General features: G+C 37.7%; 57 protein-coding genes and 4 tRNA genes (1 of these 61 cut by a window edge). 39 read left to right on the top strand and 22 right to left on the bottom strand.

Features of this window, described 5'->3' with window-relative positions:
* The first annotated feature begins 161 nt into the window (after positions 1–161).
* The 3 genes from ACT53H_RS16075 to ACT53H_RS16085 all read left to right on the top strand — a co-directional run bounded on the left by ACT53H_RS16075 (position 162) and on the right by ACT53H_RS16085 (position 492).
* Positions 162–237: transfer RNA gene (locus tag ACT53H_RS16075), tRNA-Val, on the top strand.
* A gap of 36 nt (positions 238–273) precedes the next feature.
* Positions 274–350 (top strand) — tRNA-Asp (locus ACT53H_RS16080).
* 66 nt (positions 351–416) lie between these two features.
* Positions 417–492: transfer RNA gene (locus ACT53H_RS16085), tRNA-Val, on the top strand.
* A 367-nt stretch (positions 493–859) separates the two neighbouring features.
* On the opposite strand, the gene ACT53H_RS16090 is transcribed toward ACT53H_RS16085, so the two are convergent.
* The 4 genes from ACT53H_RS16090 to yccS all read right to left on the bottom strand — a co-directional run bounded on the left by ACT53H_RS16090 (position 860) and on the right by yccS (position 7,349).
* Positions 860–1,645 carry a YdcF family protein gene (locus tag ACT53H_RS16090; RefSeq protein ID WP_476009655.1) on the bottom strand — a complete coding sequence of 262 codons (786 nt, stop codon included), beginning with the start codon at positions 1,643–1,645 and terminating at the stop codon, positions 860–862.
* 115 nt (positions 1,646–1,760) lie between these two features.
* The gene (locus ACT53H_RS16095; protein WP_476009656.1) at positions 1,761–4,343 is read right to left on the bottom strand and encodes a PepSY domain-containing protein; all 2,583 of its coding nucleotides are present in this window, start codon (positions 4,341–4,343) and stop codon (positions 1,761–1,763) included.
* A 155-nt stretch (positions 4,344–4,498) separates the two neighbouring features.
* Complete coding sequence (locus ACT53H_RS16100) at positions 4,499–5,074, bottom strand: SdpI family protein (RefSeq protein ID WP_004789292.1); 576 nt, start codon at positions 5,072–5,074, stop codon at positions 4,499–4,501.
* Positions 5,075–5,174: 100 nt separating this feature from the next.
* The gene (gene yccS, locus ACT53H_RS16105) at positions 5,175–7,349 is read right to left on the bottom strand and encodes a YccS family putative transporter (protein WP_476009657.1); all 2,175 of its coding nucleotides are present in this window, start codon (positions 7,347–7,349) and stop codon (positions 5,175–5,177) included.
* Positions 7,350–7,476: 127 nt separating this feature from the next.
* Between yccS and ACT53H_RS16110 the strand changes: the two genes are divergently transcribed.
* Positions 7,477–8,691 carry a multidrug effflux MFS transporter gene (locus ACT53H_RS16110; protein WP_476009658.1) on the top strand — a complete coding sequence of 405 codons (1,215 nt, stop codon included), beginning with the start codon at positions 7,477–7,479 and terminating at the stop codon, positions 8,689–8,691.
* A 25-nt stretch (positions 8,692–8,716) separates the two neighbouring features.
* On the opposite strand, the gene ACT53H_RS16115 is transcribed toward ACT53H_RS16110, so the two are convergent.
* Complete coding sequence (locus tag ACT53H_RS16115) at positions 8,717–9,424, bottom strand: nitroreductase (protein WP_476009659.1); 708 nt, start codon at positions 9,422–9,424, stop codon at positions 8,717–8,719.
* 507 nt (positions 9,425–9,931) lie between these two features.
* Here ACT53H_RS16115 and ACT53H_RS16120 point away from each other — a divergent pair.
* The 6 genes from ACT53H_RS16120 (at position 9,932) to sbmA (ending at position 16,054) form a co-directional block, all read left to right on the top strand.
* Positions 9,932–10,135 carry a hypothetical protein gene (locus ACT53H_RS16120; protein ID WP_111856210.1) on the top strand — a complete coding sequence of 68 codons (204 nt, stop codon included), beginning with the start codon at positions 9,932–9,934 and terminating at the stop codon, positions 10,133–10,135.
* A 157-nt stretch (positions 10,136–10,292) separates the two neighbouring features.
* On the top strand, positions 10,293–10,460 hold the full coding sequence (locus ACT53H_RS16125; RefSeq protein ID WP_107881224.1) for a hypothetical protein: 168 nt from the start codon (positions 10,293–10,295) through the stop codon (positions 10,458–10,460).
* Positions 10,461–10,559: 99 nt separating this feature from the next.
* Positions 10,560–12,035: an alanine/glycine:cation symporter family protein gene (locus ACT53H_RS16130; RefSeq protein ID WP_111856211.1), complete on the top strand. Its 1,476-nt coding sequence runs from the start codon at positions 10,560–10,562 to the stop codon at positions 12,033–12,035.
* A gap of 170 nt (positions 12,036–12,205) precedes the next feature.
* Entirely contained in the window at positions 12,206–13,180 is a 975-nt protein-coding gene (locus ACT53H_RS16135) for a patatin-like phospholipase family protein (RefSeq protein ID WP_034591610.1), read from the top strand.
* A gap of 204 nt (positions 13,181–13,384) precedes the next feature.
* Positions 13,385–14,620, top strand: a complete 1,236-nt coding sequence (locus tag ACT53H_RS16140) for a threonine ammonia-lyase (protein WP_004789305.1) — start codon at positions 13,385–13,387, stop codon at positions 14,618–14,620.
* Between the two features lie 237 nt (positions 14,621–14,857).
* Positions 14,858–16,054, top strand: a complete 1,197-nt coding sequence (gene sbmA / locus ACT53H_RS16145) for a peptide antibiotic transporter SbmA (RefSeq protein WP_004789306.1) — start codon at positions 14,858–14,860, stop codon at positions 16,052–16,054.
* A 40-nt stretch (positions 16,055–16,094) separates the two neighbouring features.
* On the opposite strand, the gene ACT53H_RS16150 is transcribed toward sbmA, so the two are convergent.
* The gene (locus tag ACT53H_RS16150; RefSeq protein WP_476009660.1) at positions 16,095–16,844 is read right to left on the bottom strand and encodes a DUF4850 domain-containing protein; all 750 of its coding nucleotides are present in this window, start codon (positions 16,842–16,844) and stop codon (positions 16,095–16,097) included.
* 123 nt (positions 16,845–16,967) lie between these two features.
* Between ACT53H_RS16150 and ACT53H_RS16155 the strand changes: the two genes are divergently transcribed.
* The 3 genes from ACT53H_RS16155 (at position 16,968) to ACT53H_RS16165 (ending at position 19,468) form a co-directional block, all read left to right on the top strand.
* Complete coding sequence (locus ACT53H_RS16155) at positions 16,968–18,032, top strand: DUF1176 domain-containing protein (protein WP_476009661.1); 1,065 nt, start codon at positions 16,968–16,970, stop codon at positions 18,030–18,032.
* 63 nt (positions 18,033–18,095) lie between these two features.
* Positions 18,096–18,839, top strand: coding sequence for a hypothetical protein (locus ACT53H_RS16160; RefSeq protein WP_476009697.1), 744 nt, complete (start codon positions 18,096–18,098; stop codon positions 18,837–18,839).
* Between the two features lie 110 nt (positions 18,840–18,949).
* Positions 18,950–19,468, top strand: a complete 519-nt coding sequence (locus ACT53H_RS16165) for a hypothetical protein (protein ID WP_004789310.1) — start codon at positions 18,950–18,952, stop codon at positions 19,466–19,468.
* An 80-nt stretch (positions 19,469–19,548) separates the two neighbouring features.
* Here ACT53H_RS16165 and ACT53H_RS16170 read toward each other — a convergent pair whose 3' ends face one another.
* The 4 genes from ACT53H_RS16170 to gatC form a co-directional block, all read right to left on the bottom strand.
* Positions 19,549–20,127 (bottom strand): DJ-1/PfpI family protein, encoded by a 579-nt coding sequence (locus ACT53H_RS16170; protein ID WP_476009662.1) that lies wholly within the window; start codon positions 20,125–20,127, stop codon positions 19,549–19,551.
* 167 nt (positions 20,128–20,294) lie between these two features.
* Positions 20,295–21,764, bottom strand: coding sequence for an Asp-tRNA(Asn)/Glu-tRNA(Gln) amidotransferase subunit GatB (gene gatB, locus ACT53H_RS16175; protein WP_476009663.1), 1,470 nt, complete (start codon positions 21,762–21,764; stop codon positions 20,295–20,297).
* Positions 21,764–23,242, bottom strand: a complete 1,479-nt coding sequence (gatA, locus tag ACT53H_RS16180; RefSeq protein WP_174728774.1) for an Asp-tRNA(Asn)/Glu-tRNA(Gln) amidotransferase subunit GatA — start codon at positions 23,240–23,242, stop codon at positions 21,764–21,766. Before gatA ends, gatB begins: the two co-directional genes overlap by 1 nt.
* A gap of 53 nt (positions 23,243–23,295) precedes the next feature.
* The gene (gatC, locus tag ACT53H_RS16185; RefSeq protein WP_000107699.1) at positions 23,296–23,610 is read right to left on the bottom strand and encodes an Asp-tRNA(Asn)/Glu-tRNA(Gln) amidotransferase subunit GatC; all 315 of its coding nucleotides are present in this window, start codon (positions 23,608–23,610) and stop codon (positions 23,296–23,298) included.
* Positions 23,611–23,743: 133 nt separating this feature from the next.
* On the opposite strand from gatC, the gene ACT53H_RS16190 reads away from it, so the two are divergent.
* From ACT53H_RS16190 to ACT53H_RS16215, 6 genes are all read left to right on the top strand, one after another.
* Positions 23,744–24,784, top strand: coding sequence for a rod shape-determining protein (locus ACT53H_RS16190; RefSeq protein ID WP_004789315.1), 1,041 nt, complete (start codon positions 23,744–23,746; stop codon positions 24,782–24,784).
* 16 nt (positions 24,785–24,800) lie between these two features.
* Positions 24,801–25,658: a rod shape-determining protein MreC gene (gene mreC / locus ACT53H_RS16195; protein ID WP_004789316.1), complete on the top strand. Its 858-nt coding sequence runs from the start codon at positions 24,801–24,803 to the stop codon at positions 25,656–25,658.
* Complete coding sequence (gene mreD, locus ACT53H_RS16200) at positions 25,645–26,136, top strand: rod shape-determining protein MreD (protein ID WP_476009664.1); 492 nt, start codon at positions 25,645–25,647, stop codon at positions 26,134–26,136. Before mreC ends, mreD begins: the two co-directional genes overlap by 14 nt.
* Entirely contained in the window at positions 26,124–26,684 is a 561-nt protein-coding gene (locus ACT53H_RS16205) for a Maf-like protein (protein WP_476009665.1), read from the top strand. Before mreD ends, ACT53H_RS16205 begins: the two co-directional genes overlap by 13 nt.
* Positions 26,685–26,791: 107 nt before the next feature.
* On the top strand, positions 26,792–28,246 hold the full coding sequence (gene rng / locus ACT53H_RS16210) for a ribonuclease G (protein WP_004789319.1): 1,455 nt from the start codon (positions 26,792–26,794) through the stop codon (positions 28,244–28,246).
* 139 nt (positions 28,247–28,385) lie between these two features.
* A complete protein-coding gene (locus ACT53H_RS16215; RefSeq protein WP_002116397.1) occupies positions 28,386–28,559 on the top strand; it encodes a PA1571 family protein in 174 nt (57 codons plus the stop codon).
* A 26-nt stretch (positions 28,560–28,585) separates the two neighbouring features.
* Here ACT53H_RS16215 and ACT53H_RS16220 read toward each other — a convergent pair whose 3' ends face one another.
* Positions 28,586–29,971, bottom strand: coding sequence for a WS/DGAT/MGAT family O-acyltransferase (locus tag ACT53H_RS16220; RefSeq protein ID WP_004789320.1), 1,386 nt, complete (start codon positions 29,969–29,971; stop codon positions 28,586–28,588).
* Positions 29,972–30,142: 171 nt separating this feature from the next.
* Complete coding sequence (locus ACT53H_RS16225) at positions 30,143–30,877, bottom strand: phosphoadenylyl-sulfate reductase (protein WP_312824341.1); 735 nt, start codon at positions 30,875–30,877, stop codon at positions 30,143–30,145.
* A gap of 184 nt (positions 30,878–31,061) precedes the next feature.
* Between ACT53H_RS16225 and thrH the strand changes: the two genes are divergently transcribed.
* Entirely contained in the window at positions 31,062–31,679 is a 618-nt protein-coding gene (gene thrH, locus ACT53H_RS16230; RefSeq protein WP_003655338.1) for a bifunctional phosphoserine phosphatase/homoserine phosphotransferase ThrH, read from the top strand.
* A 59-nt stretch (positions 31,680–31,738) separates the two neighbouring features.
* On the opposite strand, the gene ACT53H_RS16235 is transcribed toward thrH, so the two are convergent.
* Both ACT53H_RS16235 and ACT53H_RS16240 read right to left on the bottom strand, forming a co-directional pair.
* Positions 31,739–33,238 (bottom strand): outer membrane protein transport protein, encoded by a 1,500-nt coding sequence (locus tag ACT53H_RS16235; RefSeq protein WP_476009666.1) that lies wholly within the window; start codon positions 33,236–33,238, stop codon positions 31,739–31,741.
* Positions 33,239–33,836: 598 nt separating this feature from the next.
* Positions 33,837–34,535, bottom strand: coding sequence for an NAD(P)H-dependent oxidoreductase (locus ACT53H_RS16240; protein WP_476009667.1), 699 nt, complete (start codon positions 34,533–34,535; stop codon positions 33,837–33,839).
* Between the two features lie 156 nt (positions 34,536–34,691).
* Here ACT53H_RS16240 and ACT53H_RS16245 point away from each other — a divergent pair, with 156 nt between their 5' ends.
* Positions 34,692–35,717 (top strand): AraC family transcriptional regulator, encoded by a 1,026-nt coding sequence (locus tag ACT53H_RS16245; RefSeq protein WP_476009668.1) that lies wholly within the window; start codon positions 34,692–34,694, stop codon positions 35,715–35,717.
* A 42-nt stretch (positions 35,718–35,759) separates the two neighbouring features.
* Here the strand turns inward: ACT53H_RS16245 and ACT53H_RS16250 are convergent, their stop codons facing one another.
* Both ACT53H_RS16250 and ACT53H_RS16255 read right to left on the bottom strand, forming a co-directional pair.
* On the bottom strand, positions 35,760–36,752 hold the full coding sequence (locus ACT53H_RS16250) for a fatty acid desaturase family protein (protein WP_476009669.1): 993 nt from the start codon (positions 36,750–36,752) through the stop codon (positions 35,760–35,762).
* Between the two features lie 105 nt (positions 36,753–36,857).
* Positions 36,858–37,658, bottom strand: coding sequence for a PaaX family transcriptional regulator C-terminal domain-containing protein (locus ACT53H_RS16255; RefSeq protein WP_476009670.1), 801 nt, complete (start codon positions 37,656–37,658; stop codon positions 36,858–36,860).
* 348 nt (positions 37,659–38,006) lie between these two features.
* Here ACT53H_RS16255 and ACT53H_RS16260 point away from each other — a divergent pair, with 348 nt between their 5' ends.
* From ACT53H_RS16260 to ACT53H_RS16305, 10 genes are all read left to right on the top strand, one after another.
* Complete coding sequence (locus ACT53H_RS16260; RefSeq protein ID WP_005309907.1) at positions 38,007–38,825, top strand: undecaprenyl-diphosphate phosphatase; 819 nt, start codon at positions 38,007–38,009, stop codon at positions 38,823–38,825.
* Between the two features lie 157 nt (positions 38,826–38,982).
* Positions 38,983–39,879: an AraC family transcriptional regulator gene (locus ACT53H_RS16265; protein WP_174759380.1), complete on the top strand. Its 897-nt coding sequence runs from the start codon at positions 38,983–38,985 to the stop codon at positions 39,877–39,879.
* Positions 39,880–39,911: 32 nt separating this feature from the next.
* Entirely contained in the window at positions 39,912–40,922 is a 1,011-nt protein-coding gene (locus ACT53H_RS16270; RefSeq protein WP_174759379.1) for an NAD(P)H-quinone oxidoreductase, read from the top strand.
* Between the two features lie 208 nt (positions 40,923–41,130).
* On the top strand, positions 41,131–42,006 hold the full coding sequence (hchA, locus tag ACT53H_RS16275) for a glyoxalase III HchA (protein WP_476009671.1): 876 nt from the start codon (positions 41,131–41,133) through the stop codon (positions 42,004–42,006).
* A 138-nt stretch (positions 42,007–42,144) separates the two neighbouring features.
* Positions 42,145–42,654 carry a hypothetical protein gene (locus tag ACT53H_RS16280; protein WP_353156733.1) on the top strand — a complete coding sequence of 170 codons (510 nt, stop codon included), beginning with the start codon at positions 42,145–42,147 and terminating at the stop codon, positions 42,652–42,654.
* A 35-nt stretch (positions 42,655–42,689) separates the two neighbouring features.
* Positions 42,690–43,142, top strand: coding sequence for a hypothetical protein (locus tag ACT53H_RS16285; protein ID WP_353156736.1), 453 nt, complete (start codon positions 42,690–42,692; stop codon positions 43,140–43,142).
* Between the two features lie 43 nt (positions 43,143–43,185).
* Positions 43,186–43,686, top strand: coding sequence for a hypothetical protein (locus ACT53H_RS16290; protein ID WP_353156739.1), 501 nt, complete (start codon positions 43,186–43,188; stop codon positions 43,684–43,686).
* A 170-nt stretch (positions 43,687–43,856) separates the two neighbouring features.
* On the top strand, positions 43,857–44,168 hold the full coding sequence (locus ACT53H_RS16295) for a hypothetical protein (RefSeq protein ID WP_353156742.1): 312 nt from the start codon (positions 43,857–43,859) through the stop codon (positions 44,166–44,168).
* A 277-nt stretch (positions 44,169–44,445) separates the two neighbouring features.
* Positions 44,446–44,877, top strand: coding sequence for a hypothetical protein (locus tag ACT53H_RS16300; RefSeq protein WP_353156745.1), 432 nt, complete (start codon positions 44,446–44,448; stop codon positions 44,875–44,877).
* A 287-nt stretch (positions 44,878–45,164) separates the two neighbouring features.
* Positions 45,165–45,635: an SMI1/KNR4 family protein gene (locus tag ACT53H_RS16305; protein ID WP_151768303.1), complete on the top strand. Its 471-nt coding sequence runs from the start codon at positions 45,165–45,167 to the stop codon at positions 45,633–45,635.
* 12 nt (positions 45,636–45,647) lie between these two features.
* Here the strand turns inward: ACT53H_RS16305 and ACT53H_RS16310 are convergent.
* A tRNA-Arg gene (locus ACT53H_RS16310) sits at positions 45,648–45,720 on the bottom strand.
* Positions 45,721–46,031: 311 nt separating this feature from the next.
* Between ACT53H_RS16310 and ACT53H_RS16315 the strand changes: the two genes are divergently transcribed.
* Positions 46,032–46,286, top strand: a complete 255-nt coding sequence (locus ACT53H_RS16315; protein ID WP_013196941.1) for a TIGR03643 family protein — start codon at positions 46,032–46,034, stop codon at positions 46,284–46,286.
* 101 nt (positions 46,287–46,387) lie between these two features.
* On the opposite strand, the gene ACT53H_RS16320 is transcribed toward ACT53H_RS16315, so the two are convergent.
* Positions 46,388–47,767, bottom strand: coding sequence for an amino acid permease (locus ACT53H_RS16320; protein WP_004789335.1), 1,380 nt, complete (start codon positions 47,765–47,767; stop codon positions 46,388–46,390).
* Between the two features lie 378 nt (positions 47,768–48,145).
* On the opposite strand from ACT53H_RS16320, the gene prpF reads away from it, so the two are divergent.
* From prpF to ACT53H_RS16335, 3 genes are all read left to right on the top strand, one after another.
* A complete protein-coding gene (gene prpF, locus ACT53H_RS16325) occupies positions 48,146–49,333 on the top strand; it encodes a 2-methylaconitate cis-trans isomerase PrpF (RefSeq protein ID WP_476009672.1) in 1,188 nt (395 codons plus the stop codon).
* Between the two features lie 162 nt (positions 49,334–49,495).
* A complete protein-coding gene (locus tag ACT53H_RS16330) occupies positions 49,496–50,407 on the top strand; it encodes a polyprenyl synthetase family protein (RefSeq protein ID WP_476009673.1) in 912 nt (303 codons plus the stop codon).
* A 58-nt stretch (positions 50,408–50,465) separates the two neighbouring features.
* On the top strand, positions 50,466–50,834 hold the full coding sequence (locus ACT53H_RS16335; protein ID WP_476009674.1) for an MmcQ/YjbR family DNA-binding protein: 369 nt from the start codon (positions 50,466–50,468) through the stop codon (positions 50,832–50,834).
* 63 nt (positions 50,835–50,897) lie between these two features.
* On the opposite strand, the gene ACT53H_RS16340 is transcribed toward ACT53H_RS16335, so the two are convergent.
* The 4 genes from ACT53H_RS16340 to ACT53H_RS16355 form a co-directional block, all read right to left on the bottom strand.
* Positions 50,898–51,752 (bottom strand): SPFH domain-containing protein, encoded by an 855-nt coding sequence (locus ACT53H_RS16340; protein ID WP_004789339.1) that lies wholly within the window; start codon positions 51,750–51,752, stop codon positions 50,898–50,900.
* A 27-nt stretch (positions 51,753–51,779) separates the two neighbouring features.
* Positions 51,780–52,241 carry an NfeD family protein gene (locus ACT53H_RS16345; RefSeq protein WP_004789340.1) on the bottom strand — a complete coding sequence of 154 codons (462 nt, stop codon included), beginning with the start codon at positions 52,239–52,241 and terminating at the stop codon, positions 51,780–51,782.
* A gap of 104 nt (positions 52,242–52,345) precedes the next feature.
* A complete protein-coding gene (locus ACT53H_RS16350; RefSeq protein WP_476009675.1) occupies positions 52,346–53,263 on the bottom strand; it encodes a patatin-like phospholipase family protein in 918 nt (305 codons plus the stop codon).
* Positions 53,264–53,329: 66 nt separating this feature from the next.
* On the bottom strand, positions 53,330–53,956 hold the full coding sequence (locus tag ACT53H_RS16355) for a lysophospholipid acyltransferase family protein (protein ID WP_174759664.1): 627 nt from the start codon (positions 53,954–53,956) through the stop codon (positions 53,330–53,332).
* Between the two features lie 128 nt (positions 53,957–54,084).
* On the opposite strand from ACT53H_RS16355, the gene ACT53H_RS16360 reads away from it, so the two are divergent.
* From ACT53H_RS16360 to ACT53H_RS16375, 4 genes are all read left to right on the top strand, one after another.
* Positions 54,085–55,344 carry an MFS transporter gene (locus ACT53H_RS16360; RefSeq protein ID WP_476009676.1) on the top strand — a complete coding sequence of 420 codons (1,260 nt, stop codon included), beginning with the start codon at positions 54,085–54,087 and terminating at the stop codon, positions 55,342–55,344.
* A 73-nt stretch (positions 55,345–55,417) separates the two neighbouring features.
* Entirely contained in the window at positions 55,418–55,609 is a 192-nt protein-coding gene (locus ACT53H_RS16365) for a hypothetical protein (RefSeq protein WP_034591627.1), read from the top strand.
* Positions 55,610–55,881: 272 nt separating this feature from the next.
* Positions 55,882–57,168 (top strand): DcaP family trimeric outer membrane transporter, encoded by a 1,287-nt coding sequence (locus tag ACT53H_RS16370; RefSeq protein WP_353156763.1) that lies wholly within the window; start codon positions 55,882–55,884, stop codon positions 57,166–57,168.
* A 180-nt stretch (positions 57,169–57,348) separates the two neighbouring features.
* Positions 57,349–57,671, top strand: partial view of a phosphoethanolamine transferase gene (locus tag ACT53H_RS16375; protein WP_476009677.1) — the 5' portion only. 1,327 nt of this gene lie beyond the right edge of the window; only the first 323 of its 1,650 coding nucleotides appear in the window; its start codon is at positions 57,349–57,351; the stop codon falls past the right edge of the window.

Genomic DNA, 57,671 nt, shown 5'->3' on the forward strand with positions numbered 1-57,671 from the left:
CAGCGGTAGTTCAGTTGGTTAGAATACCGGCCTGTCACGCCGGGGGTCGCGGGTTCGAGCCCCGTCCGCTGCGCCACTTTTCAGTTCGGGTTGTGTTTGGAAGAAGGTTTGAAATGTAAAAATTTTAAATCAAAAATTAATGAATAATTAGTTTTCTTCTAGGGCGCTTAGCTCAGTTGGTAGAGCGTCTGCCTTACAAGCAGAATGTCGGCGGTTCGATCCCGTCAGCGCCCACCATATATGTGACCATACTTTATTTTAAAGTATTGTAGTGCAGCGGTAGTTCAGTTGGTTAGAATACCGGCCTGTCACGCCGGGGGTCGCGGGTTCGAGCCCCGTCCGCTGCGCCATTCTCTTGATTCCCTTGTCTAGAGAATGTAGAGTATAAAGATACATTCGCTATCTTTTCTCATTAAGGGCGCTTAGCTCAGTTGGTAGAGCGTCTGCCTTACAAGCAGAATGTCGGCGGTTCGATCCCGTCAGCGCCCACCATTGTTTCTTTCAGAAAATTTAATTTCCTAAATTAATTCTTCCATAAATATTTTATGTTTGCATATAAAGTTATTTATTATGTGATCAAGTATGGGTTCAAATTTTCTATTCTAAAAGAATAAAGTTTTACTCCTTTAAGTTATTTTTCTATTGATTTCAATTTTTTAACTTTAGTACTTCTATACTTATGCCTTCGATGGGTTCCTGATCCTCATTAAATTTGTTTTATTCGAGACTAAATATAAGAATTTAATCTGTAATTTATTATCTTCAGCTTAGATCGACTTTATATTTGTACTGATTGCTAATATTTTGGCAAATAAAAAACTGCTATTTTTTGAATAGTAGTTTTTCGACTAAATTACTTTTAATATTCGTTTAGAAGCCATCCACTCGCATACGCAAAATATTCACGTAACCATGCATTATAGCGAGTAGCTAATGGGGTCTCGGCCGCTACTCCATAAACTTGGGTATAGCCCTGTTTCTTTGCAATTGCTTCTGCTCTAGGAATATGAAAATCACTTGTAACAATAGCAATTGGTTGGTTTAAGTTAATGTGCTGCTGTGCTAATAGTGGTTTACTATTTTTTAAATTAAGTTCAGTACTGGTACTTTTATCTTCAAGAATTATTCGTTCTTTTGCAATATGATACTTTTGCTGAAGATAACGAGACATAACTAATGCTTCGCTTTCTTTTTCAGAAAAGTCTAAACCGCCTGTTAAAACAACTTTTGCGTGCTGTTGTTTAAGCGCTAAAGGGGCAGCTGTATCTAAACGTTTTGCAAGAATTGTAGATGGTTGACCATTTTCGACACCGCTTCCTAAGACGATAATTGCTTTTACTGGAGGAATATTATCTGAAGTATCTTTATTTTCTTTAATAAAGCTAAAGAAATAGCCTAAGCCAATTAGCCATATCCAGAAGCATAACCATCCAAAACGCCAAAATGTGTGTAAACGATAGTGATAGAAGAAAAAACGCTCAAAATGATAATAAAATAAAGAATAGAGGCAGAAGAACGTTCCTAGAATTAAAGGAATAATTGTACCGACATGGATTTTATTTAGGAAAATTAAAAATAATCCATCTAGAATTAAAATAGAACCAATGGTGGCTAAAAAAATACGGACCCATTTTGTGACTTGCATTGTGCTTAGAGTTGCAATTTAAATTGCAGACAGTGTATGCAAAATCATTCTGAATGCAATAAAAAAACCGAGTAAAGCATTTAAGCTGTTACTCGGTTTTTGTTTTTATTGATCTTTAATAAACATCACGGCGGTAACGGCCTTGTTGTCTTAACTCATCTACCTGTTCTTCACCAAGAATTTCAATAAGTGCTTGATCGACTCCACTTGCCATACCATCAATACTACCGCATACATAAAGAACCGCACCGCGTTCTATCCAGCTTACTAATTCTGCTGCATTCTGACGGATTACATCCTGAACATACATACGTTTTTCTTGATCTCTTGAAAATGCTAAATCAAGGCGTTTTAACATTCCTGTTGTTTGCCATGCCTCAATAGTTGATGCATAGAAGAAATCACATGCTCTTTGACGCTCACCAAAGATTAACCAGTTTTCAGTGTAATCATGACGAGTACGTGTGTGTAGTAGGCTCATTAAGCCAGCAATACCAGTTCCATTACCAATACAAATAATAGGGCGGTTGTCATCAATAAGATGGAATGATTCATTGGTACGAATACGTAAAGCAATTTCATTATTAACTTGCGTATGTTGAGTGAGCCAACCTGAACCTAAACCCAGGTTACCAGACGCGTCATATTGTTGACGAACAACCAAACGAAGCACTTGCTGAGAAGGAATACTCGCAATCGAATACTCTCGCGTTGGTAAGTTAGGAAGCTGTTCTAATAAATGGTCAAGATTCGCAAATGGTTCAATTTCTCCAGTTAAATCTTTATTCCAAAGGGCTTTTTCGATCGGAATCTGTAAAGAATCAACTTTTGTATTTTTAAGAATATGATGCTTCTGCAAAAAGTCGTGAATACGTTCAGGGCTATTACCAGGTTGAACTTCAGCAATATCACCCGCTTGCCATAGTGCTTCGTGCTTTGCATTAAGCTCAATATTATAAGCAGGTTGACCTAAGCTATTTGGATTGAGTAGGTCACGTTGTTGCAGTACCCATGTATCAAATACTTTTTCTAAATTTACAGCATGCAAATCTAATTTAGTTGCTTTCGCGAGTGCCTGATTCCAGTTTTGAATATCCGCTAAGTTTGCATTATCAACTTCAATTGTACTAAAAAGGGCATGAGCACCATTAGTTTTAAGCCAGAGGTCTACCGCATGTCCAAAGCTACAATAAGTATCAGGATATTCTTTAGAACCTAACGCCAAAACAGCATAGTTAATGTGTGTAAGATCTAGATTTGCTTTTAAAAGCTTTTTAGCAAAGCTTGTGGCGAGATCAGGTGCATCACCAGTACCATAAGTACTGATTACAAATAGAACCTGCTCATGCTGCTCTAAATCAGACTGTGTGAGCTGTTGTACTGGTTTAACCTGAACAGGTTGATGAGCTTCTTGTAAACTTGTTGCTGTACTCCACGCAAGTTGTTCGGCTACACCTGTTTGAGTTGCATAGGTAATAAGCCAAGGTTTCGCATTTGGATCAATGTATTGTCCAGCTAAAGACTGACGAGCCGCCTGTGTTAATTTTTTCTGTTTACGGCGTTTAAGATAAAGCATCCATCCTGTAACCAAGAACAAAGGCATTGCCAGTGAAGCAAGCATTGCAACAAATTGATAAATTGGTCCAAAGAAACTACCACGATGCACTGGTAACATGCTGCTCATGATCTTTTGATTAAGCTTTTTATCTTCGTAAAGCTCCATCTTTTCGATATTACCAGTTTGATAATTATAGATGGCTTGGTTACGTGCACGCTCATGTTGCGGCGTAGCATCGACAAAGCTTAACTCAACTTTTCCATCATCTTTTTTCGGTAAGCTCAATGTTAGTGTCGAATAATCACGCCCGACCTGACTATTGAAGCCACTCCATGTTTGATTAAGTGCTGTAATGAGCTGAGTATTATCTAATTGAGGCTCTGATTTTTTATCATTATTATGGTCAGATCGTTTGCCTTGTTGCATTCCACGATTTTGAGGAGTAGCGCCATGACCTTGTGGTTTAGGTTGCTCAACGCCCATCACTTTGAACATGCCACTACGCCACCAGTCATAAGACCAATATAGACCTGTACAAGCGAAAAGAAGATAAAAAACAATGACCCATGTACCCACAACAGCATGTAGATCCCAAATAAAATTTCGGCCTTTCAACTTCGGCTTAACAGCGAGCCATTGACGAGCAGAATGCTTTTTAGGCCAGCGTAAATATAACCCACTGAGCACGAAGTAAATTAACATGAGTGCGCATGCACCAGTAATTTGTTTACCAACTTCACCAGCGGTTAAATTACGATGAATTTGTTGTATGAGTAACAACAACTTTCGCCCTTTTACATCGGGCAGCACCTGAGCGTTATAAGGGTTCACCATCATATTATAGCCACGACGTTCACCTTCTTTTTCAATATTCACAACAGAAGAAGAGGTGGGGTCCTTGGCAATCGTAATGCTATTAATTTTAATTTCAGGCTGAGTTGTATTGAAATGTTGATATAGCTGAGCAGGAGTTAATTTTGGAGTGTTTTCCGCTTGAACAACATAACTATCAGAATTCACCCATTTTAAAATTTGTTGATCATAAGAATAAATTGCACCTGTTACACCCATAATGGATAAGATGAGGCCAGCAGTAATACCCAGAAACCAATGAATTTGAAATAAAATTTTTTTAAACATGGTCGAAAATGTAAATATGATGGAGATCTTGTAACGAAGTATAGCCGAAGATTGGGGAGATAATATGGATTTTGGAGATAATATTAATTTTCATTATCATTTATTTTTAGCTTATTAAAAAACCTCCCTGAGGAGGCTTTTTATAGAATAGAGAATTACAAGGTTTTTGGTTCACCTACAGATTCTTTTAAGTGAGTGCGAATCGTATTGAAAGAAAAGTTCTTAGAATCCATTCGTTTAGGTAGAATGTAAGCACCTTGCTGCTCTTGACCTTTTGGATCTTTTACTTTGAAATTGACCAAAATGAAATCAGGTGCATTGTACCATTCGTAGATATTTTTCCATCCAATTGTACCAACGCCTTCTTGATGGCCCATTTGCTGACGCATCACGATGCCATGAGGTTGTACACCTAAACGAATACCTTTGATTTCCTGTACCGGAAATTCATTCATTTTGCGTTTAACGTACCATTCTAATCCGTATTTACGACCTAGGTAGTAAAGTACTACAGCGACAATAGCAACCCAGCAAAAAACAGTAGAGTAGTTCTTAATAAAAATAAGACCTAATATAGCTAGGGCTAAAACGACACCCATAATTGCCCAAATTTTTGTGCTGATTTTATTAGTGCTGCGCCAGATAAGAAGCTGTGCATTACGTTGCTCAGCTTCTGACACATCATATGGAACAGGCTGAAGCGTATAAGCGTATAAAGTTTTCGCGGTCATAGTGCAAATAACAAATTGTAAACTGTTTTAAGTTTAGCACTAATTGGCATAAGTCAGGAAAGGATATTATGCCAATTTAATACTAAATTCCGAGGCAAATTTATAATGATGCAAGCTCACTGGCATCATTATCAAGATCATGACTTAGCCGTTGTTTTAACATACTAAATCGGTTCAATACACCAAGCATGAGCGAGAGCTGTTGTAAAATAATGAGTGATTTTTGGTCGTCTTCATCATTTTGGCTTAAACGTTGACGTATCGTTTGGAGCATATTTTGTGCTGTAAGATCAGGCATTTCGTCTCTTAATAGAGCACCTTGAATATCATCAAGGGCTTGGTCTAATAGTTTAAGGACAGCTTGATCTTGAATGTTTTCTCGATGTGCCCCAAGTGCCGCGATATAACTTAAAAATGTATGGTTTAAACATAAGAATTCAAAAATATCGGATTTACGAGTCGGATCAAAATCTGGTTCAGTTGCTAAAGTTGAAATAAGTGAAGCAACTTCAGCATCAGTATTATGTGCAGCTCGACGTACAATTCGGTAATTTAGCGCATGATTACGGCCTTCATGGTATTGTTTGACGACTTCAGCTAAATAATTACATTGCGCTTGTAGGGAGCGTCTAATATTGCGAGGCAAACGTCTGAATTTCCAGTCAGGCCAGATAAATGTCACACCGAACCAAGCTAAGGCACATCCCATTAAAGTATCTACAAATCGAGGAATGGCAGCAGCCATTGCTGAACCGTCTAGATTAAAGTTAATTAATGCCAAAATGGTGATAAAGGCAGTTGCCTGCGCATATTGTTTACTGCGTAACTCAAAAAACAGGACTCCACTTAATATCAACATGAATAGTTGTCCTTCAGTCGAAGGAATTAAGAAGATAATCGCAAGTCCAACAACAATACCAACTAACGTCCCAACAATTCGTAAACGTAAGCGGCGCTTGGTCGCGTTAAAGTTGGGTTGGCTTACAAATAGAGCTGTAAGCATAATCCAATAGCCATATTCAATATGGGTCATTTGAATAAAGACATATCCAATAAACAAAACAATCGAGACGCGAATTGCGTGGCGGAATAGCACTGATTCAGGAGTTAAATTCTGTTTTATTCGGATGACAATATCATTCCATCCTTGTAAATCATCATCTTTCAGCTGGTTCTCGGCTTGTTTTACTTTATCAGATTGAATGTGTTGTTCAGTTTCCAAGTTGAGTAACTGGGAATCGATAGACTTTAAATTTTGGTATAAAGCGAAAAGAGCATTTACCCATAAAAGGTCATAATGTTGATCACGACGTAACTTTTCTAAAGAAAGGCGTAGGTTTTCAAAGCTTTGTTTAAACCTTTTATTATGGTTATAAGGTTTACGTTGCAAAATACATTCATTTAACTCTTGGCAAGCTTTACCTTGAACCGCCAAAATTCGTTGGAATCTAAATAAAATATCACTGTGCTGAAAAATTTTAGCTAATTTTTGATAGTCAATATGGGCGGAGTCAGCACGTTCATGAATATCTTGAGCAACAAAATAATAATGTAAGCTTCGGCGTGTATCTTTTTGTCCACGGTCACCTTTTAAACGAGTCAGTAAAGCTGTTTTTAAGTCATTAAAAATCGTAATTAACTTACCGTTTTCTAACGACAGTTCAATCATACTTTGCTGATAGCTGGCAGGAGTCATATCTACATCAAACAAATTTGATTTTGTAAAAAGAAAATCACCTAAAGATGCATAAGATGCAGCCAGTTTGTCTTGTAGTTGTCGAACCGGAAATAATAAAAAGCTAATAGTAGCAATGAGGCCGTACCACGCAGCACCTGCAACTAAAAGGGCTGGTTGAATATACCAATGATCAAAAAGGTGAACACCTAGCATGGTATAGACTGAAACAACCAAACAGCCATAAGAGATGGTTGCGTAACGACGTCCTAATGAACCGAGTAAAATCCAGCCAATACATGATGCAATTAACCCTAAAGCAAAAGCCATTGGATAAGGGAAAAGTAGTTGTACTGAAGCAGCGGTAACGAAGAACCCAATATAAGTATAAATCAGGTTCATGATTCGCACGGAAAAGCGATCATCAATATCACTTAAACCTGCTGCGACTACACCTAAAGTGAGTGGAATGGTTGCTAATTGATAGCCTAAAAAATAAGGCACGAAAGCAGTTCCTGAAAAGGCTATCAGCATTCGTACGTTATACATAAATGTTGTGTTATAAGTCGCTCTTTTTAGGCGTTTAAACCAAGATTTCAAAGGAAGTCCTTGCTGATCAACCTGAGTGATAAAGGATTTGTGTATTTCTACACCAATGTTGCACAAATCATACGATAGACAGTGTAAGCTTGTCTGTATGCAAATGATTGAAAAATGAAATATCGTTATGTCTGAACAAACAGCCCAGCGTCAATACTCTATTGGCTGGATTATGCTGCTCGCTTTGCTTACGGCTTTAGGGCCATTATCCATCGATATGTACTTGCCTGCTTTGCCACAAATGGCTCATGATTTCGGGGTGAGTACGCAAATGGTGGCAAATACATTACCAGCTTACTTTTTTGGCTTAGCTGTTGGGCAATTGGTTTATGGTCCTCTAAGCGACCGTATTGGTAGAAAAAAACCACTTTACTTTGGCCTCGCGCTTTATGCAGTCGCAAGCTTATTTTGCGTATTGGCGACAAATGAATGGGGTTTAATTGCTGCTCGTATTTTGCAAGCTTTAGGCGGCTGTGTCGGTGTGGTAATGGCTCGTGCAGCCATACGCGATAAATTAGATGTTCAAGGCTCGGCACAAGCTTTTTCAAGCATGATGATTGTAATGGGGCTTGCACCAATTTTGGCACCTATGATTGGAGCATGGATTTTAATCTGGTTTCCTTGGCAAGCTATTTTTATTGCCCTTTCAATTGTCGGTGTCATATGTTGGTTGTGTGTACATTTCTTCTTTAAAGAGACCTTAGCAACTGATAAAAGGCTTAAGCTTTCACCATATCAAGTAGTGACCCTCTATGGGGCTATTTTCAAAGATACGAGCTTCCGTTTACCTATGTTTGCAGGGTGTTTAACAGGGGCTGCACTATTTTGTTATATCAGCTCGGCACCAGCAGTTTTCATGGACCAGTACGGACTCAATCAGCAAGAGTTTGCTTACGTATTTGGACTAAATGCTTTTGGCATTATGTTGATGTCATCTTTAAATAAGCACTTAACAACACGTGTTGAAATCACTAAACGTTTAAGAGCTGGTTCAATGGTACAAGTAATAGGAGCAAGCATTGTACTGATTGCTGGTTTAATCCCAGCAGCGCCTTTATGGCTTGTTATGTTAGGGCTATTTTTAGCTATTTCAGGCATTGGTTTAACAGGACCAAATGCAATGGCGCTGGCAATGTCCAAACAAGGTGCTCGCGCAGGGACGGCGAGTGCAATCATGGGAAGTATGCAATTCGCTTGTGGTCTTTTAGGTGGTGTATTACTTAATTTCCTTATTTGGTCTGCGTCGCTCAATATGGGTGTGATGATGGTGTTATTTACACTGAGCGGTTTTATTGTCGTATTAAAAGCGACGAAACAAGTAGCAATAAAGCCATTCTCATAAGTTTAAGGGAATGGCCACTTATATATTATTCGTCTAGAAAAACTGCGAAATTTTCCACTGGTTCTCTAGGGGTAATAAAGGTATTTACAATGTGGTTGGGATCAGCATGGCCTAACGCAATTGCACATACGAGCTCTTCTTCATCTGATGCACCCAAGATATCTAAAACAACAGGGTGAAAATGGTTCCAGGCTGCTTGTGGGCATGTATCTAAACCACGTGCCTTAGCAGCAACCATCACGTTCTGGATCATCATTGCGATATCCATTTTAGACCCGATTCCCATTGTTTTATTTACAGTAAAGAAAAGGCCGACTGGAGCATCGAACAGTTTGAAATTACGTAACTGCTGTTCCGCCATTTTTTCTTTTTCGCCTTTGTTGATTTCAAGTAGACCATAGAGTCCCCAACCATTTTCACGGCGGCGATCAATAAAAGGCGATATCCATTTTTCAGGATAATAGGCAAAGGTTTCTTTATATTTTTCTGCAAGCTCTGGGTTTTTTGAAACTTCAATTTGTGCTGCACAAACACGCTCTACCATTTCATCACGCTTGTTACCTGTTACAACATAGACTTTCCATGGTTGAGTATTTGTTCCTGAAGGTGCTCGACTTGCGACTTGTAATATATCTTTAATGACTTCTGACTCAATTGGAGTATTTAAAAAAGCGCGGACAGAATGTCGAGAAGTGATAGCTTCATCAACGAGACGAACTTGTTCCAGATTCATGAGTACTCCTACATCTTTTTCTTAAATATTTCATACTTTTTGAAGCTTACTTTCATACTTTGAAAGTACTTCATTTATAAGCAAAAAATATTAGAAAAGAGATATGCTTACAGGTATGATAATTTAATTAGTCTAGACATATTGTCTGATTAATCATAATTCGAATATGCCACTTTAGATTTAAATAGACAAAATAGTGTGATTTTGTCGGTTATAAAAATAAAAGCATAACAGTGAGTGGGTGAAAAATATTCAATTGAAATAAAGGTATAATATGTTTAAAAACAGTACAAAACGGATAGTTTTATATAAAATATGACCATTTTTTATATAAAATTTTAATGAAAAATATACACAAAACTTTAAATTTCTGCATAATACCGACTTTTTTACGCAGGTATGATTTCTCCATACTCACGTTAGGAAATGCTGGCTGCAAACAAAACTCTTTTACAAAAAGGATTTAGATGCAGAAATGGAGAAATACACGAGGTATAGGAGCTTTACATGAGTTTACCACTCATCAACAAGCAGTTCATGAAACAAGGATTGGCGATTACCATTGCAACCATGAAAATGAACGTAACTCAAGCAGCTACTGAGCCACAAAAAATACAACAGCTTAGTACAGGTCTAAACGCACTCTTCTTTGATCGTGAAGAAAAGGGCGCAGATAGTCGCGTTATGGCGATGGCTCGTTACAGTCTTTGAAATTTATATCCAGTTTAGACATTTGTTCAAAAGTATATGTAAATATGCTTATTGGCTTAAATCCAGATTTTGTAAAACTCGCTTAACTGATGGGAATCATTAGACGAGTTTATTTAGCGGTGGTCATTTGTTAGTTTCCAAGTTTGTAGCTGAGTCGATGCATACTGTTTTTCCGAAAGCGGAAAAGTTCAGTAGCGCAATGATATTCTTTTATCTGAAGGTCGCTTTCTCTCATGCAACCTTCAAAGGCTTAGTGTTGGGCATGATGTTGCTTAAACTTGTGACGGTAATTGCTATTCAATTGACATTAAAAGTTTTTTCTTGAATTTACTGAAAAGTCCCGGTTTCTAGGGGCTTTTTTGTTTATTGCAGTATTTTGGCATGTGCTTTTAGCACATTAGCAAGGAACGTAAGCGGACCGAGTATGAATGAACAACTCAATGCCACACTGATGTCGTGGGTAAAATTTTTTAATGACCCTTTATGGGACTTTTTGGTTATTTTCTTGCTAGCTGTAGGTATTTTTTATACGGTCTTAACAGGAGCTGTGCAAATTCGCATGTTCTTGCAAAGTATCCGAGTGATGAAAAGTAGTCGTACAGAAGGGGAAGATGAGCATGGTCTTACACCTTTTCAGGCGTTTGTAACTGGCCTTGCGAGCCGTGTTGGGGTAGGTAATATTGCTGGTGTAGCAATTGCTATCGCAATTGGCGGTCCTGGTGCAGTTTTCTGGATGTGGGTAACTGCTGTTCTTGGTATGAGCTCTGCTTTTATTGAGTCTACGCTTGCTCAGCTATTTAAAGTTAGAGATAGTAAGAGTAAACAGTTCCGTGGTGGACCAGCCTACTATATTACTCAAGGTTTGCGCAGTAAAACCTTTGGTGTGGTCTTCGCACTTGCATTGATCTTTACCTACGGTTTCGTATTCAACTCAGTTCAAATCAACGCGATTGCTAATGCATCTTCACATGCTTGGGGTTGGGATAAAGCTAATCTTATTGCTCATTTAGGCGGCGTTGATCTAGAAATTTCATGGGTTGGTATTGCGCTTGTCGTTATGGTTGCATTGGCAATTTTTGGTGGTATTAAGCGTATCGCTAAATTCGCAGAGATGTTTGTACCTTTAAAAGCAGGTCTTTATCTATCTGTTGCTCTCTATATTGCAATCAGTAACTATGCGATTTTGCCTGATATTTTAAAGCTGATTGTGACTGAGGCTTTCAATTTTAATTCTGCAGCAGGTGGTTTCTTTGGTGCGGCAGTATCAATGGCAATGATGCAAGGGATTAAGCGTGGCTTGTTCTCTAACGAAGCTGGTATGGGTTCTGCACCAAACGCAGCGGCTGCGTCAGATGTAAAACATCCTGTAAACCAAGGTTTGGTACAAATGCTCGGTGTATTTGTAGATACTTTCATTGTATGTACAAGTACTGCAATCATTATTTTGGTTTCTGGTGTTTACCAAGATGCAGGTTTTGTTGGTGTTGAATTAACTCAACGTGCTTTAGAAACTCAAGTTGGGCATTGGGGATCGGACTTCCTTGCTGTTCTATTATTCTTGTTCTGTTATTCAGCTGTATTAGGTAACTATGCCTATGCAGAAGGTAATGTACAGTTTATTAATAACAACCCGAAAGTCATGTTCATCTTCCGTATTTTTGTATTGGTGATGGTGTACTTCGGTGCAATTGGTAGTGTTCCACTCGTTTGGTCTATGGCTGACTTGTTTATGGGTATCATGGCAACCATTAACTTGATTGCAATTTTACTGTTAACACCGATGGCACGCACATTGTTGAAAGATTACCGTGAACAATTGAAAAAAGGCATTAAAGAGCCTGAGTTTAAAATTGATAAATATCCGGAATTGAAGAAAAAAGTTGATTCAGATATCTGGTAAGTTACAAAAGGCCTCTTATAAATAAGGGGCCTTTTCCATTAAGGGGATAGATAAAATACTTGAGTCTAAATTTTAAACATGACAAATTAAATAAATTCAATACAGCTTTTAACGAGACTAGCAACTAAAATTGCAATCCGAACTTAAACCTCATAGTGCGAAGATAGGCCATGAAACAGCTTAAATTGTGGGTTCTCGGACTCTCTATGGTGCTGGCAGGATGCCAGACCACTACACACTTATCTGCTGCGCTAAAATCACCAACAGCAGAGGCTTATGCTCGCTCTGTTGATCAGCCATTTGCACGAATTAAAAAACAGCAAAAACGTCCTGTGGTTGCGCTCGTATTGGGTAGTGGTGGAGCACGAGGTTATGCTCATATCGGTGTCATTGAGGTTTTGGAACAACATGGTATCCGACCAGATTTTATTGTAGGTACCAGTGCGGGTAGTATTGTTGGAGCACTTTATGCCAGTGGTAAAAGTCCTGCTGAATTACGTGATACTGCTTTAAAAATGAAAGCTGGCGATGTGCGTGATATTAGTATCGGACTAAAAGGTTTTTTTGATGGTAAAAAAGTAGAAAACTACGTTAACCAGCAAGTAAACAATATCCCACTCGAAAAAATGAAAATCCCAATGTATGTGGTTGCAACCGAATTAAAGCATGGCACTAAAACCGTATTTAACTATGGTAATACTGGGCAAGCTGTAAGAGCATCTGCTTCGATTCCAAGTATGTTTGTACCTACTAAAATTGGAAAATCAGAATATGTAGATGGCGGATTAGTGAGCCCTGTACCAGTTGAAGTTGCACGTGACTTAGGTGCTGATGTGATTATTGCCGTTGATATTTTAGCTCAGCCGATTTACACAGAAACATCGAATGTCTGGGGACTGTTTAACCAGAATATTAATATTATGCAAGGTCGTTTGGCAGCAGAAGAATTACAATATGCGGATGTTGTTATTCAGCCAGATTTAAGAGAAAAAGCGCATATTTTTGATGTGAAAGGCCGTGAAGCTACCATGAAATCTGGTATCGATGCAGCCAATGCCAAACTTTCCGATATTCAGTTTGCTATTGATGAAAAAATAGCTGAACAGAATATGTCTACTGAAGGGTTAAGTGCGCAAACTCAATAATTTGATGTTAATTATTTGAAAATTAATTAAAAAGCCTGAATAGGGCTTTTTTTTATGGAAATTTAAATCCTTAATTTTTGGAATAAAAATTTTTGTATATTAGGTATATGTTGGATATGCTGAAAACTCTGATGACCAATATAAAATATTGATGTCATTTTTAAAAAATAATTGATTTGTAATGTATTGAGGCTGACTAGATAAATGATACAGCAACAGGTTAAAAATGGGTTTCCAACATTAGATGATGTTCATGCTGCCGCAGAGCGTTTAGAAGGTTTAGTCGTAAAAACTCCTTTTGTTTTCTCAGAAACCATTTCTAAAACCTTAGGGGCTGAGATGTGGCTGAAATTTGAAAACTTACAATTTACAGCTTCTTTTAAAGAACGGGGTGCACTGAATAAACTGTTGTGTTTATCTGACCAAGAAAAACAACATGGTGTTATTGCAGCTTCGGCAGGTAATCATGCACAAGGCGTAGCGTATCATGCTCAGCGCACAGGCGTAACAGCAACTATTGTGATGCCTAAATCTACACCTAATGTAAAAGTACAACGAGTGCGTGAATATGGGGCACGTGTCATTTTACATGGACAAGACTTTTCAGAAGCTGCTGCCGAAATGCACCGTGTTGCACAAGAAGAATCTTTAACGATTATCCACCCATTTGATGATGCAGAAATTATTGCAGGTCAGGGAACTATTGCGCTCGAAATGCTTGCAGCTGTTCCTGAACTAGACATTCTAGTTGTGCCAATTGGTGGTGGTGGTCTAATTTCTGGTATTGCGATTGCTGCTAAAGCTATCAATCCCAAAATTAAAGTGATTGGGGTGCAATCGGTTGTATATCCAAGTATGGCGAAACTTCTTTGCAATTATCAGCATGCCGTTTCAATGGGCTCTACAGTTGCAGAAGGTATTGCAGTAAAAACTCCGGGTGAGCTTACAACTCAAGTTGCTAAAGAATATGTTGATGACATTGTTGTTGTCACTGAAGACATGATTGAAGAGGCAATTGCGCTGTTACTCAATATTGAGAAAACAGTATGTGAAGGGGCCGGTGCAACAGGTATTGCCGCAATTATGTCTCGTCCTGATCTATTTTTAGGTCATAAACTTGGTGTAGTGCTTTCTGGTGGCAATATTGATACACGCGTTATGGTCTCTGTATTGCAACGTCATTTAACGCGTACAGGGCGTATGGTTCGTATTCGTGTTGAATTACCAGATAACCCAGGTGCTTTAGCCCGTTTAACAGCAATCATTGCTGAGCAAGGCGGTAATATTTATGAATTGCGTCATGAACGCTTTGCCGCAACAAGCCGTGCCAAAGAAAGCGCTGTGAGTGTTGATGTTGAGCTTAAAAGCGCTTCCGACTTAGATTTGCTCATTCAGGCAATGCAGTTGGAAGGCTATATTGTTCGTAAAGAAGAGATTTAATCTCTGATATTGCTGTGTTATAAAAGCCGTATATGGCTCTTAAGGGAGTCATATACAAGGTAATTTAAAAGGATTAAATTGCCAACAAGGGATGAATTTACAAAAAAACGATCAAATCCTTCAATGAAACGGGAAAAATTGACAATTCTCTAAACTTTGCCCTTCACAATTTTAAGGTTTAGGTTTTAGTATTCCTTCCATTGTAAATTTGAAGAAATATAAGGATATCCACGCTCAATGTTCAAATCATTTTTTCCATCACCACGGTATTTTTTTATATCTGCGGTTGTTTGGATCGTGCTAAATATGGTGCTCTGGTACTCCGGTGGGAACACATGGGGAACTTTTATTGGGTTTGCTAAAGGCTACCATGATGCACAGTTGCCAATAGGTGTTAGCCGTTTTTGGTCTCCAACCTTCTTATGGTTTTACCTTTGGTTTTTAATCTCTACAGCACTGTTTGCTGGGTTTTGGAAGGCTATATCGAATAATCCATGGCAACGTTGGTCTGTGTGGGGTTCGGCATTTATTTTGTTCAACATTTGGTTTAGCGTTCAGGTTAGTGTTGCTATTAATGCATGGTATGGACCTTTTTATAATCTCATTCAAAGTATGTTAGATCACGGTGGTGGTGACATTAATAAACTTTATATGGGAACGGTTACATTCCTTTTAATTGCTATGGTTGGTGTGACTTTAGCTGTAATTAATTCATTTTTTGCTAGCCATTATGTATTCCGTTGGCGTACAGCAATGAACGAATACTACACAGAGCATTGGAATAAGCTGCGTCATGTAGAAGGTGCTTCACAACGTGTACAAGAAGATACCATGCGTTTCGCATCTGTTTTAGAGGATTTAGGGGTAAATTTTATAAAGGCAATTATGGTATTAATTGCATTTTTACCTATTCTGTTTGAGCTTTCTAAGCAAGTTAAGGTACTTCCTCTGGTAGGAGAAATTGACCATTCATTGGTGTGGGCGGCAATAGTATGGGCTGTTTTTGGTACAGTTCTATTAATGGTGGTTGGTATTAAATTGCCTGGTCTACAATTTAATAATCAAAAAGTAGAAGCTGCTTACCGTAAAGAACTGGTTTATGGCGAAGATTATGAGGAAAGAGCGCAACCAAAAACACTAAAAGAACTTTTCTCGAGTGTTAAGCTGAATTATTTTAGATTATATTTGCATTATTCTTATTTTAATCTGGTCAGTATCTGGTATCTACAATTAGATATTTTATATAGCTTAGTTGTTTTATTCCCATCTATTGCAGCGGGTAAAATGACATTAGGCTTAATTACACAAATAAGCAATGTGTTTGATAAGGTCCGTGAATCATTTCAATATTTAATTACTTCATGGAAAACAATTATTGAACTACTTTCGATTTATAAGCGTTTAAAGGCTTTTGAATCAATACTACATAAATAAAAGAAAACCCGCGAAAGCGGGTTTTTTCATAAGCATTGGATTAATGAGTCGCGTTATAAAAATTGAGAATAGGGCCAACCAATGCCTGTTGCGATTTATCTAAGGTGACTTGAATCTCTTTATAGTTAAAAGTGTCTTCATCATGGTATTTAGCAATACCATGCGTTTTATTGTTCACTTGTGGAATTTGATAACTAAAAAAAGCCACTTTCTTAGAAGGATGAACAATATTGATTAGTTTTTTAGGGTCTTTATAACCACCGAATTCATTTTCAAGACTTTCTTTTAACAGTTCTGGGAAATAGAGCGTTGCATTTGGTAGCCCACAACCAACGCAAAATGAAGAATCATAAAGTTCTATTGCTTGTTTTTGATCTGCACTCATTATTAGAGCAAAGCCAGTTCCATTCGCACCTGCATTTGCTTGCACATCTTGCCAATTTCTTGGAACGAGCACAAAACCTGTTTCAGGTAATGCAAGAAGCTTGAGTTGTTTTGCATGCTGAGCATCGAGTTTAAAATTGAAATGGCAGCTTTTAGGTGTACAGGTTTCAAAATCTTTAAGTAAACCATTCTCTGTTGGGCTTTGTGCTGTAACACCATAAAATGGGACTGTAACGCCGTTTAAAAACTTTCCCTCTCCTAGAGCGTAGAACTGATTATCTGCTTTGCGGGTTGCAGCAGAGCTATAAAACTTTGGGAAATGAGGCGTAAAGCTTTTTACTTCTGCATAAGCAGTTGAAGTTAGACTGACTAATGCTGTGCTTAATAAAAAATTCAGTTTTTTCATTTTTAAAAAGTAATCATTTAAATTTTATATAAACCTAGCATATTCTTTTAAACTATAAGGCAATTCAAAATTGAAAACTGTTTTTAACTTCATAATAAAACAGACCAGCAGAGACATGAAAAAATGAAAAAAATCCTTTCAATTTGCTGTTTATCAGTCATCAGTTCTTATGGTTTTGCTCAAGGCATAAAAGGTATTTCATTTTCACACCAAGAGTGGGAAATCTCGTGTAGCAATACGGGTACATGTAAAGCCGCAGGCTATCAAAATGAAGAAAATGGCGATAATCCAGCATCGCTTTTATTAGTGCGTAAAGCAGGGCCAAAACAAGCTGTGCAAGCTGAATTTGCTTTATCAGCCTATGAGCAAAGCTTGCCAGCCAATCAGCTTAAAAATATTCATTTTTATATAAATGGCAAAGATTTAGGCACTGTGACTATAGATGGTACCGATTTGCCATTGATGGGAAAATTGAATAATTCACAAGTCAACGCTGTACTACAACAGTCTAAACAGAAAACTGAAATTGTATTTAAAAATGCGCAGCATCAATGGAAAATTTCCGATGTAGGAATGACCGCTGTGTTATTAAAAATGGATGATTTTCAGAAGCGTATAGGAACAGTTGGTGCTTTGGTTAAAAAGGGTAGCGCCAATGAAACTAAAGTACTTATGCCTGAGCCAAAACTACTTGTTAAACGTATTAAGACTTCAAACAAACCTTATTTAACATTACAGCTTAAAAGCAAGCAGTATCAAGCAATACACCATAGCTTAATGGCAGCTAATCCAAATCCTAAAGAAGACTTTTGTGAAGGAATTTATGATGGGAATAGTGATGGAGCTGAACCACAGAAAATTGAGCTATATAAACTAACCAATAAGAAAGTTTTGGCGACTACGTTGTGTTGGAGAGGTGCTTATAACGAAGGATATGGGGCATGGGTACTCGATGAGTCTTTGACTGGTAAGGCAACGTTTGTGACAGAGACAGCTTCTGATTTCGATAGTGGTATTATTAGTAGTGCTCAAAAAGGGAGAGGCATAGGCGATTGCTGGGCAAGTGAAGAATGGGTCTGGGACGGCAAGAGTTTTGTACACACAAAAGATATGTGGACAGGGATGTGCAAAGGCTTGGCAGCAGGTGGGGTGTGGGAGCTTGATCGAATTGAAGCTATTGTAAAATAACACATTGAATATATAAGAATAGTCTAAGGAAATAAGATTTTGAATTATAAAATTAATTTAAAAATGGTTGCTTTAGCAGCTGTATTAAGTTGTTCGGCTATATCCATTTTTGCTGCACCAATACAAATTTTGGAATTTAAAAAAGGGCAACTGAGTTCAACAGAGCAAAGTCAATTGTGTGAACAAATAAAAGATTTATGCCAGCAAGGCGCGCAATGGCGTAGTCTAAAAACTCCAGACCAAAATTTATGGATATTATCGAGCCGTAATGATATCGCACAGTTTAAAGCTACATCTACAGGTTTTAAATTAGTCAGCAAATGGAATATTGTGATAACAGGAAGCGAAGATGGCTTTCATAAACAATATATATTTCCTAAGCTTTTTCCACTCACTCAACAGCGTTATGCAATTGCAATAATTGATCAGTTTTCTGAAATGTACTCAGGAGGCGGTGCAAATATTGAGCGTGCTAGTTTTAATGAGTTACAAGCGTCAGGTAATGAGCGTTCCTTTATTAAAAATTATCCGTTTAGTTTTAGTCGGATGATTCGGGCATGTTTTTCTGAGCAAGATTATGAAAGTTCTAAAGGAAACTGTCACGATGAGGATAGTCTCAGTCTAGATATTCGTCCGATTAAACCTATGTTGTGGCAATTCCGCTATCGTTATAGTTTAAGCGTATCACCTGCCTCAGATTCAGGTGAGAAATCATATAACGGCAGTAGAAACTTAAATATTGATTTAAATAAAGCACCAGAACAGCCAAATATTCCAGAGGCATGGAATTATGCCGGAATGGGCTAATTATCAAAGTAATTGTTAAATTTGAAGAAATAGACGATTTACAGAGTCATAACAGGTAACACTACTAGCTCTGTGATAAAAAGAACAGATTGTTTATTGGAGCTAGACCTATGTCACGTCAAGTTTATGCGATTGCCCGCCGTAAGTTTTCACATTTGAGCCGTTCAGTTTGTATGGCAGTTGCTGTACTGGGTACAACACAAATTGCGATGGCGGGTCCAACAGTTGATCAGTTAAGTGACTGTTTAGTTAAGGCTACAACGGCTTCAGACAAAACCACTGTGCTTCAATGGACATTTACGGCTTTAGCTGCTCATCCTGATTTAAAAGCATTTAGTAATGTAACGCCTGAGCAAAAGGATCAGTTAGATCAGAAACTGGCGCAGGTTTTACAACGTGTGATTGTGGAGCAATGTTCTACCCAAACTAAAGCTGTGATTCAGGCTGAAGGTGTGAAGGCAGTTGGGGAGGCTTTCCAGCAGTTAGGCCAAAGTGCTGGCGAAGATATTGTTAAAGACCCCGCAGTTAAACAGCAGTTGCAGGGCACATTACGCTATATTGACTTAAATAAATTGGTAACGACGTTTTTAACACCAGAGATTTGGAATAAGTTGGGAATCACAAGATAAAAAATCTAGTTTTCTATTTTAGTAATAAAGCCTGCTATTTAATCAGCAGGCTTTATTTTAATTGGAATGAAGAGATCTATTTAGATCGTAATCTTAGCGCCTAAAACTTTCACAAATTGTGCTAACCAAGCTGGATGGGCAGGCCAAGCTGGAGCAGTCACCAAATGTCCATCTGTAACTGCTTCAGTCACAGCAATATCTGCGTATTGTCCACCTGCCAATTTTACTTCGGCAGCGCATGCTGGATAAGCTGAGCAGAGGCGACCTTGTAATACATCTGCCGCTGCGAGTAACTGAGCACCATGGCATACGGCTGCTATCGGTTTTTTCACCCTATCGAACTCACGTACAATTTCGACAACACGGTCATTCATGCGCAAGTACTCCGGTGCTCGGCCACCCGGAATAACTATACCTACATAGTCTTCGGTATTAACGGCATCAAAATCATAGTTAATGGCGAAGTTGTGGCCACGTTTTTCGCTGTAAGTTTGTTCGCCTTCAAAATCATGAATAGCAGTCGCAATATGGGCGCCGTTCTTTTTATTTGGGCAAACAGCATGCACGGTATAACCTAGACCAGTTAAGAACTGAAATGGAACCATTGTTTCATAGTCTTCAGCATAGTCACCGACTAACATTAAAATCTTTTTAGACATGATTTATCCCTCTTTTTAAAATGTAATTTATCTAAATTCTTAATTTAAATTAGCATAGTCGATATGTCATTTTTCAGAAAAAAGCGCATTCTTTAGTCGAAGGATGCTTTAGACGGATATAAAAAAGCCCCGATAAATCGAGGCTTTTGTTGAGTTGGCTAATGAAATTAACCAATCAATTTTTTCATTAATTCATTGACTTGAGCAGGGTTAGCTTTACCCTTAGAAGCTTTCATGACTTGACCAACAAGACCGTTAAAAGCTTTTTCTTTACCAGACTTGTACTCTTCAACCATTTTTTCATTGGCTGCAAGTACTTCTTTAATGATTGCTTCAATTGCGCCAGTGTCAGTTTCTTGCTTTAAGCCTTTTTCCGCAATAATGTCGTCGGCAGATTTACCTTCCGATTCCCACATAAAGCCAAAGACTTGTTTTGCAATCTTACCGCTAATGGTGTTGTCAATAATACGTGCAATCATGCCGCCTAACTGTTCAGCAGAAACAGGTGAGTCAGCCAAATCTAAGCCCGCTTTGTTTAATGCGCCTGAGAATTCGCCCATTACCCAGTTTGCCGATACTTTACCTTGCGCAGCACCGCCCGCAGCAGCCACAACAGCCTCATAGAAGTCTGCCATTTCGCGTGAAAGCGTAAGTACATGTGCATCGTACTCAGTTACACCAAAGTCTGCAATAAAACGTGCACGGCGAGCAGCAGGTAACTCTGGAAGTGCAGCGCGAGCCGCTTCGATTTGCTCATCTGCAATAATTACTGGTAACAAGTCTGGATCTGGGAAGTAGCGGTAATCGTTCGCTTCTTCTTTCGAACGCATTGAACGCGTTTCCATTTTATTTGGATCGAACAAACGAGTTTCTTGATCGATGCTTCCACCGTATTCCAAAATTTCCATTTGGCGTTCAATTTCAACATTGATCGCTTGTTCAATGAAACGGAATGAGTTGAGGTTTTTCAGCTCACAGCGCGTACCAAACGGTTGCCCCGGACGACGTAAAGACACGTTACAGTCTGCACGGAATGAACCTTCAGCCATGTTACCGTCGGAAATACCTAACCAACGCACAAGTGTGTGGATTGATTTGATATATGCCACTGCTTCTTCAACCGAACGCATGTCAGGTTCAGAAACGATTTCAAGTAAAGGTGTACCAGCACGGTTTAAGTCAATGCCAGACATGCCTTCAAATTGGTCATGAACAGATTTACCAGCATCTTCTTCAAGGTGAGCACGAGTTACGCCAATACGTTTAGTCGTACCATCTTCAAGTTGGATATCAATATGACCTAAGCCCACAATCGGGTTGTCCATTTGGCTAATTTGATAGCCTTTTGGAGAGTCAGGGTAGAAGTAGTTTTTGCGTGCAAATACAGAAGCTTGGTCGATGTAAGCATCGATTCCTAAACCAAAGCGAATTGCAAGATCCACCACTTTTTCATTCAAAACAGGGAGTACACCTGGCATTGCCAAGTCCACAAGGCTCGCTTGCGTGTTTGGGTCTTGACCAAATTCAGTCGATGAACCAGAGAAAATTTTAGAATTGGTTGCAAGCTGAGTGTGAATCTCGATACCAATAACGACTTCCCAACCGTCAATCAGTTTCAACTTTTGAGCTTCAGCCATTATGCATTCTCCTCAGCAATTGCCGCACGTTGAGTATGGAAATCGGTATTTTGTTGGTATTGATGAACAATCGACAACAGTTGTGATTCTGACCAGTAGTTACCAATTAATTGTAAGCCTACAGGTAAGCTGTCTTTATCAAAACCAACAGGAGCATTAATCGCTGGTAAGCCTGCTAAGTTGACTGCAAGTGTATAGATATCGCCTAAATACATTTCAGTTGGACTTAAGTTTGCACCGATTTTATATGCAGTTGTTGGTGCAGACGGAGCAGCAATCACATCTACATTTTCAAATGCTTTTAAGAAGTCTTGTTGAATTAAACGACGTACTTTTTGTGCTTTCACATAGTAAGCATCGTAATAACCCGCAGAGAGTGCATAGGTACCAATTAAGATACGGCGTTGAACTTCTGGTCCAAAGCCTTCTGAACGTGAACGCTTGTAAAGATCCATCAAATCAGCTGGGTTTTCACAACGGTAGCCGTAACGAACGCCGTCATAACGAGACAAGTTAGATGATGCTTCTGCTGGCGCGATGAGGTAATACGTTGGTACATAGGCTTCAGTCATGTTGAGGTCAATCTCAACAAGCGTTGCACCCATTTCTTCAAGCTTTTTCAAAGACTCTTCTACACGAGATTTTACGTCTGCATCTAAGCCTGCAACGTTAAAGTACTGTTTAGGAATACCAATACGTAAGCCTTTTACAGATGTGCCATTTAAGTTCGCAACGTAGTCATCAACTTCTTTTTTAACCGAAGTCGAGTCTTTTGCATCATGGCCTGCCATTACATTCATCAGGTAAGCACAGTCTTCAGCAGAGCGCGCCATTGGACCTGCTTGATCAAGTGATGATGCATAAGCAATGATCCCGAAACGAGATACACGACCATAGGTCGGTTTTAAGCCTGTTAAGCCACAGAAAGAGGCAGGTTGACGAATTGAGCCACCTGTATCTGTACCCGTAGCGAAAGGTGCTAAATCAGCTGCTACAGCCGCAGCAGAACCACCTGATGAACCACCAGGTACATGGTCAAGTGCCCATGGGTTGCTCGTTGCACCAACATATGAGCTTTCTGAAGTTGAGCCCATCGCAAACTCGTCCATGTTCACTTTACCTAAAGTGACCAGACCAGCAGCTTTTGTTTTTTCAACAACAGTTGCATCGTAAGGAGAGATGAAGTTGTCTAGAATTTTTGAACCAGCAGTTGTTTTAATGCCTTTGGTACAAAAAATATCTTTATGTGCCAGAGGGATACCCGTTAAAGCTGTTGCATTACCTGCTTTTAAAGCAGCATCGGCAGCGTCGGCTTCAGCAAGAGCTTGTTCAGGTGTAACCGTCACATAGCTTTTTACCAGTGGGTCAATTTTAGCAATACGTTGCAAATAATGTTCAGTCAGTTCGCGAGATGAAAACTTCGCTTGGCTTAAGCCCTCAGCAAGTTCACGAATTGATAAGCGATGTAAATCAGTCATGAGTAAAATTTCTTTACATTCAAAATAGGGAAGATGGGTTAATTGAGTAAAAGTTATTCAATCACGCGAGGAACAAGATACAAACCATCTTGTGTTGCAGGTGCAACTGCTTGGTATTCATCTCGATGATTGCTTTCCGTTACCACATCAGCACGTAAAGGTTGAGGATTGTCAAAAGGACTTTTCAAAGGTTCTACGCCTTCCGTATCAATGCCTTTTAAGGTTTCCATCATGCCTAAAATTTTATTTAGACTTTGAGCATATTCAGCAGATTGCGTATCATTGAGCGACAATCGAGCAAGATTGGCGATTGCTGAAACTGTTTGTGCATTTAAATCTGCTGAATGCTGTGCATCCGATGTAGACATAACATCACCTAATCAGTATTAAAAATTTTCAAAATATCGTGCGTTATAATAAGCGATTGACTTGTTCAAATCATCACATTTAGTTTAAAGTTGCCACCTTGCATCCACATGAAAGTTTAACTGAGAACGAACCGTGATTCTAAAACGACTAATTGGCTTGTTTTCGCCGGATCTAGCCATTGATTTAGGTACAGCAAATACACTTATTTATGCACCAGGCCGCGGCATTATATTAAATGAACCAACAGTTGTGGCAATTCGTCACAGTGGTTCACAAAAAATTGTTGCTGCTGTAGGTCTAGATGCTAAGCAAATGCTGGGCCGTACGCCTGCGAATATTTCTGCAATTCGTCCAATGAAAGACGGTGTAATTGCGGATTTTGAAGTGACTGAAACCATGTTGAATCAGTTTATTGGTAAAGTTCACGAAAAACGTTTGTTCCCACCTGCACCTCGTGTAGTTGTATGTGTACCATGTAAATCAACTTTGGTCGAGCGCCGTGCGATTCGCGAAGCAGTATTTAATGCTGGTGCCCGTGATGTTCGTCTCATTGAAGAACCTATGGCTGCTGCAATTGGCGCAGGTATGCCAGTTGAACAAGCGTGTGGTTCTATGGTTGTGGATGTTGGTGGTGGTACAACTGAAATTGCAATTATTTCATTGCAAGGTTGTGTCTATGCTGACTCTTTACGCATCGGTGGTGATGTTTTTGATGAGCAAATCATCAATTATGTTCGTAAAGCTCACGGTTGTGTAATTGGTGAAACTACTGCTGAAATTATTAAAAAAGAAGTAGGCATGGCTGTTTCTGATGGCACAACATTAGAAATTGAAGTACGTGGTCGTAACCTTGCAGAAGGTGTGCCTCGCGCAATTACTGTAACTTCTGACGAAATTACTCAAGCAATCTCTGATCCATTACAAAATATTGTAAGCGCAGTAAAATCTGCACTTGAGCAAACTCCTCCAGAACTTTCTTCTGATATTGCCGAACGTGGTATTGTGTTGACAGGTGGTGGTGCATTACTTCGTAACCTCGATAAATTATTAGCTCAAGAAACTGGTTTACCAGTTGTAGTTGCTGAAGATCCTCTTACTTGCGTGACCCGTGGTGGTGGTAAGGTATTGGAATTCTTCGACAACCCGAACCATGACATGCTTTTTGTTGGTTAAGTTTAAGGATTAGGCGGTGCAACCGAATATTTTTTCAAGACAGCCGCCATCTTTCCGCTCGTTCATTATTGCGGTCATTACATGCTTGGTTGTGCTGTTTTTTGATTGGCGCATGCCGTATGTAATTCAGCCAGCAAGGGATGTCTTGTACGCTGCATATAACCCAATTTATGCATTGGCCAGTTATCCAGTACTGTCGAGAGAATGGCTGAATCAACAAACAAAATCTGAAGCACAACTGCGTCGTGAAAATACTGCGATGCAGGCTGAGCTTTTACAAGCTCAGGTTCGTTTACAAAAGCTTTCTGAACTGTCCGCTGAAAACACCCGTTTGCGAGGTCTTCTTGATACTCCATTAATTATTGATGGACGTATGGAGATTGCCGAAGTAATTGGGACAGATGCAGACCCATTACGTCATATCATCATTGTTAACCGTGGATCTATGGACCATCTAAAGGTCGGTCAAACGGTTCTGGATGATAAAGGAATTATGGGACAGATCATTAATGTATACCCTCATAGCTCACGTGTAATGTTGTTATCAGATAAAGAACATTCACTTTCAGTACGTCTTGAGCGCACTGGAATGCGGGCGATTGTTTCTGGTACTGGTGATTTGGGGCGTTTGAAAATGGAATATGTCCCGACGAGTGCGAATATTCAAGTGGGTGATAAAGTGTTTAGCTCAGGTTTGGGTGAACATTTCCCAGCAGGGTACGCAGTGGGTACAGTTGCCAAAATAAGACGTCATAATTCGGGCGAGTTTGCAGAAATTGATGTTACACCAGCCGCACAATTAGCAACAGGGCATCATGTAGTCGTACTTTTCTCTGATTCTTTAGCGAAGGAGCAACCATATGCCGATCGCTAAATTGAAACGAGAAAAACGAAACGATCCATTATGGGGAATTATCCTCTCTGTAATTGTTGGCTCAGTGCTCATGGTTTACCCGCTATCCTACGATATTTCAGGTTGGCGCCCATTATTCATGTTAATGATTATGCTATTTTGGGTGGTATGTCAGCCAACATGGTGTGGAGTCTGGTTTGCATTTGGAATGGGAATTTTTACAGACCTTTTGCTTGACGCGCCTTTAGGCCTTAATGCTTTAAGTTTTGTAATTGTGACTTTTCTTACCCGTTTTTTAATTCGCGAGCGCCGTATTTTAACCTTTGGTAATTTATGGACAATTGCAATTCTGGTCATTATTGCTCATTTAGCGTTTATGTGGGTAACGCAGACCATGGGTGGAATTCATTTTTCGATTGCTAGGCATTGGCAACCATTGATGACAAGTATCATCACTTGGCCAATCGTCTATTATTGTTTGGCAAAATGGCGCATATAGTCTTAGCATCTAGCTCTCCTCGTCGGAAGGAGCTATTGCAGCAACTGGGTTTAGATTTTGAAATCTATAGTCCAGATATTGACGAGTCCGTTCATGAAAATGAGCTGGTTCACCATTATGTTGAACGGTTAGCTAGAGAAAAAGCACAAACTGTATTGGAGCTTTTTCCAGACGCAATCGTTATTGCTGCCGATACAAGTCTTGGGCTTGATGGCCAAATTATTGGTAAGCCTGAATCGAAAAATCATGCCTTTGAAATCTGGAAACAATTATCTGGACGTTGGCATGATGTGTTTTCTGGATTATGTATTGCTACGCAACAAAAAATGTTAAGTCAGGTAGTGCAAACTCAAGTTGAGTTTCAGCCTCTGACTACGCAAGATATGGAAGATTATTGGACTACAGGTGAGCCTGTGGGGAAGGCCGGTGGATATGCAATTCAAGGGATTGCTTCTCAATATATTCCCCAAATTCAAGGAAGTTATAGTAATGTGGTAGGACTTCCTTTATACGAATTTGCACAGTTATTAAAAAGAGTAAAGACATAAGAGGTTGTTATCATTCTTAATTGAATAGCATTGTCGATGAACACTAGGCAAAGTTAACAGCTTCTCTGACTCTTTAATAAAAATTTTATAATGCTTTGAGTTTATGTATGTCAGAAGAATTACTTATTAATGTCACGCCTATGGAGTGTCGGGTGGCATTAATCGAAAATGGAACTGTTAATGAGCTGTATGTTGAACGTACAGTCAAACGTGGTCTAGTCGGCAATATTTACAAAGGTAAAGTCGTGCGGGTGCTTCCGGGCATGCAAGCTGCCTTCGTTGATATTGGTTTGTCTCGAACAGCCTTTTTACATATCAATGATATGGTTTGGCCTCGTTCACAGCCTACCCCAAATGTTTTTGAACTCTTACATCCCGGGCAAACGCTTACTGTCCAAGTAATGAAAGATATGTTGGGTACAAAAGGTGCGCGTCTGAGTACTGACCTTTCAATCCCTTCTCGTTATCTGGTTCTCATGCCATATGGAAATCATATTGGTGTATCTCAGCGTATTGAGTCTGAAGAAGAGCGAGAGCGACTACGTAATATTATCGAAGGTATTCAATCTGAACATAATTTGCCGGGTAGCGTGATTGTACGTACAGCTGCTGAAGGTGTCGATGAGGCAGAAATTGCACAGGATATGTGCTATCTGAGTAAATTATGGGAATACATTCAAAGAAAACAAATTGATGTTGCTGTCCCTTCCTTAATTTTTGAAGAGCTTCCATTACCTCAACGTATTATTCGAGATTTGGCTAGCGACGAAACTGCAAAGATTTATGTCGATTCGAGAGAGATTCACGCCAAGCTTCTTGAGTTTGTTGAAGAATTTGTCCCGAATATGCAGAGTCGACTCATTCATTATCCGGGCGAGCGACCACTATTTGATCTTTATAATGTAGAGGAAGATATTCAAAAAGCCTTACAAACCCGCGTAGCTTTGAAGTCAGGCGGCTATCTGATGATCGATCAGACTGAAGCCATGACAACGATTGACGTTAATACGGGTTCATATGTCGGTGGTCGTAGTCTTGAAGACACCGTTTTTAAAACCAATATGGAAGCGACTCAAGTGATTGCGCGTCAACTTAGACTGCGTAATTTGGGTGGTATTCTCATTATTGATTTTATTGACATGCAAGAGGCAATTCACCGTGAAGAGGTGATGCGTCAATTTGAAAAAATGCTTGAGCGTGATCACGCTAAGACCAAAATTACTCAAGTGTCAGAACTTGGGTTGGTTGAAATGACGCGTAAACGCACACGTGAATCGTTAGAACATTTGCTGTGTGAGTCATGTCCAACCTGTCAAGGACGTGGTTTTGTCAAAACAGCAGAGACAGTGTGTTACGAAATATTTCGTGAGATATTACGATATACCCGTGCATTTGAGTCAACGAGTGGCTTTACTGTTGTTGCTCATCCTTCTGTGATTGACCGATTATTAACAGCAGAAGCGCCAGCAGTGGCAGATTTAGAGCATTTCATCAACCGTGTCATTAAATTTCAAGTCGAAAATTTATATACGCAAGAGCAATACGATATCATTTTAAGTTAAAGTTGTAACAAGATATCGCTTAATCCTTGTTACAACTGAAATTTTACTTTCATTCATGAATTTTAAATACTACTTACATACAGTAGCCGTAGACGTTCTCCCTATTTAACGTCTTAGCAAACAATAAGAGGTATAACCCATGAATGTAAGTGAAAACTTAATTAGCAACGGTCTTAAACATGTTTTAGAAAGCACGCCAGTAAATAGCTGCTATATGTTGAATGACCAAGGTAAAGAAGTACCGATCACAACTGCAATGATTCGTTCAGTATGTCATCAGTTACTTAACCAGTGCCGCACAATCAAAAAATAAGGGGCCAATTTAAGCCCCTTAGTTTTCTAACTTGCTGAATGATGTTTCAGCTGCTTCTCTACAATAATTTCTTCAAACCGTTGAATCTCATCTTCTAAGTGAGTCAAAAGGTTTTGCATTTTTGGCAAGGCATTTCGACAAGCTGTTAATCCAACTTCAAGCTTATCTAAATAACTCGTCATAGTAATGTTTAGTGCTTGTCCATCCATGACAATTGAAGCAGGGTAGAGAGCGTCTAATTTCGCGCCATTCCAATAAAGCGGCTCACGTGGTCCTGGTACATTGGAAATGACTAAATTGAACGCCTGACGCTTAGGAAGCATTCCTGACATGATGTTTAATCCTGCCGGACCATAAACAACCGCACTATAGTTTAAAATTTCATTCGCAGTCATGCGGCTAAAGCGTTGCTTTGAATTTTGCATGCTGCGACGAATAATTTCTAGACGTTCTAATGGTTGGTCTTTATGAGTTCCTAAATTTGCCAAAATCATGGTAATCCGGTTACTCATATCAGAGTCATCGGTGCGTAACGAAGCTGGCACCATGGCAATAAGTGGTTTTTTAGGTAAGCTATTTTGACTAATCAAATATTCACGTAAAGCACCAGAACATACTGCGAGTACAACATCATTAATTGTTACGCCTAACACTTTTGAAATCTTTCTAAGACGACTCAGTTCAAATGATTGGGCTGCAAAACGACGTGAAGCACTCACTCTTTGATTCAAAATCGACACTGGCGCCTGAAAAGTAGAAACATAATCAGGATTTTTGCCCATTTCTTTAAATATAGTCTGAGATAGCTCTTGCATGACTTTAGGAGCGATATCGAGTTGAGACTTAATACCGCCTAAAATACTCTTAATTTTACTTGTGCTTGGAGTCGGTACTTTTAGTCGTTTAGTTCTTTTGCTCTCAACACACCATAAAGGAACGACGTGTTTCTCTTCAGGTGTTTTTGAAAGTGATTTTTCAATCAAACGCATACCTGCAACGCCATCGACCATTGCATGATGGATTTTAAAATACATGGCAAAGCGATTGCCTTCGATTCCTTCAATAATGTCACAAGTCCAAAGTGGCTTAGCACGATCAATTAATGAACTATGTTGCTGTGAAATATAAACCAGAAGTTCACGAATACGGCCAGGATGAGGCAGAGCAATGTGGCGAAAGTGATGATCGATATCAAACTCTTCATCCTCATCCCAAAATAGACCATTTAAACGGTTATTGAAGGGTGGAATAGGAATGCTTTTTGAGCGTTTAATATCTTCAACTAAATCATGTACAAAAGTTTCAGGTGCATTTTCAGGAATTTCAAATAAAAACAATCCACCGACATGCATGGGTTGCTGTCTTTTTTCAAGTGACAGAAAAATGAAATCAATTGGATGTAATGGACGCATAAATCATTGTGCCTCATGCATTTTTCTAAGAAGCCCTTATCTGAGCTCTTATTAGAATTATAGAACCGTAAAATTAAGTATATAGCGTTTAGAGTAGATAAAATATGACTTTGTGTACGGAACATGACATAAAAAAAACCACTGATTTAGCAGTGGTTTTTTGATAACAAATTACTTTTTCATATTACCTGCGTGTAATCCACACTCTTTTTGAGTCGCTTCTTCCCACCACCAGCGCCCTTCACGCTCATGTTGGTTTGGTAATACAGCACGTGTACATGGTTCACAGCCAATAGAAACAAAACCACGTTCGTGAAGAGGGTTATATGGAATCTCCATCATACGGATGTAGCTCCATACTTCAGCACTTGTCCAGTTTGCTAAAGGATTATATTTAATGAGTTGCTTACCTGGACCAGAGAAACCTGCATCAGCTTGTACGACTGGAATTTCTGTACGCGTACCAGGGCTTTGATCTTTACGTTGACCCGTAATCCAACCGTCTAAAGTCGCAAGTTTTTTACGTAAAGGCTGAACTTTACGGATACCACAACATTCCTGATGCCCATCTGTAAAAAAGCTGAATAAACCTTTTTCGTTGACCATACTTTGGACAGCTTCAGATTCAGGGAAACAAATTTCGATATTAATATTGTAGTGTTTACGGACAGTTTCAATAAATTGATAAGTTTCAGCGTGGAGTCGGCCAGTATCGAGACTAAACACACGGAACGGCTTACCTAAACGTGAAGCAATATCAATTAAAACAACATCTTCTGCTCCCGAAAACGAAATCGCAATTTCACCTTGTTGGCTTAGGGCAAGTTCTAAAATTTCTCGAGGACTTTTGGTTGCATACTCAGCAGCAAGAGCATCTACGATATCAATAGTCGGAATAACGGTCATGTGTGTTCCTGGCAAAAGGCTTGGGCGCATTGATTTATGAAAAATATTCTAAAGGATAGTTGATAAAGTGCTTAGCACTTTAATTTCGAACCTTATGAATAAAATTGATTTGATCAATAACAACGCAAAACTGAAAATCTTAGTGGTATGATACAGCAATTTTTAACCAACGTTGGAAGCATTCATGGAAATCGTATGCCTAGATCTTGAAGGGGTTTTAGTTCCTGAAATCTGGATCAATTTCGCTAAAAAAACAGGGATCAAAGAACTCGAAGCAACAACTCGTGATATTCCGGATTATGATGTTTTAATGACTCAGCGTCTTAATATCTTAAAACAACACGGTTTAGGCTTAAATGATATTCAAGAAGTCATTGCTGAGATGGGGCCATTACCAGGCGCAAAAGAATTTGTTGAATGGGTAAGCACGCATTTCCAACTCGTGATCTTGTCAGATACCTTCTATGAGTTTGCACACCCTTTAATGAAGCAATTGGGCTGGCCAACAATTTTCTGTCATAAATTAGAGACAGATGAAGAGGGAATGATTACAGCTTATAAATTACGTCAACCAGATCAAAAACGTGAGTCTGTTAAAGCACTACATGGCTTAAATTTCCGCGTAATCGCAGCTGGCGATTCGTATAACGATACAACCATGTTGGGTGAAGCTGATCATGGTTTCTTATTTGATGCACCTGCAAATGTAATTGCCGAGTTCCCACAATTCCCTGCAATCCACGGCTATGATGCATTAAAAGAAGCAATCCGTTCAGTTTCGAAACGTAGCATTCCTGCTTAAGAGATAAATAATAAAAAAGGCGCTTAAAGCGCCTTTTTTATATGAATGAGCTTTGAAACTTAGAATTTATAACCAAGTTTTAAACCATAAGCGATTGCGTTGTTGTCAGAGAACTCTGCAACATATTCATCACCACCAGCTTGTGCACCTGTTTGAGCTTTAGCATCACCCAACCAGAAATATTTTACACCACCAGCAATAAATGTTTGTGGAGTAGGGCTATATTGAACACCTAAACCTACGTTCCAGTAACCTTCTGTTGGTCCTAGAGTTGTGATTGGGTTACCTGCACCAGAGTCCCAACCTACAGACACATTACCAGCCCACTTGTCGGTAAGTTTACGGCCTACACCAGTGTTTACAGACCATTGGTCATCTGTATAGCTAACTAAATCAAAACCATTTGGACGATTGACAATTGGGCCTACAACTTTTGATAGTTGCCCAAATTTGTATGGTTGAACAGAGAAATCTTTCCAGTTCACCCAACGTATGTTAGCAAAGGCAACAGTGTCAGCCATGATTCCTGTTTGAAAATCAAAGTTAACTGATTGAGGTGTAGTAATTGTAGTATCTGCTGAGCTATTTTTAATTGCTTCACCAGCTGCAGCTTGCCCTAATAATGAAAGAGCAGGAAGTGTAGGCAAGTTTTCACGAATATTGACATCATGGTCAATTTCAGAGCGATACGTTAAAGAAGCTTTTAATGCAATTTCAGGAATTTGATAAGCGAAACCTGCTAACCAACCTGCACCACCAGTTTCTTTAATATCTGCGTCATAGCCATTGTAAATACTATAGGCTTGACCACGGAGATTGATATTTCCTTTAATGGTTTGATATACACCACCTGCATAGAAATTCCAGTTTTGATTCGGTTGGAAACCAAAAACCATTGCAAGGTTCTGGGTATCAACTTTAACCTTGGTGGCACCTTTACCAAGCAAACCATTGACTTGAGCTAAACCGGCGTCAACCTTTGCAGCAACACCTTGTTTAACACCCGCATCGATAACAGCTTTAGTAGTTGCATCATTATTATAAGCATTTAAAGTGGCAGCAAATTGTGCTTGTCCAGCAGGAGAGGATAAGTCAACTCCTTGGGCTTGCAGGGCGGCACCCACACGTTGATTAGCAGTTAATCCATTAAATGTTGTATCAATAGTGCTTGTACGAATAGCATCTAATCTTTCAGGAGCTAAAATTGTATTGGTGCTATCTGATACAAATACATTTTTTCCAGAATATTCAGCATCTGCGCCGAATGGTTGATCGTATAGTATACCAAATGAGAATTTATCATTAAGTTGCAGTTTTAATGCAGCATTGGGGAAATAATAATCATTACCCATATCACCAATATCACGGCGCGTTGCACTTGTACCAGCTTCTTTACCCGCTACATCTGGATCTAAAACAGAAATACCCGCTTCAAAGTAATTATTAGGCTGCAAAAATGCAGACATTGATTGTCCAGAGCGATCCAATGCTGCTGCAAAAACCCCAGTTGCAGGCAGCGTTGCTAAAATCATTGCAGTGCTCAGATGTTTTAATTTCATTTTAATCTTTCCTTGAACTTCAAGACATTTTTTTAAAAGTAACAGAGTTAAACCGTTTAAACTGTGTTGCCTTCAAAGCTCCTAATTACAAGTAATAGAAGCTTTGATAACTCCATGTAACAAAAATAGCATAATTACAATAAGAGTAAATCTGTTATATGAACTGAAGAGTACTCACTTTTTATACAAATAGTGCCAATAATGGATGAAATATGAAGGAATATTTTCATTATTAAACTAATTTAATTAATTGATATTTATATTTTTTATCTATTAGTAATGGTCTTTGTTTTTATGACATTTTTGTCACAAATCCAAGAAAAATGGTCAAAGATTTTTTTGTAAAAATATGAATTAAGTGATTAGGAAATGAGTATTGGTTGTCATTTTTAGTTGATAAGTCTAGTTTATTTACATCTGTATATTATTGATTAACTTTTATATTCTTAATTTTATAAAAAAGTTTACCTTAGTTTTTTTACCATTTGATCTATTTTTTGAACGAATTTAGATTTCTATTTGAAAGTTATGGGCAAGAAAATAACCGAAAATAGTAAGCTAAATTCGGCTATTTAATTTTTAGAGCTCAAACACAGCATTAGAGTGGATATAGTCTTTCATCAAATTGCTCAAGCTTAGGAAATTTTAGTGGTTCAAGCTGGTCCAAGTGAGTGAGGTAAGTCACATAGTCTTCAAGAAGGCTTTCTCTTGCTTCTTGGCTAATGTAGGGTACATGGTAGGCAATGAATGGTGGTAAAACTTCAAAACCGGCATATGCCAAAGTACCACGTTGAATCGGTGATAAATAATTTTCAATTGGGCCGTGAATTGAGTTCTCTCCAAACATGTGTGTTCTACCACCGAGTGTTAAGCACAACATCGCTTTTTTTCCAGACATTCCCCCATGGTTATAAAACCGCTTACCACCATAAAACAAGCCAGAGACGAACACACGATCAATCCAGCCCTTTAAAATTGCTGGAACAGATGTCCAATAAAGTGGGAAATTTAAAATAACTAAATCAGCTTTTTTTACTTTTTCAATTTCTACTTGAATATCTGGAGCTAGAAGTTGATTTTTGCTGGCATTTCTTTGTTCGAGAGCATAATTAAAATAATCAGGTTGGTTAAGCTCTAGAAAATCCTCTTTGGACGCAACAGGGTTAAATTGCATCGTATATAAATCTGAAATCTCTACTGTGTGCCCCAATTTTTCTAAGGTTTGTTTAGCTGTACTTTTTAGAGCAGCAGTAAAAGACTGTGGTTCTGGATGAGCATGGATAATCAGAATGTTCATAAGGTGACCTGTATTCTTTTCAGAAATTGTGCTGTCTAGTGCAATTCAGCGGATTTTGTTTTGAATAACTATGCATCAATTTAAAAGCATGGCATAGTTCATGAACTGACAGTTTTTACCATTTTACGCCATTTTATTTTGCTCAATGGGTTGCTCATGAATCCAGAATTACCCGGAACTTATATTAATTTAATCGTCGAGACTGTTAAGCGATGGGGTGTCTCTGATGAGCAACTTTTAGATGGAAGTGGAATAACCTTAGACCAATTAAAAAAGCCCTACTGGTATGTTGAGTTCAACATTTTAAATCAGTTTATTGAACGGGCGATCGAGTTATGCAAAGAGCCAGCATTAGCTGGGTATTTAGCTTTAAGTATGACGGCTTCATGTTATGGTTCAGTCGGAATGGCCGCTATAGTTTCTCTAACTTTAGGTGAGGCGCTGAAAATTCTTGAACAATTCATTGGCTCACGTTGTAGGGTTTTTAAACCAGAATTAAAACAAGAAAATAATGATGCATGTTGGTCAATTCATCAGCCTGTTAATCAATTTCAATTGAGTCCAAATGCCAACATTTTTTTGTTAGTTGGTTTTGTTCAAATTGCAAAAAAATTAACAGGACTTTCTCATTTAGGAAAAGTTGAATTACAAATGCAAGAACCGATAGGTTTTTCCCAAATAAGTCATCAACTGGCGGTCACTTGTTTATTTAATCAAAAGTGTAATCGTTGGATATTTCCAAAAGAGTATTTAGCACAGCCTGTATTAACGGCGGACCCAATGCTAGCGCCGTTGTTAAATGCACAATGCAAGCGGGATATAGATAAATTAAAATTAAAAAGTGGCTGGAAAGGGCGAGTCAAACAAGTTGCTGAAAAATTGCTTTTGAATGGGGAGATTGAGGCATTGAAAGTTGGGCAAGTTGCTCAAATCATGAATATGTCAGAGCGAACCCTGCAACGCTATTTAGCTCTTGATCACACTAGTTTTACCTTTTTGGTGGACTCACTTAAAAAAGAGCATGCTCAGAAACTTTTAGCTCAAAATAACATGTCGATTGAAAAAGTGGCTTTAATGCTGGGTTATGCCGAGACTTCTCACTTTACCCGTGCATTTAAGCGCTGGATGGGCGTCACGCCTAAATATTTCCAAACCAAATATAAGATGGATGATTTAAGTTAAAAGGCCATAAATTTATGGCCTTTGATTTATCATTTGAGTTAATTAAGTAGATTGTTCTGGCTTAGATGAGAGTGATTCAATTACTTCAAAATAGCTAGGTGGTGCTGGAACATGTCCTCGGTCTCTCAATAGACGGTGCATACGCGGCAATTTGAAGTAGGGCACCGAAGCCATTAAATGATGTTCCATGTGGTAATTGACATGAATAGGGGCCACAAAGCTTCTAGCAATCCAACCTGCACGTGTTGTACGGGTATTCGTTAAAGCGGTATTGCTCGTTTGCATCCCTGCATGTTCGGCCATGGAGCGAATTCTTAAAAATAATGGGAAGGGTGTTAAGTAAGCTAGGGGCCATAACCAATAAAACCGTTGTTGACCAAAAGCTTTTAAAACCCCATAAAGAGCTACATTGGTTGCAATGGCTCCACTACTGTTTTTTATAAGACTTTTAGCATAGTCAACGAAGTCTTTATTACTTCGGTCTAGCCAGACTTGATCATTTGCAACCGTCCATTTCATTAAATCGAGATCCATTAACACTCGACCAAAGCTAAACTTTAATCCGGTCATACCCGTTAAGTCGCGTAAGAATTTACGAGTAAGAGATTTCTTGCTCACAGGAAAACCAGAAACTAAAGAAAGGTCTGGGTCATCTGGAGTAGACGTTTTTGCATGATGACGCACATGATGTACGCGATATTTTTGTAGATCATTCCAGATGGGACGGGCGCATAGCCACTCACCGACAAAGTCATTTATTTTTTTATTTTTGAACAAGCTTTTATGCGATGCATCATGCATCAAAATCGCTAGACATAACTGGCGACCAGCCAATATTGCTAAAGCAAGCATACAAGCAAGTAATTTGCCCCAACTAGGTAAGTAATCCCACATCATGATTAAACTGGCAAATGTTCCGCCAATAACAGCCCACGTACTTGCAACAGCCCAAGCACCATATGCATCTGAGGGGTGTGTGAGTTCCTGTATTTCTTCTCTGCTAAAGAGATCGGTCACACTGACTTGTGCATTCATTTTTATTCTCCCAAATCAGATTTTGGCATTCATCTTTTATATTACCAATATAATCATAAAATTTTAAAAAGTGTAATATTTGTTTGTAAAAAAATAAATCTTTCTTTAATGGGCTAATTCATTTTCATAAAGTTTTTGCCATAGCTTTTGTCCAATCGAATCGAGCTGCTGTACATTCTGAGCAAACTGGTTGCGGGCATGTTCGTTAACAAATGGAGGGGGCAGCAGAGGATCATTCATGAGTAAGGTAATCGTTTCACGTCCTAATAACAAAGCTTGAGTCGCAGCTTCATTTAAGGATAAATTTTTATAATTCAAAAGCCATTCTTGGATATCTTGACTATACATCTCATAATTTTCTTCAAGCTGCTTCGTATCCCATAAAGAAGGAATTAACGAAACTGTTTTTGAGTCAAATTTTTGAATAATAGAAATTTTGGCTTCATTTTCAAGACCCGCTAAAACGAGCTCCTCACATGTTTTTTCAAAGCTATACGCTAAATTGTCTGGACGTATATAAATACCAGTTTCGAGCTCTCTAAAACCAAATTGATGTAAAGCGTGTTCTCTCTTTTTTAAAGCGGTCCGATCTATACGCCCCAATGTCCCCGTAAATACTGCCAGATAATTCTGTTGCCATTGTTTAGTCTGCTTAATGCCATTTTTACGATTTAAAATGACTTTTGCCCATACTTTAGTTGAGGGCGAAAGTTGATAAATACCGCGCTCTACACTTTCTATCATGCCTTCATTTAATAGCCGAGTCGTAGCCACACGAATACCGTTGTCACTCATATTAAAGAGTTTAGCGGCAATCAATATTTGTTTAATGGTGAGTTGAGGGTAAGCTGAGGAAAGAAATAAATCGATAATAAGATGACGTGCATTAATTTTGGTATTTTTCATTCAGATAGAATTTTTGATATGAGTTGCATGTAAGAAAAATAATATCATGTTTTTGTAATGTCTTTTTAAGATCATTTTTAGGGTCAATAAGCGTAAAAATCTTTAGCTATAGAATGAGAAGTTTTGTAGTTCTTAACCAAGTTCATCTTTTTACGATAGTTAACCTAAGATTGTCATGATGATGTGATACATTATTCCCCTTTAAATAAACCGCCTTTTGCTAAGGGCAATAACCACAAATGCTAGAAATGATCTGATATTGGGCATGAACTAGGCCAAAACTATGGTTTGTACATGATATAAAACAAATTTTTAGACTTTTCTGGTGATTAACTTTTTGAGCAAGTGATGGAAAATTTTGAAGTTATAAAAGCACTGTTTTTAGGCTTTGTCGAAGGCTTAACTGAATTTTTACCAATCTCGAGTACAGGCCATTTAATTTTATTTGGTCATATTATCGATTTCCATTCAGACGGCGGTCGTGTATTTGAGGTTGTAATCCAGTTAGGTGCTATTTTGGCAGTGTGCTGGTTATACCGACAAAAAATTGTTAACTTGATTAAAGGCTTCTTTAGTGGTGATGTAGAATCACGTCATTTTGCTATCAGTGTACTTATTGCATTCTTCCCCGCAGTTATTATTGGGGTTTTGGCAGTAGACTTTATTAAAAGTGTTTTATTCAGCCCAATTGTGGTGGCGATTGCCTTAATTGTCGGGGCACTTATTATTTTCTGGGTTGAATCTAGACAATTTGAACATAAGACACTCGATGCAACTAAAATTACTTTTAAACAAGCACTTTTAGTTGGACTTGCTCAGTGTGTTGCTATGATTCCAGGAACTTCACGTTCGGGTGCAACAATTGTAGGTGGAATGTTTGCGGGCTTATCACGTAAGGCTGCTACAGAATTCTCTTTCTTCCTTGCTATGCCAACCATGTTGGGTGCCGCAACTTTTGACTTGGTTAAAAATGCTGATGTACTGACTGCCGATAATATGATTAATATTGGGGTAGGTTTTGTTGCTGCTTTTATTGCCGCATTGTTTGTTGTAAAAGCATTGGTTCTGTTTGTAGAGCGTCATACGTTACGCGTATTTGCTTGGTATCGAATAGTACTCGGTGTAATCATTTTGATTGCCGCAATGTTCTTTAATTTATCGGCTTAAATAATCTGATGAAGTGAAAAACCTAGAATGTTCTAGGTTTTTTTATGCCTAAAAATTGATTTGAATTGCCTATTTATACAAAGTCAACGTAAGAGAGATGTTTTCATTTTAGGTTCATTGTTATATTGATTATTAGATTACTTCTCACAATAAAACTATGCCGCAAAATCATCTTACAGAACATTTGGTCGATGCATTTTTGCACTTGGCTCCAGCAGAAGGTCTCTATCCCACTTTTATCTCTAACATCACTTTGATGCGTGTAGATCATTCCACACCTCCTGTTGCCGTGCTGCAAGAACCCTCAATTGTTTTAGTTATACAGGGGTTGAAGCGAGGGTATATTGGTAAAGAAATCTTTCAATTTCAACAAGGGCAGTGTTTATTCATCTCAATTGCAATACCTTTTGATTGCGATACTGTTGTTGAAAATAATGAACCCATGTTGGCGATTGCAATAAAATTTGAACCACAAATGATGACTGATCTCATTACTAAAATGGATAAACAGCAACAAGTGGTTACTGAAGATGCTCATTCAGAAGATTTAAAATTAAGCTGCGGGCTTAGAGTGATCGACATGAATGCCACCATTTCAGAGGTTGCTCTCAGATTGCTCAATTTACTTCGCTCTAAACAAGATACTTTTATACTAGGTGAGCAAGTTAAAAGAGAACTGGTTTATCGTGTGGTGCAGGCCTCAGGTGGCAATCTAGTCGAGAGTTTATCCGCTATAGCAAGTCGAAATGGCGTGATTTACACCATTTGTGAAATTATTCAGCGTGATTATTATCATAACTTAACGGTTCAAGAGTTGGCGAAACAAGCAGGCATGAGCATCTCGCTTTTTCATCAGACTTTTAAAAAGGTGACGAATTATTCGCCCTTACAGTACATCAAAATTACTCGGTTACATAAGGCTCGTGAATTGATCATGAACAATAAAATGGGTGTAGCAGAAGCCGCCTATGAGGTTGGTTATGTCAGTGCTTCACAATTTAGCCGAGAATTTAAGCGACTGTTTGGCGTTCCTCCCAAGTCCTCAATTATTTAACGTAGATTAGTATTTTGAAATATAAATCAAACATGGAGCATTATATGACCCTTCCAACAACCATGAAAATTATTGAAATTACGGCTCCTGGTGGACCTGAGGTTCTAAAAGTTCAAGATGCTAGTCTCCCAGTACCTCAAGCAGATGAAGTCTTAATTGAGGTAAAGGCTGCTGGAATTAACCGTCCTGACGTTTTGCAACGTATGGGATTATATCCAATGCCTAAAGGTGTTACTCAAATACCCGGACTTGAAGTCGCTGGTGTTGTGGTTGCTGTAGGTGACCAAGTAGATCAATTCAAGGTTGGTGATAAAGTTTGTGCGCTAACAAATGGCGGCGGTTATGCGGAATACTGCGCGGTAACTGCAACTCAAGTATTACCAATTCCTGAAAATCTATCTTTTACACAAGCTGCTGCGATTCCGGAAACATTCTTTACGGTTTGGGCAAACCTGTTTGATATCGGCCGTTTAAAGAAAGATGAAACCGCACTAATTCATGGTGGGGCAAGTGGTATTGGAACCACAGCTTTAGCGATTTGCCACGCTTTAGGAATTAGAACTTTTGCTACCGTTGGTAGTGAAGATAAAGTTGAAGCACTCTCTAGTTTCACCACAGCAATTAACTATAAAACCCAAGATTTTGAGCAAGAAATTTTGAAACATACACAAGATCAAGGTGTTGATGTCATTTTGGACATTGTGGGTGGTTCTTATTTCACGAAAAATTTAAATCTATTAAAACGTGATGGCCGACTTGTCATTATTGGTTTTATGGGTGGTCGAATCGCAAAAGAATTTGATTTACAAAAACTGATTTTAAAACGTGCCACAATTACGGGTTCAACGATGCGAGCACGTAATAGCCAAGAAAAAGCAGAGATTGCACAATCTTTGCATGAGCATGTATGGCCGCTCTTGGCACAAGGTAAATGTTTACCGCAAATCTATAAAACGTATGCTTTTTCAGATGTACAAAGTGCTCACGCATGTATGGAACAAGGTGATCATATTGGAAAGATCGTTTTAGAAATGAATGCGTAACGCTGTAATTATTAAAGATTGGGCGAACGACAGGTTCGCCTAAACTGAATTTTATAACTCTAGATTCTGCCTATTTCTCTATAAAAATTGCCAAATTCTATTTGCAGTTTGCACCAGTTCCATAACTTCACCTATAAATTGAGAAGAAATAATAATTGGCTCTTACCTTATTATTTCTTTCCATATTGATGAAAGAAGGATAGTAACAATGAATACCGCAAATATTGATGATAAAAATCCTACTCCAGATTTGGCTGAAGATAATGCCTTTTTCCCATCACCTTATTCACTAAGTCAATATACTGCTCCTAAAACCGATTACGACGGCACGACTTATTCAACACCGTATGCGGGCAATAAAAAAGTTTTAATGATTGCAACTGATGAGCGTTATATCCAGATGCAAAACGGTAAGTTCTTTTCAACAGGCAACCATCCTGTAGAAATGCTTTTACCGATGTTTCATTTAGATAATGCTGGTTTTGAAATTGATGTTGCAACACTTTCAGGGAATCCTGCCAAACTTGAAATGTGGGCGATGCCAAAGCAAGAACAAGTGGTATTAGACACGTTTCAGAAATATGCAGAAAAATTAAAAAATCCATTAAAGCTAACTGATATTTTAGAAAACGCAGTGGGGGAAAACTCACCATATGCGGCTGTATTTATTCCGGGTGGGCATGGCGTATTAGCTAAAATTCCACATAGCCTTGAAGTGAAAAAAGTTCTTAAATGGGCGGTTGAACAAGATAAATTTATTATTACTTTATGTCATGGTCCAGCTTCATTACTGGCTGCGGCAGTAGATGAACAGCCAAAAAACTATATTTTTAAAGGCTATCAAATTTGTGTATTCCCTGATTCATTAGATAAGGGAGCAAATATTGATATTGGTTATATGCCTGGAGCTTTACCTTGGCTAGTAGGTGAAAACCTTGAAAAACTCGGTGTAGAAATTTTAAATAAGGGCATTACAGGTCAATGTCATAGAGATCGTAAATTGCTAACTGGTGATAGTCCGCTTGCTTCTAATAATTTAGGAAAACTTGCAGCTGAAACATTGTTGGCTGAAGTGAAGGATTAAGTAAACAGTTTTTATAGAAATAGGGCTTATATTTATTAAGTCCTATTTTTTTATAATAAATAATGTGTTAGGTGTAAAATTGAAAAAGATAAGTAATGTAAAATCAGCATAATAAGTAAGAAATAGGAGAATATTAAAATGATGAAAATAGAAGATATAAATCTACTCGAGCAAGGGTATAAGTTGGTATTTGATTTAAGGTCATCTTCTTCAATCTTGATGGATGAAAATTACATCAAAAATATACAGCAAACTACGTTGGATAAGGGAACAACTATGGGGCTTAAGGGCGACAATGGTTTATATGCAACAGCTGAATGGTGGGAAAATATCAAAAATGGCAATATAGAAACTTATTGTGTGAAAGGAGTAATAGTTGGGATTAATAAGGAAAATCCTTTTATAGAAGGGAATACAATGATTACAATTAAAGTAAATGGAACGAATAAAGAAATTTTTCAAGATATAGTTTTTACGAGTGAAAGAGAAAAAACTATTAGTGAAGAGCTTTACAAAGCTGGAAATGAGATAGTATCTATTTATATTCTTGATAAATTAAAAGAGGAAGATACTTGGAATTGGGTAGTAGAAGAGAAATTGGGTGTTTCTCCATTACTTAATAGAGTTTACATTAAGGGTGGAGGTTAAAATTATTTTATATTAATGGATTGTAGGGATTTAATATGGATGAAGATGAAATTAATATTATAGCCTATAGCTATGTAGGTTATATTAAATTAAATAAAGATATTATTTTTCCTTCTGGTGGTAATGAAAATGATATTATTTACAACCAAAGTGGAGTTAATAGGAGGGTTTTTTCTGGATATGTTAGCTTTCCCGAAGTTGAAAAGAACACTTTATTTTATATGAAAGCTTTTTTGCTTACTCTTACTGTAGATATACCTTGTAATGAAGAAATTCATTCTTTAATTAAAATATTTTCATATTGTGAAAACCACTCTTTGTTAATTGAAAAATTATCATTAGGGTTAAAATCTAATTCAAAAGGTTTTGTTTTTAATGGGCTTAAAGAAATAATAGGTGATTTTTACTTGTTAGAAAAAATTGATGACTTGTTTTTCTATGATGGAAGAGAGGAGTCGTACAATATATTTTTAAAAAAAGATAAATAATTTAGATAGTTACAAATTATAAAATAGATAAGGATTAAATAAAATGATAGGGAATTGTGCATTGATTAATCAAGGATATAAATTAATTTTTGATTTAAAAATATGGTTGGAAAAAAATGGGGAAGATGAGATGAGATCTACACATGCTTTGACTCTAGATAGCACTACTAATAGTGGTTTAAGTGGAGTGTATGGTTTATATGGAACAAGTGAGTGGTGGGATAATATTGAAAAAGGTAATGTTGAAACATATATTGTAAGCGGGGTAATAGTTGATCTTAGTAAAAGGAATGTTTTTGTTGATGACAATACAATGATAACTATTGAGTCAGATAATACTGAAGAAGAGATATATGAAGGAGTAGTATTTACGAATGAAAATTTGAAAAAAGAGTATAGTCATCTTTATTCTATAGGAAATAAAATAGTTATTTTTTATATATTAGATGAGTTAAAGGATAAAGATACTTGGAATCCTTTAATTAGAGATAAAATAGGTGTTTTACCTATAACAAGTAAGATTTATATCAAAGAGGGAAATTAAATTTTTATTATTGACTCAGTAAATAATTTGAAAAATTATAGTAAATATATAGGCTATAACTAAATTTTTAAAAGAAATTGTGATCAAGAATATTTAATGAATATAAATAAATGTTTGAATATGGTAGTAAGTATCACTGAATATAAATTTTAAGATTAAGAGCTTCTAATATGAAATTAAAGGAAATTTACTTTTATCTGCTTAAAATGCATAAAAAAAAGATAGTTTTTTTAATTTTATTTTTAACTTTATTAAGTATTTTTATGCAAGTTAAGATGGGATTAATTGACTATGGATACTTTTTTGCTAGTTTTTTAAGTTGTTATGTTTGTATCTCTACTTGGTGTAATGGATTATTTGCTGAAACTTTTCCCATTACAGAATCAAGTACTAATGGAGAGGTTATAGGGAGATGGATGATAATTTTTTCAAGTACGTTTTTTCATTTTTATATGATGCTTAATCCATTATTAGATAAATAATTTTAATAAAGGATGAATTGTTAATATGAATAAATTAGATTTGAGTCTTAAGGTGGTTCAGGACAAAGATTCGTTAGAGCTAAGTCATATCGCCTTTGAAAATTCAGCCTTTATATGGGCTAAGGATAAATCTGATTTAATATTTATGATTTTCAGTATGTTAATAATAAGCAATTTTTTTATATAATATTTAACAGTAAAGTGATTTTTCTGTAGGAATATTTAGAGGTAGATCGCCTAACATTATAAAAAACCGTTGTGCTGGAGGCAGCTGGTAATGGGGAATTTGTATAGCTTACTACTTATACCAGTGTTAGTAGCATGCTCTGGTACAGTTGATTTACTTGTTTCGGGTAATGCTAATAATGGAATTATATTTCAGCTATCTAAAAGTGATGCCAAAAAGCTTGATAGTGGTTTTCGATTTTATGTGATGGATAATAGCACTGTTCCTGCTGGTACGTTGAAAGAAACAGTATGGGAGATTAAGATAAGCAGGGAAATAAGTTGGTTTAATTTTAAAAATGATTATGCCTATAAATGGACTTATGGAGTTAAACCAAGTGGATTTAAAGAGATTGTAAAACCCAAGCAGCTAAAGTTAAATACTCAATATTATTATTCGATTGATGGTGGGGCAGGCTATCATGGTTCAGGTTGTTTTTATTTAAATGAGAACAAAATGGTTGTAGATAGTAAAATTTGTTGAGTCAGATGTAGTTTATAACTCTGGACTTGTAGCTTATCTTGTATAGGCATTACTACTTTAGTTTTGTACCTTAACTGATGAGGTGAGCCAGCCTTTTGATATGTTATTTTTCCTAGTGAAAGTGATTTTAAGAGGGTGGTTTATTAAAATAATTTTTTAGGTCTTAATATGAAATAGGGTGCTTTATAAATTAAGTTCCCTATTTTTATTTAAATATAGAAATAGTTTTGATACTTGAAAAAACAATATTGGAAAGAACGCGCTGATGACTTTAGGTAGTAATTAAGATGAGCATGAAAGATTTAACTGAAGCCTTTAAACTAATTCAGGAAAACCCCGATGACGCTGATTTTATGAATGGGTGTTCGGACGAATTAATTAATAAGGCTGAGCAAGTTTTAGATATTAATTTTCCTCAAACCTATAAGGTTTTTTTGAAAAGATATGGAGCTGGAGATATTGCTGGGCAAGAGTTTTATGGAGTTATTGATGAAGACTTTGAAAATTCATCTATTCCTGATGCAATTTGGTTAACCCTGCATGATCGAGAAAAAAATAATTTTCCTAAGCACTTACTTATAATTTCACAGACTTCAGACGGATATTATTATGTTTTAGATTGTTCTAAAATGAAGGATGAAGAGGAGGGAGCTGTATATGAATGGAATCCAAATATTTCTAAAGATAATGATACGTTGGTTGAAGTCGCAAAAGATTACGGAGAGTTTATTTTAAATTTAATAAAGTCATCTTTATAATCTTATTATATGTGCGCCCTGCGGGACTCGAACCCACGTCGGTCGCTTAGGAGGCAACTGCTCTATCCAGTTAAGCTAAGGGCGCATAATTTTCTGATTATAAACAAAAAAGCTATTGCGAAGGCAATGGCTTTTTTACGTTTTAGTTATTAAAACTTTTGCCATAGTGGGCAATAAAGATAAAGTTGAACCATTCAATGGTTTCGAACACTTATGTCTTGTAGAAAAACAGTTTAGAAAGCTAAAAAAATCACAAAAAATTCATGTTGATCTTTCTATGATCTGAAGCAAAACACGAAAAGGTTTAAGACAAGCAATCGGGTAGGTGAAGTTATTCCTAGAAGGTTGTTTGTTAAAAATCAGATTTGGCTATCGTATAATTCAAAAGGGCATAACATGAAAAAAGTTGATGAACAGGACTTATCTAGAATTATTGAAATGGCATGGGAAGATCGCACTCCATTTGAAGCAATTGAGCGAGAATATGGCTTAAGTGAAAGCGAAGTTATTCGTTTAATGAGATACAACCTGAAAACCAATAGTTTTAAACTCTGGCGCAAACGTATGGCAGGGCGTAAAACTAAGCATCAACAATTACGTTCGCCAGAAATTGAACGAGCTTACTGTTCGCGTCAGTATAAATATGCATAACATCTAATTTTATTGTCGATGAAATTTTAATTTTTATAATGCTTAATTATCTGATGATGAATAAAAAAGCCATTGTCTAGACAATGGCTTTTTAGATTTATTTATTCTTCAGGATTCTCAATGGAATCTAGTTTTTTAGGATTTAAATAATCAAAAAGTACGAGCATTGCTGTAATCCAAATAGGGATCATCATTACTGACTCTTTGAAGCCTTGAGTCCACATAATATAGAGAACCACAGCAATAAACGCTAAAACTAAGTAATTACTAAAAGGTGACCATAACGCTGGAAAAGATGTCTTAATATTCGCATGCTTAACAAAGCGTCTATACTTCAAATGTGTAATTGATATCATTGCCCAGTTTAGAACAAGTGCACCAACCACAACATACATAAGATGTCCAAGAGCATCTTCAGGTACAAAGTAATTTAAAAGAACACAACCAAAGATTAATAAAGCAGAAAGCAGAACAGCGGGAATAGGAACCCCCTGTTTATTGGTTTTTGCAAAAACTTTTGGTGCATTCCCTTGTTGAGCGAGACTGTAGAGCATACGACTATTTGCAAACATCCCACTGTTATAAACAGATAGAGCAGCAGTTAGAATAATAAAGTTCAGTAAGTGTGCAGCCCAACCAATTCCCATTTGGCTAAAAATCATAACAAATGGACTTTTGTCGAGACCGCCAAGATCTAATTGGTTCCATGGCACTAATGAAAGTAAGATTGCCAATGAACCGATATAGAAAATCAAGATACGGAAAACGACTTGGTTAATTGCTTTTGGAATGGTTTTTTTCGGATCTTTTGCTTCTGCTGCGGCCATACCAATCAGTTCAATACCACCAAAAGCGAACATCAAGAAAGCCAACATATAGAACAGGCCGCTAAAGCCATTTGGAAAAAAACCACCATGAGACCAAAGATTACTAAATGAAATGCTTGAACCTACATCTGCTGTAAAGAGCAAATAAAGCCCAAACACAATCATAGAGATAACCGCAGCAACTTTAATAATAGCGAGCCAGAATTCGGACTCCCCATAAAATTTGACGTTGGTTAAGTTAATTGCCGTAATCACGACAAAGAAAAATAAGACAGAAGTCCACGCTGGAATATGAGGCCACCAATAATTAATATATTTGGCTACCGCGGTGAGTTCACTCATCGCAACCAGAACGTAGAGTATCCAATAGTTCCATCCGGTTAAAAATCCGGGAAATTTCCCCCAATATTTATACGCAAAATGGCTGAACGATCCTGCAACAGGTTCTTCAACAATCATTTCTCCCAAGTGACGCATAATCAAAAACGCGATTAAGCCGCCAATGGCATATCCTAAAATAATGGATGGTCCCGCAGATTGAATCACTTGCGCCGAGCCTAAAAATAATCCGGTACCAATTGCTCCACCCATAGCAATTAATTGGATATGTCGATTTTTTAGTCCTCGTTGCAGTGTAGAAGATTCGTTGGTCAAAGGTCTTCACTCACAATGAATAAGTAAATTATTCTAATAGATGGAGTTATTTTAGCCTAGACTACAAATTAATAAGCTGTGACTGAAAAGTAATATTAAAATATATTTAAAATCATTGGTTTACTTTTAATATTTCAATATAGAGTGAAAAGTGCTCTAAAAAATATAATTTCATATAGACTTTTTTTCATAGATTTTGCTTAGATTAAGTCATTGCAAGCATATTGCTAAATTCTCAAAATATGCTCGCGTCAATACGATTGATGTATAAAGCAGATCGCTATCTCTTGGCCTTAAAACAATTTAAGATGCAGAGAAGGGTAAACAAGAATGCTTGTTTTGATATAGAAGAACATAATAGTAAGGATAACAGTTGATATGAGCTCAGTACCGCAAATTAAAATTCCAGCAACTTATATGCGTGGTGGAACCAGTAAAGGTGTCTTTTTTAAGCTTGATGATTTGCCAGAAAAAGCCCAAGTTGCAGGACAAGCAAGAGATCAGCTCTTACTACGTGTCATTGGTAGTCCAGACCCTTATGGAAAACAAATTGATGGGATGGGCGGAGCCACTTCGAGTACCAGCAAAACAGTTATTCTCGCTAAAAGTACTCAGCCAGATCATGATGTTGATTATTTGTTTGGTCAGGTTTCAATTGATCAGGCTTTTGTAGACTGGAGTGGTAACTGCGGTAATTTGACTGCTGCGGTTGGTTCTTTTGCGATTTCAAATGGCTTGGTAGATGCAGATCGTATTCCAGAAAATGGCCTATGCACGGTTCGAATCTGGCAAAAAAATATTCAAAAAACCATTATTGCGCATGTACCTATCACCAATGGTCAAGTTCAAGAAACTGGTGATTTCGAGTTGGATGGCGTGACGTTTCCTGCCGCTGAAGTTCAAATTGAGTTTTTAGACCCTGCCGATGATGGTGAAGAAGGCGGCGATATGTTCCCGACAGGGAATATTGTTGATGAATTAGATGTTCCTGATATTGGTCGTTTCCAAGCGACTTTTATTAATGCCGGAATTCCAACCATTTTCTTAAATGCAGAAGATTTGGGTTATCAAGGTACTGAATTACAAGATCATATTAATAGTGATGCAGCTGCACTGGCACGCTTTGAAAAAATTCGTGCGTATGGTGCGGTACAGATGGGTTTAATTAAAGATATTTCAGAAGCAGCTGCGCGTCAGCACACACCAAAAATTGCTTTTGTTTCTAAACCGAAAAACTACACTGCTTCAAGTGGTAAGTCAGTTTCAGAGACTGATGTCGATTTACTGGTTCGTGCTTTGTCGATGGGTAAGTTACACCATGCGATGATGGGAACAGCAGCCGTTGCGATTGGTACGGCAGCCGCTATTCCAGGTACTTTAGTAAATTTAGCGGCGGGCGGTGGCGAACGTGAAGCGGTACGTTTCGGTCATCCCTCTGGAACATTGCGTGTTGGTGCTCAAGCGGAACTTATTAACGATCAATGGGTCGTTAAAAAAGCCATTATGAGCCGTAGTGCACGTGTGTTAATGGAAGGTTGGGTACGCGTCCCAGGTGACAGCTTCTAAAAGTCGTTAAATAAGAAAAAGCCTCTCAATCATGTAGAGGCTTTTTTACAGTTGCCTTCAAAAACTCATCACCCACTTTCCACAGTGAATCGTGTATGATGTAGCGCATGAATGCTTCATTACATTCAATAAAATTTCTCTACTGATTTTATCGAGGCGACTGTGTCATCACTCTCTCAAGTTAATGCGGATGTTTTAAAACAAGCTCAACAACGTATTCAACAAGACTTATTGACGACACTGGCCGCGTTCTCAATTCCAGAGCCTTTAAAAAGTGCAGTACACCATGCAGTTATGCTTGGTGGAAAACGTGTGCGTCCAGCTTTGTGTTATGCCACGGCTTCTTTACAGCCAAATCCAAATTTTGCGGCGGCTCGTCGTGCGGCGGTTGCTGTAGAGTTAATTCATTGTTATTCGCTAGCGCACGATGACTTGCCTTGTATGGACAATGATTTACTGCGTCGTGGTCAGCCAACGTGTCATGTTGCTTTTGGTGAAGATACTGCTTTGCTTGCAGGTGATATTTTACAATCAATGGCTTTTGAGGTTTTAGGTAGCCGTTTGTTCGATGAGCAAGGGCAGGGTACTGATGCTGCAATTGTATTAAAACAAATCCAGATTCTAGCAACAGCCACTTCAAAAATGGTATGTGGTCAAGTTTTAGACTTACAAGCTGAAGCTAAGCAAATTGCTCAAGATGAACTTGAAAATATTCATCGTAATAAAACTGGTGCACTCATTCAGGCTGCCATTATGATGGGTGCGGTCACCATTTTTTCTGGAACAGATCAAGCAATTCCAAAATTACGCCAATATGGCCAGACTATTGGTTTAGCTTTTCAGGTATTAGACGATATTCTCGATATTACTTCGAGTACTGAAGCCTTGGGTAAAACTGCAGGTAAGGATGAGCAAGTACAGAAGTCGACATATCCAGCTTTAATGGGTCTTGAACAAGCACAGGTTTATGCCAAAGAATTGCATGATCAAGCTTTTGAGGCCTTGGCTCATTTTGGTGATAATGCAAAAGAATTAGTTGATATCTCACAATTTCTTTTAGCGCGCACGAACTAATAATATTAAATTAATATGCATAACTTCTATTCATGAGAAATGAATAAAGGAGAAAAAAATGAATGGTGAACAACTCCATCAAAAAGCAATTGAAATTGCGAGAAATCTTCCATTTAGTCAACAGACCCATCCATTTGGGCCAGAATATGAAGTTTTTAAAATCTTAGAAAAAATATTCATGCTGACAACGGAAGTAGCAGGTGTCAAAATGATTAATGTCAAATGTGATCCTTATAAAAGTCAGGAATATCAAGAGCTTTATTCATTTATTGTTCCGGGTTATCACATGAATAAAAAACACTGGATTTCGATTACACCGCATAAGAATTTAACAAGCGATTTACTTCAAGACTTAATTCATGATTCTTATGATTTAGTCGTAAAAAAACTACCTTTGAAAGATCAGAAAAGATTAAAAAACCAATAATATAAAAAACGGCGACATTGTAGTCACCGTTTTGATTTCAATTACTTATTTGAAGTAATGAAATTAATTATGCTTTCCCATAATACCGCGAATTGTATTCAAGACATCGGCAGGTAAAACCACAGTTTTGGCATTACTTGATTTCGCCATATCTTGCATTGCTTTAACATATTGTTCACCCAAAAGGTAAGCAACTGGAATCTCTTTATCACCGACTGCGCTAGTCACCATTGAAATCGCTTTTTGAGATGCTTCAGCTAAAACAACTTGGGCTTCTGCGTCACGACGTGATGCTTCTAAACGACCTTCTGCACTTAAAATAGCAGCCTGTTTTTCACCATCTGCTTTAGTGACAGCCGCACGACGTTGACGTTCTGCAGCAGCCTGTTCTTCCATAGCAGCTTGCATGGTATGAGAAGGTTGGATGTCCTGAATTTCAACTGTTTTTAAGGTGATGCCCCAATCCGAAATATCATCAGAAATAGCGGCTTTTAATTTAGCTTTAATATGATCGCGTGAAGACAATGCATCATCTAGATCCATTTCACCAACAATAGAACGTAATGAGGTTTGTACAAGGTTTTGAATAGCCCATGTATAGTTTTCAATACCATACACTGCTTTTTCCGGTGTAGTTAAATTAATATAGGCTACAGCATTCATAAGCAATACAGCGTTATCACGTGTAATGACTTCCTGTGATGGAATATCGAGCACAATATCTTTCGTGGTAATTTTATAAGCCACTTCATCTACATAGGGAATAACAAAATTAAGCCCTGGATTTAGCGTAGAATGGTACTTACCTAAACGCTGAACAATCCATTTATAGCCCTGAGGAACAATACGGACCCCTTTAAAAATGGTAACAGCAACAAAAGCCAAAAAGGCTAACACAATAATAGTACCGACTGGCATAAAATACCCTCTCTTTATCTTTAATGTTTATGAAGTACCGTGGGTTTGAACAATTAAGTCATTACCCGAAATATCAATAACTCTAACTCGATCGCCCACTTTAACAGGAGTGGTGCTCCGACAATTCCACTCATCGGCCCCTAAAATAGGCATTGGAAAGCGAACAATAATTTGATCATGGTCTAGACCAGTTTGAATCACCATTCCAATTTGACCAATCGTTGCTTCACGGGGTAATCCCGCTTTAGTTTTATCAATCGATAAGGGTTTAATAAATTTGAACCAAAGAATGGTGCATAGCACTGATAGTATTATCCACAATACAATTTGTGTTGTGAGGCTAATATCTGGAAATAACCAATAGAGAATGCACACCATAATGGCGGCAATACCAAACCAGAGTGCAGCAAAGGCAGGGAGGATCAGTTCAGAAAGAATAAGTAAGATACCCAATACAAACCAATGCCAAGGTTGTACAACGAACTCCATAGATCTGCTCTTTTATATATATTTATGTGAGTAAAAGTGACTCAATATCACTTTTACCACTGTAGCAGATGATGGGAAATGTGGATAGAAAAAAACCACCCCAATTAGAATTTAGAGCGTGGTGCTGGCTTAAATGCTGCTGGAGATTTTTTGAAGGTTGCAATCGCACTCTCAATTTGACGAATTTGAGCTTGAGCAGCTTTTTCACCTTCTAAAATTGCCTGATTACTTGATTTGAGGTCCAGTGTACCTAAATGGCCTACTTTAGGCTGAATCACAACATTGGCTTGCTTGAGTTCTTCATTAATACTTTGTTGACCCATAATATTAATGGTTTGATCTAGTAATCCCCACATATTGGCTGGGCGATTACCTGCCGGACGCGCAGAAATATCAACCGCAATCACAATATCAGCTCCCATATCACGAGCTGTTTTAACAGGAATTGGACTCACCAATCCGCCATCTACATATTTTTGATTACCAATAGTTGCTGGTACAAACACATTTGGAATACTGCAAGAGGCGCGTACTGCTTGGCCTGCATTACCTTTAATAAAGTCTGCCTTTTGACCATTATCAAGACGAGTTGCCACAGCCGCAAAACGGATTGGGAATTTCTCAATCGGTTTATTACCCACATTACGGTTAACGTAGTCTTGTAACTTTTGCCCGAGAATAATGCCTTGACGGTTAAGCGTTAAATCACGGATATCAGACTCTTGTAATTTCAGAGCCAGACTTTGCAATTGATAAGGCGTTTGTCCACTTGCGTAGATACTTCCCACAAAGCTACCGGCACTAGTACCCGTTACAATTTTAGGCTTAATTCCATGAGACTCTAAAACCTTGATCACACCAATATGTGAAAATCCTTTTGCTCCACCGCCACCTAAAGCAAGCGCAATTACAGGTTCACGGGCTTTAATTGAGGTAGTCGGCATTGGTGTTTTGCTAAATTTATCACAGCCAAAGAGTGCTAGAGAGATAAATCCAATACTGGCAAATTGAGCAATTTTCATCTTTAAAAATAATCTATGTCGAGATAAATTAAGAGGGGTCATAAGACCAGATTCGATCAATTTTTGCTAGGTTTTTTTCACTAGATTTTGTAAAGGTTCCGCAAGCCAATTACGGTTTTTTGGGGAGATTTTCCCTTCATAGCGATCAAAAATCTTTTGTAGATCTTCATCATAATTTCCACTTGGGTCCAAATGGCCTAAGCAATGAATCGTTTTATGATCATAATCAAAAGAAAACATGACAATAGGAATATTGGCCTTTGCAGCAATATGATAAAAACCACTTTTCATTTTTTTTGCTTTTTTACGTGTGCCTTCGGGTGCCATTCCAATCCAGATTTTGTCATATTTTTGAATAGTGGCAACCACTTGTTCAGTCAGTCCATTTGCTGTATCACGTTTAACCGGAATGACTCCGGCCCAATCTAAAGCTCGTTTAAATGGTGGTTTAAATAGAGCATCTTTACCTAATACCGTAATTTGAATGCCTAATCCGAAAATAGCGAGAAACCCATACCATCCATCAATATTTGAAGTATGAGGCGAGATAATCGCGACTGCTTTTGGAAAATTAGGAACTTCGCCTTCAATTGTCCAACCTTGCGCTAAAAAAAGTTTTTTAAATAGTGCCCGGCTTAAAGCAGTACCACGTTGGGGTACCAAATCAGGTAAATTAGGGAAATGTTGATCCATATTTTTTTAAATTTTAACTTGTCCTAGTTTTATCTTAATCTTTTGAAATATATGCTTCATTGGCAAAATGTAAGAACAACATGACATTTGATGTTATTCCTCATTAAAGAAATAAAAAGTAGGTATATATGTTTCGGCAGCAAAATCTTTATCTTCTGCTATTTTCCTTATATTGGGCACAAGGGCTACCTGTGGGTTTTATGACTCATGCTTTACCTGTTATTTTAAGGGCACAAGGTGTGTCACTCGCTTATATTGGTGGTTTTGGTCTATTAATGTTGCCTTGGTCAATTAAGATCTTTTGGGCGCCCTGGGTTGACCGACATGCACTTTCCCGTTTGGGGCATTATCGTAGTTGGATTTTACCTACTCAGTTTTTGACGGTAGCTGTGCTGTGTATTTTGTCTTTTTTCCCAGTTCAGGTTTTAGATCAGCCTCTTTATTTATTTGCCTTTTTTATTTCGCTTCTTTTAATGAACTTAACAGGAGCAACACAAGATATTGCGACCGATGCTTTGGCCGTCAATTTGTTACAGCATGACCAACAACATTGGGGAAATACATTTCAGGTGATTGGTTCCCGACTCGGTTTTATTGTCGGGGGAGGTGCCGTACTCTGGTGTTTAGACTGGTTAACATGGCAACCCAATTTTTTACTATTAGCGGTCTTGGTGTTTTTAAATACTTTACCCGTTTTATTATTTAAAGAACCTAAACATGCAGCTTATTCAGCTCATCAACTTAAATCTAGCCAGCAAAATTTAGTCATAAAAATTAAAGCCTACTTGAGTTATTTCTCTGAAAATAAAGAGCTTCGTTCTTGGTTAGTTGTACTTATTACTTTTAAAGTAGCAGATGGTTTAGCCGGACCATTACTTAAACCTTTACTGGTCGATATGGGGCTAAGTTTTACTCAAATTGGCGTTTATATCACCATGCTCGGTGCAGTGGCAGCACTGGCAGGGGCAGCAATAGCTGGTGGAGTGCTTAAATACTTCTCTAGACCTACCACTTTAATTATTTTTTCAGTATTTAAAATCATGAGTTTAGCGGCTTATGCCTATTTAGCTTATGCTTACGAACAGAAAATTCAACTCAATGTCTGGGCTATCTATACAGTCAATGCTTTAGAGGATGCATTCTCGGCAATGTTGTTGGTGGTGATGTTGACCTTAGTCATGCACTACAGTCGAAAAGAATATGCAGGTACAGATTTCACCTTTCAGGTTTCAGTCATGGCGACTGTGAGTGGGGGGCTTTATAGTTTGAGTGGTGTGTTTGGAGATGCTTTCGGTTATTTCCATTATTTGATAGCTATTGTCATTATTGGCACTGTTACTTTGCTCCCTATTTCTCTCTGGAAACATGCAAAACTACAAGAAAAATAATGTTAACTAAATGAAATAAAGAAATTTAATATCGATTAAGGAATGATCTAGTCATTATCTACTACCTTTGTCTATGTTTCTAAAAATGTATGTTTTTAGCTATTTAAATGCTCTATTAATTGTGCCATCTTGTTTGGGTAGCAAATGGAAGCTAACTGGAGTAAAAATGGATTTTGTTAACAAGAAAAATCATGTGAATCAATTAAAATGGGTAGAAAAATGTTCAAGTAGATTGGATATTAGCCTAAAGTCTAAAAAAGAATAATGAAATAACGATTTAATCATTCTATAAGATAAGAGAGTTGTGTAGGATTCGTTAGAACATGAAGTTAAGGTGAAATTCTGTAAAGCAAAGTATATTTTTTATATTTTGAATTCAGAGTTTTAGTCTTGCACAGCGTTGAAATTGGTTTTGGTTGCGGTAATAAAATTAATGTAACCAGAGTGGAGGAGAGTTGATTTTTTAGCCCCCTAATTTAATGGCGTAAATCAACTTAGCATGGATAGGCAACATAAAATATATTTTTGGAGTTTTTGATGGATCTATTCCTTAATCGTAAATCTTTCGTTGTTAAAAGTTTAGCGCTTACAGTTACAGCTTTAATGATGAGTGGGGCACATGCTGCGACTTCCGACAAAGCGGAAATTCAACAGCTTCGTAAAGAAGTTGAGGCTTTAAAAGCTTTAATTCAACAACAAAGCCAAGTGCAGCAACAACAGCAGCAAGTACAGCAACAACAGCAAGTTCAACTTGCTGAAGTTAAGGCACAACCTGTTGCTGCACCAGTTTCACCTTTAGCATCATTAAAATCTAAAGCGGGTGCTGATGTGAACCTATATGGTTTTGTTCGTGGCGACGCTAATTATATTATTGAAGGTGCGGATAACGACTTTAACGACGTAAGTAAGTCAGATGGTAAAACACAAGATAAATTGCGTGCGACTGCTAAAACTACACGTCTTGGTTTAGATTTTACTGCTCCAGTAAATGACGCTAAAGTTGGTGGTAAAATCGAAGTTGACTTTGCAGGTACAAATGATGGATTACGTATTCGTCATGCTTACTTAACGTATAACAACTGGTTATTCGGTCAAACAACTTCGAACTTCTTGGCTAATCATGCACCAGAAATGATCGACTTCTCGACAAACATTGGTGGTGGTACTAAACGTGTTCCACAAGTACGTTATAACTACAAATTAGGTCCAACAACTCAATTGTTTGTTTCTGCAGAAAAAGCGGACAGTTCAACATCTTCTACGGGTGACAGTCTTAAATATCGCTTACCTGCATTAACTGCTAAAATCACTCAAGGTTATGCAGAGGGTAAAGGTTCTGCATCAGCTCGTGTTTTAGTAGAAAATTATAAATCACAGCTTGCTGATGATGAGAAAACTGGTTGGGGTGTAGCTGTTGGTACAGACTTTAAAGTATCTGATCCTTTAAAACTCTTTGCTGATGCATCATATGTTGTAGGTGATAATACCTATTTATATGGTAGTAACTCTGCTTACGCAGTAGAAGGTAATTCTATTGAGCAAAATGAATTTGTAGCAGTACAAGTGGGTGGAACTTATAAGATTTTACCTAACTTGCGTTCGACTTTAGCATATGGTGCTCAATTCGCTGATGACGGCACTGATTTTGCAAGATTAAATGCATCTGCTAATGAAAAAGTTCAACAAGCATGGCTTAACGTGATTTACACACCAGTTAAACCAATTGATTTAGGTGTTGAATACGTTAACGGTAAGCGTGATACTTTTGATGGTAAATCTTACAAAGATAACCGTGTTGGTTTAATGGCTAAATATAGCTTCTAAGAACAATATTTAGTTAAAAATCAAAAAAGACGAGGTTAAATTTAACCTCGTCTTTTTATTAGAAAAATTTTGAAATAAGTATTTTTTAAGATTTATGTATTAGATCATTTTTTATTTAAGTCATTTTTAAGTTTCAATTTCTACAGTAAAGCATCATAAAAAGATTGTAGTTCCCCCAAGATGCTGAATTTTTTTTCTACCTTAAAAAATAAACAGATTTCACTGTTTATGTTTAATTTCATTATAGCCATTTGGTTAGGTGCAGTTTTAAATATTGGTTTTTATAACAAAGTACATCTTTTAACTCCATATTTTGGAGTAAAGGCTATTCTATTTTTAGCTGCTACAGTGATTATTGTCGTTGCTGCGTATTATGCGCTTTTACAAATTTTAAACTGGAAATGGACGGCCAAACTTTTTGCAATTTTGCTGGTCTTTATTGGTGGTTTTAGCTCTTATTTTGTAAATACGTTAGGTGTAATCATCTCGCCTGATCAGATTCA

It is taken from the genome of Acinetobacter sp. DMC2, assembly GCF_056314305.1.

Coding starts and splice junctions, on each gene's coding strand:
- ACT53H_RS16110 (WP_476009658.1), top strand. CDS start 7,477: ATGTCTGAACAAACAGCCCAGCGTCAATACTCTATTGGCTGGATTATG.
- gatA (WP_174728774.1), bottom strand. CDS start 23,242: ATGACTGATTTACATCGCTTATCAATTCGTGAACTTGCTGAGGGCTTA.
- ACT53H_RS16130 (WP_111856211.1), top strand. CDS start 10,560: ATGAATGAACAACTCAATGCCACACTGATGTCGTGGGTAAAATTTTTT.
- ACT53H_RS16360 (WP_476009676.1), top strand. CDS start 54,085: ATGTTTCGGCAGCAAAATCTTTATCTTCTGCTATTTTCCTTATATTGG.
- ACT53H_RS16300 (WP_353156745.1), top strand. CDS start 44,446: ATGGGGAATTTGTATAGCTTACTACTTATACCAGTGTTAGTAGCATGC.
- ACT53H_RS16220 (WP_004789320.1), bottom strand. CDS start 29,971: ATGCGTCCATTACATCCAATTGATTTCATTTTTCTGTCACTTGAAAAA.
- ACT53H_RS16120 (WP_111856210.1), top strand. CDS start 9,932: ATGAGTTTACCACTCATCAACAAGCAGTTCATGAAACAAGGATTGGCG.
- ACT53H_RS16290 (WP_353156739.1), top strand. CDS start 43,186: ATGATAGGGAATTGTGCATTGATTAATCAAGGATATAAATTAATTTTT.
- ACT53H_RS16280 (WP_353156733.1), top strand. CDS start 42,145: ATGATGAAAATAGAAGATATAAATCTACTCGAGCAAGGGTATAAGTTG.
- ACT53H_RS16095 (WP_476009656.1), bottom strand. CDS start 4,343: ATGTTTAAAAAAATTTTATTTCAAATTCATTGGTTTCTGGGTATTACT.
- sbmA (WP_004789306.1), top strand. CDS start 14,858: ATGTTCAAATCATTTTTTCCATCACCACGGTATTTTTTTATATCTGCG.
- ACT53H_RS16335 (WP_476009674.1), top strand. CDS start 50,466: ATGAATGGTGAACAACTCCATCAAAAAGCAATTGAAATTGCGAGAAAT.
- ACT53H_RS16235 (WP_476009666.1), bottom strand. CDS start 33,238: ATGAAATTAAAACATCTGAGCACTGCAATGATTTTAGCAACGCTGCCT.
- ACT53H_RS16115 (WP_476009659.1), bottom strand. CDS start 9,424: ATGAATCTGGAACAAGTTCGTCTCGTTGATGAAGCTATCACTTCTCGA.
- ACT53H_RS16225 (WP_312824341.1), bottom strand. CDS start 30,877: ATGACCGTTATTCCGACTATTGATATCGTAGATGCTCTTGCTGCTGAG.
- ACT53H_RS16295 (WP_353156742.1), top strand. CDS start 43,857: ATGAAATTAAAGGAAATTTACTTTTATCTGCTTAAAATGCATAAAAAA.
- ACT53H_RS16205 (WP_476009665.1), top strand. CDS start 26,124: ATGGCGCATATAGTCTTAGCATCTAGCTCTCCTCGTCGGAAGGAGCTA.
- ACT53H_RS16340 (WP_004789339.1), bottom strand. CDS start 51,752: ATGCCAGTCGGTACTATTATTGTGTTAGCCTTTTTGGCTTTTGTTGCT.
- ACT53H_RS16100 (WP_004789292.1), bottom strand. CDS start 5,074: ATGACCGCGAAAACTTTATACGCTTATACGCTTCAGCCTGTTCCATAT.
- thrH (WP_003655338.1), top strand. CDS start 31,062: ATGGAAATCGTATGCCTAGATCTTGAAGGGGTTTTAGTTCCTGAAATC.
- ACT53H_RS16315 (WP_013196941.1), top strand. CDS start 46,032: ATGAAAAAAGTTGATGAACAGGACTTATCTAGAATTATTGAAATGGCA.
- ACT53H_RS16285 (WP_353156736.1), top strand. CDS start 42,690: ATGGATGAAGATGAAATTAATATTATAGCCTATAGCTATGTAGGTTAT.
- rng (WP_004789319.1), top strand. CDS start 26,792: ATGTCAGAAGAATTACTTATTAATGTCACGCCTATGGAGTGTCGGGTG.
- ACT53H_RS16370 (WP_353156763.1), top strand. CDS start 55,882: ATGGATCTATTCCTTAATCGTAAATCTTTCGTTGTTAAAAGTTTAGCG.
- ACT53H_RS16350 (WP_476009675.1), bottom strand. CDS start 53,263: ATGAAAATTGCTCAATTTGCCAGTATTGGATTTATCTCTCTAGCACTC.
- ACT53H_RS16250 (WP_476009669.1), bottom strand. CDS start 36,752: ATGAATGCACAAGTCAGTGTGACCGATCTCTTTAGCAGAGAAGAAATA.
- ACT53H_RS16260 (WP_005309907.1), top strand. CDS start 38,007: ATGGAAAATTTTGAAGTTATAAAAGCACTGTTTTTAGGCTTTGTCGAA.
- prpF (WP_476009672.1), top strand. CDS start 48,146: ATGAGCTCAGTACCGCAAATTAAAATTCCAGCAACTTATATGCGTGGT.
- gatC (WP_000107699.1), bottom strand. CDS start 23,610: ATGTCTACATCGGATGCACAGCATTCAGCAGATTTAAATGCACAAACA.
- ACT53H_RS16240 (WP_476009667.1), bottom strand. CDS start 34,535: ATGAACATTCTGATTATCCATGCTCATCCAGAACCACAGTCTTTTACT.
- ACT53H_RS16255 (WP_476009670.1), bottom strand. CDS start 37,658: ATGAAAAATACCAAAATTAATGCACGTCATCTTATTATCGATTTATTT.
- ACT53H_RS16150 (WP_476009660.1), bottom strand. CDS start 16,844: ATGAAAAAACTGAATTTTTTATTAAGCACAGCATTAGTCAGTCTAACT.
- ACT53H_RS16245 (WP_476009668.1), top strand. CDS start 34,692: ATGAATCCAGAATTACCCGGAACTTATATTAATTTAATCGTCGAGACT.
- ACT53H_RS16155 (WP_476009661.1), top strand. CDS start 16,968: ATGAAAAAAATCCTTTCAATTTGCTGTTTATCAGTCATCAGTTCTTAT.
- ACT53H_RS16135 (WP_034591610.1), top strand. CDS start 12,206: ATGAAACAGCTTAAATTGTGGGTTCTCGGACTCTCTATGGTGCTGGCA.
- ACT53H_RS16125 (WP_107881224.1), top strand. CDS start 10,293: ATGCATACTGTTTTTCCGAAAGCGGAAAAGTTCAGTAGCGCAATGATA.
- ACT53H_RS16215 (WP_002116397.1), top strand. CDS start 28,386: ATGAATGTAAGTGAAAACTTAATTAGCAACGGTCTTAAACATGTTTTA.
- ACT53H_RS16090 (WP_476009655.1), bottom strand. CDS start 1,645: ATGCAAGTCACAAAATGGGTCCGTATTTTTTTAGCCACCATTGGTTCT.
- ACT53H_RS16345 (WP_004789340.1), bottom strand. CDS start 52,241: ATGGAGTTCGTTGTACAACCTTGGCATTGGTTTGTATTGGGTATCTTA.
- hchA (WP_476009671.1), top strand. CDS start 41,131: ATGAATACCGCAAATATTGATGATAAAAATCCTACTCCAGATTTGGCT.
- mreD (WP_476009664.1), top strand. CDS start 25,645: ATGCCGATCGCTAAATTGAAACGAGAAAAACGAAACGATCCATTATGG.
- ACT53H_RS16270 (WP_174759379.1), top strand. CDS start 39,912: ATGGAGCATTATATGACCCTTCCAACAACCATGAAAATTATTGAAATT.
- ACT53H_RS16265 (WP_174759380.1), top strand. CDS start 38,983: ATGCCGCAAAATCATCTTACAGAACATTTGGTCGATGCATTTTTGCAC.
- ACT53H_RS16140 (WP_004789305.1), top strand. CDS start 13,385: ATGATACAGCAACAGGTTAAAAATGGGTTTCCAACATTAGATGATGTT.
- ACT53H_RS16170 (WP_476009662.1), bottom strand. CDS start 20,127: ATGTCTAAAAAGATTTTAATGTTAGTCGGTGACTATGCTGAAGACTAT.
- ACT53H_RS16305 (WP_151768303.1), top strand. CDS start 45,165: ATGAGCATGAAAGATTTAACTGAAGCCTTTAAACTAATTCAGGAAAAC.
- ACT53H_RS16355 (WP_174759664.1), bottom strand. CDS start 53,956: ATGGATCAACATTTCCCTAATTTACCTGATTTGGTACCCCAACGTGGT.
- gatB (WP_476009663.1), bottom strand. CDS start 21,764: ATGGCTGAAGCTCAAAAGTTGAAACTGATTGACGGTTGGGAAGTCGTT.
- ACT53H_RS16365 (WP_034591627.1), top strand. CDS start 55,418: ATGTTTCTAAAAATGTATGTTTTTAGCTATTTAAATGCTCTATTAATT.
- ACT53H_RS16165 (WP_004789310.1), top strand. CDS start 18,950: ATGTCACGTCAAGTTTATGCGATTGCCCGCCGTAAGTTTTCACATTTG.
- ACT53H_RS16160 (WP_476009697.1), top strand. CDS start 18,096: ATGGTTGCTTTAGCAGCTGTATTAAGTTGTTCGGCTATATCCATTTTT.